At 73.1% G+C, this 54,306-nt stretch carries 54 protein-coding genes, 3 tRNA genes and 2 pseudogenes (1 of these 59 only partly in view); 28 read left to right on the forward strand and 31 right to left on the reverse strand.

Annotation, left to right across the window (positions count from 1 at the left end):
- Positions 1–179 precede the first annotated feature (179 nt).
- Positions 180–1,484 (reverse strand): sugar transferase, encoded by a 1,305-nt coding sequence (locus ACIBTV_RS29045; protein ID WP_396710094.1) that lies wholly within the window; start codon positions 1,482–1,484, stop codon positions 180–182.
- Positions 1,485–1,835: 351 nt separating this feature from the next.
- Entirely contained in the window at positions 1,836–2,786 is a 951-nt protein-coding gene (locus tag ACIBTV_RS29050; protein WP_396710096.1) for an LCP family protein, read from the reverse strand.
- 279 nt (positions 2,787–3,065) lie between these two features.
- Between ACIBTV_RS29050 and ACIBTV_RS29055 the strand changes: the two genes are divergently transcribed.
- Together ACIBTV_RS29055 and ACIBTV_RS29060 are read left to right on the forward strand one after the other, a co-directional pair.
- The gene (locus ACIBTV_RS29055; protein ID WP_396709988.1) at positions 3,066–3,899 is read left to right on the forward strand and encodes a class I SAM-dependent methyltransferase; all 834 of its coding nucleotides are present in this window, start codon (positions 3,066–3,068) and stop codon (positions 3,897–3,899) included.
- A gap of 4 nt (positions 3,900–3,903) precedes the next feature.
- Positions 3,904–4,722, forward strand: a complete 819-nt coding sequence (locus ACIBTV_RS29060; protein ID WP_396709990.1) for an MOSC domain-containing protein — start codon at positions 3,904–3,906, stop codon at positions 4,720–4,722.
- Positions 4,723–4,731: 9 nt separating this feature from the next.
- On the opposite strand, the gene ACIBTV_RS29065 is transcribed toward ACIBTV_RS29060, so the two are convergent.
- The 4 genes from ACIBTV_RS29065 to bcp all read right to left on the reverse strand — a co-directional run bounded on the left by ACIBTV_RS29065 (position 4,732) and on the right by bcp (position 6,540).
- Complete coding sequence (locus tag ACIBTV_RS29065) at positions 4,732–5,277, reverse strand: GNAT family N-acetyltransferase (RefSeq protein WP_396709992.1); 546 nt, start codon at positions 5,275–5,277, stop codon at positions 4,732–4,734.
- Between the two features lie 93 nt (positions 5,278–5,370).
- A tRNA-Leu gene (locus tag ACIBTV_RS29070) sits at positions 5,371–5,445 on the reverse strand.
- Positions 5,436–6,005 (reverse strand): HNH endonuclease signature motif containing protein, encoded by a 570-nt coding sequence (locus tag ACIBTV_RS29075; RefSeq protein WP_396709993.1) that lies wholly within the window; start codon positions 6,003–6,005, stop codon positions 5,436–5,438. The genes ACIBTV_RS29070 and ACIBTV_RS29075 overlap by 10 nt, the downstream gene beginning before the upstream one ends.
- A 58-nt stretch (positions 6,006–6,063) precedes the next feature.
- Complete coding sequence (gene bcp, locus ACIBTV_RS29080; RefSeq protein ID WP_396709995.1) at positions 6,064–6,540, reverse strand: thioredoxin-dependent thiol peroxidase; 477 nt, start codon at positions 6,538–6,540, stop codon at positions 6,064–6,066.
- 162 nt (positions 6,541–6,702) lie between these two features.
- Between bcp and ACIBTV_RS29085 the strand changes: the two genes are divergently transcribed.
- The 4 genes from ACIBTV_RS29085 to ACIBTV_RS29100 are packed head-to-tail and all read left to right on the forward strand — an operon-like array spanning position 6,703 to position 9,390.
- Positions 6,703–7,419 (forward strand): energy-coupling factor ABC transporter permease, encoded by a 717-nt coding sequence (locus ACIBTV_RS29085; protein ID WP_396709997.1) that lies wholly within the window; start codon positions 6,703–6,705, stop codon positions 7,417–7,419.
- Complete coding sequence (locus ACIBTV_RS29090; RefSeq protein ID WP_396709998.1) at positions 7,416–7,844, forward strand: PDGLE domain-containing protein; 429 nt, start codon at positions 7,416–7,418, stop codon at positions 7,842–7,844. Before ACIBTV_RS29085 ends, ACIBTV_RS29090 begins: the two co-directional genes overlap by 4 nt.
- Before the next feature lie 5 nt (positions 7,845–7,849).
- Positions 7,850–8,620, forward strand: coding sequence for a cobalt ECF transporter T component CbiQ (gene cbiQ / locus ACIBTV_RS29095; RefSeq protein ID WP_396710000.1), 771 nt, complete (start codon positions 7,850–7,852; stop codon positions 8,618–8,620).
- On the forward strand, positions 8,617–9,390 hold the full coding sequence (locus ACIBTV_RS29100; protein ID WP_396710001.1) for an energy-coupling factor ABC transporter ATP-binding protein: 774 nt from the start codon (positions 8,617–8,619) through the stop codon (positions 9,388–9,390). Before cbiQ ends, ACIBTV_RS29100 begins: the two co-directional genes overlap by 4 nt.
- Positions 9,391–9,548: 158 nt before the next feature.
- Here ACIBTV_RS29100 and ACIBTV_RS29105 read toward each other — a convergent pair whose 3' ends face one another.
- The 4 genes from ACIBTV_RS29105 to ACIBTV_RS29120 are packed head-to-tail and all read right to left on the reverse strand — an operon-like array spanning position 9,549 to position 12,541.
- Positions 9,549–10,682, reverse strand: a complete 1,134-nt coding sequence (locus ACIBTV_RS29105) for a hypothetical protein (RefSeq protein WP_396710003.1) — start codon at positions 10,680–10,682, stop codon at positions 9,549–9,551.
- Positions 10,679–11,395 (reverse strand): DsbA family protein, encoded by a 717-nt coding sequence (locus tag ACIBTV_RS29110; protein WP_396710005.1) that lies wholly within the window; start codon positions 11,393–11,395, stop codon positions 10,679–10,681. The genes ACIBTV_RS29105 and ACIBTV_RS29110 overlap by 4 nt, the downstream gene beginning before the upstream one ends.
- Positions 11,388–11,915, reverse strand: a complete 528-nt coding sequence (locus tag ACIBTV_RS29115) for a MauE/DoxX family redox-associated membrane protein (protein ID WP_396710006.1) — start codon at positions 11,913–11,915, stop codon at positions 11,388–11,390. The genes ACIBTV_RS29110 and ACIBTV_RS29115 overlap by 8 nt, the downstream gene beginning before the upstream one ends.
- 35 nt (positions 11,916–11,950) lie before the next feature.
- Positions 11,951–12,541, reverse strand: coding sequence for a sigma-70 family RNA polymerase sigma factor (locus tag ACIBTV_RS29120; protein ID WP_396710008.1), 591 nt, complete (start codon positions 12,539–12,541; stop codon positions 11,951–11,953).
- A 107-nt stretch (positions 12,542–12,648) separates the two neighbouring features.
- Here ACIBTV_RS29120 and ACIBTV_RS29125 point away from each other — a divergent pair, with 107 nt between their 5' ends.
- The 4 genes and pseudogenes from ACIBTV_RS29125 to ACIBTV_RS29140 all read left to right on the forward strand — a co-directional run.
- The gene (locus ACIBTV_RS29125; RefSeq protein WP_396710010.1) at positions 12,649–13,293 is read left to right on the forward strand and encodes a zf-HC2 domain-containing protein; all 645 of its coding nucleotides are present in this window, start codon (positions 12,649–12,651) and stop codon (positions 13,291–13,293) included.
- 35 nt (positions 13,294–13,328) lie between these two features.
- Positions 13,329–14,993, forward strand: a complete 1,665-nt coding sequence (locus tag ACIBTV_RS29130) for a copper resistance CopC/CopD family protein (RefSeq protein ID WP_396710012.1) — start codon at positions 13,329–13,331, stop codon at positions 14,991–14,993.
- A gap of 17 nt (positions 14,994–15,010) precedes the next feature.
- Entirely contained in the window at positions 15,011–15,742 is a 732-nt protein-coding gene (locus ACIBTV_RS29135) for a YcnI family protein (RefSeq protein ID WP_396710014.1), read from the forward strand.
- A gap of 673 nt (positions 15,743–16,415) precedes the next feature.
- Positions 16,416–16,754: pseudogene (locus tag ACIBTV_RS29140) on the forward strand (hypothetical protein); the annotation flags it as partial.
- A gap of 540 nt (positions 16,755–17,294) precedes the next feature.
- Here ACIBTV_RS29140 and ACIBTV_RS29145 read toward each other — a convergent pair.
- On the reverse strand, positions 17,295–18,599 hold the full coding sequence (locus ACIBTV_RS29145; RefSeq protein ID WP_396710015.1) for a glycosyltransferase family 87 protein: 1,305 nt from the start codon (positions 18,597–18,599) through the stop codon (positions 17,295–17,297).
- Positions 18,600–18,665: 66 nt separating this feature from the next.
- Here ACIBTV_RS29145 and orn point away from each other — a divergent pair, with 66 nt between their 5' ends.
- Both orn and ACIBTV_RS29155 read left to right on the forward strand, forming a co-directional pair.
- Positions 18,666–19,262, forward strand: coding sequence for an oligoribonuclease (gene orn, locus ACIBTV_RS29150; protein ID WP_396710018.1), 597 nt, complete (start codon positions 18,666–18,668; stop codon positions 19,260–19,262).
- Positions 19,263–19,380: 118 nt separating this feature from the next.
- Positions 19,381–19,453 (forward strand) — tRNA-His (locus tag ACIBTV_RS29155).
- A gap of 189 nt (positions 19,454–19,642) precedes the next feature.
- On the opposite strand, the gene ACIBTV_RS29160 is transcribed toward ACIBTV_RS29155, so the two are convergent.
- Positions 19,643–20,947 carry an Ig-like domain-containing protein gene (locus ACIBTV_RS29160; RefSeq protein ID WP_396710020.1) on the reverse strand — a complete coding sequence of 435 codons (1,305 nt, stop codon included), beginning with the start codon at positions 20,945–20,947 and terminating at the stop codon, positions 19,643–19,645.
- A gap of 251 nt (positions 20,948–21,198) precedes the next feature.
- Positions 21,199–22,458: an Ig-like domain-containing protein gene (locus ACIBTV_RS29165; protein WP_396710023.1), complete on the reverse strand. Its 1,260-nt coding sequence runs from the start codon at positions 22,456–22,458 to the stop codon at positions 21,199–21,201.
- Positions 22,459–22,644: 186 nt separating this feature from the next.
- On the opposite strand from ACIBTV_RS29165, the gene ACIBTV_RS29170 reads away from it, so the two are divergent.
- A tRNA-Lys gene (locus ACIBTV_RS29170) sits at positions 22,645–22,720 on the forward strand.
- A gap of 176 nt (positions 22,721–22,896) precedes the next feature.
- Here the strand turns inward: ACIBTV_RS29170 and ACIBTV_RS29175 are convergent.
- Complete coding sequence (locus ACIBTV_RS29175) at positions 22,897–23,412, reverse strand: quercetin 2,3-dioxygenase (protein ID WP_396710025.1); 516 nt, start codon at positions 23,410–23,412, stop codon at positions 22,897–22,899.
- Positions 23,413–23,496: 84 nt separating this feature from the next.
- Positions 23,497–23,652, reverse strand: coding sequence for a hypothetical protein (locus ACIBTV_RS29180; RefSeq protein WP_396710027.1), 156 nt, complete (start codon positions 23,650–23,652; stop codon positions 23,497–23,499).
- An 83-nt stretch (positions 23,653–23,735) separates the two neighbouring features.
- On the opposite strand from ACIBTV_RS29180, the pseudogene ACIBTV_RS29185 reads away from it, so the two are divergent.
- Both ACIBTV_RS29185 and ACIBTV_RS29190 read left to right on the forward strand, forming a co-directional pair.
- Positions 23,736–23,960: pseudogene (locus ACIBTV_RS29185) on the forward strand (winged helix-turn-helix transcriptional regulator); the annotation flags it as partial.
- A gap of 87 nt (positions 23,961–24,047) precedes the next feature.
- The gene (locus ACIBTV_RS29190) at positions 24,048–24,626 is read left to right on the forward strand and encodes an SMI1/KNR4 family protein (protein ID WP_396710029.1); all 579 of its coding nucleotides are present in this window, start codon (positions 24,048–24,050) and stop codon (positions 24,624–24,626) included.
- 191 nt (positions 24,627–24,817) lie between these two features.
- Here ACIBTV_RS29190 and ACIBTV_RS29195 read toward each other — a convergent pair whose 3' ends face one another.
- The 5 genes from ACIBTV_RS29195 to ACIBTV_RS29215 form a co-directional block, all read right to left on the reverse strand.
- The gene (locus ACIBTV_RS29195) at positions 24,818–25,171 is read right to left on the reverse strand and encodes a hypothetical protein (RefSeq protein ID WP_396710031.1); all 354 of its coding nucleotides are present in this window, start codon (positions 25,169–25,171) and stop codon (positions 24,818–24,820) included.
- A 326-nt stretch (positions 25,172–25,497) separates the two neighbouring features.
- Complete coding sequence (locus tag ACIBTV_RS29200; RefSeq protein ID WP_396710033.1) at positions 25,498–25,737, reverse strand: hypothetical protein; 240 nt, start codon at positions 25,735–25,737, stop codon at positions 25,498–25,500.
- A gap of 158 nt (positions 25,738–25,895) precedes the next feature.
- Entirely contained in the window at positions 25,896–27,131 is a 1,236-nt protein-coding gene (locus ACIBTV_RS29205; protein ID WP_396710035.1) for an MFS transporter, read from the reverse strand.
- A gap of 170 nt (positions 27,132–27,301) precedes the next feature.
- The gene (locus ACIBTV_RS29210) at positions 27,302–28,264 is read right to left on the reverse strand and encodes a PrsW family intramembrane metalloprotease (RefSeq protein ID WP_396710037.1); all 963 of its coding nucleotides are present in this window, start codon (positions 28,262–28,264) and stop codon (positions 27,302–27,304) included.
- A 142-nt stretch (positions 28,265–28,406) separates the two neighbouring features.
- Complete coding sequence (locus ACIBTV_RS29215) at positions 28,407–29,780, reverse strand: HAMP domain-containing protein (RefSeq protein ID WP_396710039.1); 1,374 nt, start codon at positions 29,778–29,780, stop codon at positions 28,407–28,409.
- A 124-nt stretch (positions 29,781–29,904) separates the two neighbouring features.
- On the opposite strand from ACIBTV_RS29215, the gene ACIBTV_RS29220 reads away from it, so the two are divergent.
- Entirely contained in the window at positions 29,905–30,549 is a 645-nt protein-coding gene (locus tag ACIBTV_RS29220) for a response regulator (protein WP_396710097.1), read from the forward strand.
- Positions 30,550–30,587: 38 nt separating this feature from the next.
- Here ACIBTV_RS29220 and ACIBTV_RS29225 read toward each other — a convergent pair whose 3' ends face one another.
- Entirely contained in the window at positions 30,588–30,950 is a 363-nt protein-coding gene (locus tag ACIBTV_RS29225) for a response regulator (protein ID WP_396710041.1), read from the reverse strand.
- Between the two features lie 140 nt (positions 30,951–31,090).
- On the opposite strand from ACIBTV_RS29225, the gene ACIBTV_RS29230 reads away from it, so the two are divergent.
- Positions 31,091–31,480, forward strand: a complete 390-nt coding sequence (locus tag ACIBTV_RS29230) for a DUF2267 domain-containing protein (RefSeq protein ID WP_396710043.1) — start codon at positions 31,091–31,093, stop codon at positions 31,478–31,480.
- 66 nt (positions 31,481–31,546) lie between these two features.
- Positions 31,547–32,275, forward strand: coding sequence for a Clp protease N-terminal domain-containing protein (locus ACIBTV_RS29235; protein ID WP_396710045.1), 729 nt, complete (start codon positions 31,547–31,549; stop codon positions 32,273–32,275).
- A gap of 10 nt (positions 32,276–32,285) precedes the next feature.
- On the opposite strand, the gene ACIBTV_RS29240 is transcribed toward ACIBTV_RS29235, so the two are convergent.
- Both ACIBTV_RS29240 and ACIBTV_RS29245 read right to left on the reverse strand, forming a co-directional pair.
- A complete protein-coding gene (locus ACIBTV_RS29240; protein ID WP_396710047.1) occupies positions 32,286–32,804 on the reverse strand; it encodes a hypothetical protein in 519 nt (172 codons plus the stop codon).
- Positions 32,805–32,904: 100 nt separating this feature from the next.
- A complete protein-coding gene (locus ACIBTV_RS29245; RefSeq protein ID WP_396710049.1) occupies positions 32,905–33,096 on the reverse strand; it encodes a DNA repair protein in 192 nt (63 codons plus the stop codon).
- Positions 33,097–33,462: 366 nt separating this feature from the next.
- On the opposite strand from ACIBTV_RS29245, the gene ACIBTV_RS29250 reads away from it, so the two are divergent.
- Together ACIBTV_RS29250 and ACIBTV_RS29255 are read left to right on the forward strand one after the other, a co-directional pair.
- Entirely contained in the window at positions 33,463–34,125 is a 663-nt protein-coding gene (locus ACIBTV_RS29250) for a GNAT family N-acetyltransferase (RefSeq protein WP_396710050.1), read from the forward strand.
- Positions 34,126–34,511: 386 nt separating this feature from the next.
- Positions 34,512–34,865: an STAS domain-containing protein gene (locus ACIBTV_RS29255; protein ID WP_396710052.1), complete on the forward strand. Its 354-nt coding sequence runs from the start codon at positions 34,512–34,514 to the stop codon at positions 34,863–34,865.
- Here the strand turns inward: ACIBTV_RS29255 and ACIBTV_RS29260 are convergent, their stop codons facing one another.
- Both ACIBTV_RS29260 and ACIBTV_RS29265 read right to left on the reverse strand, forming a co-directional pair.
- The gene (locus tag ACIBTV_RS29260) at positions 34,866–36,068 is read right to left on the reverse strand and encodes a PP2C family protein-serine/threonine phosphatase (RefSeq protein WP_396710054.1); all 1,203 of its coding nucleotides are present in this window, start codon (positions 36,066–36,068) and stop codon (positions 34,866–34,868) included. It abuts the gene before it with no gap.
- Positions 36,069–36,155: 87 nt separating this feature from the next.
- Positions 36,156–37,610 (reverse strand): glycoside hydrolase family 3 protein, encoded by a 1,455-nt coding sequence (locus tag ACIBTV_RS29265; protein WP_396710056.1) that lies wholly within the window; start codon positions 37,608–37,610, stop codon positions 36,156–36,158.
- Between the two features lie 177 nt (positions 37,611–37,787).
- On the opposite strand from ACIBTV_RS29265, the gene ACIBTV_RS29270 reads away from it, so the two are divergent.
- Positions 37,788–38,963, forward strand: coding sequence for an ROK family protein (locus ACIBTV_RS29270; protein WP_396710058.1), 1,176 nt, complete (start codon positions 37,788–37,790; stop codon positions 38,961–38,963).
- A 99-nt stretch (positions 38,964–39,062) separates the two neighbouring features.
- Here ACIBTV_RS29270 and ACIBTV_RS29275 read toward each other — a convergent pair whose 3' ends face one another.
- Complete coding sequence (locus ACIBTV_RS29275) at positions 39,063–40,079, reverse strand: ABC transporter permease subunit (protein ID WP_396710060.1); 1,017 nt, start codon at positions 40,077–40,079, stop codon at positions 39,063–39,065.
- Complete coding sequence (locus tag ACIBTV_RS29280; RefSeq protein WP_396710061.1) at positions 40,076–41,101, reverse strand: ABC transporter ATP-binding protein; 1,026 nt, start codon at positions 41,099–41,101, stop codon at positions 40,076–40,078. The genes ACIBTV_RS29275 and ACIBTV_RS29280 overlap by 4 nt, the downstream gene beginning before the upstream one ends.
- Before the next feature lie 131 nt (positions 41,102–41,232).
- Here ACIBTV_RS29280 and ACIBTV_RS29285 point away from each other — a divergent pair, with 131 nt between their 5' ends.
- Positions 41,233–42,075 carry an ABC transporter ATP-binding protein gene (locus ACIBTV_RS29285; RefSeq protein ID WP_396710063.1) on the forward strand — a complete coding sequence of 281 codons (843 nt, stop codon included), beginning with the start codon at positions 41,233–41,235 and terminating at the stop codon, positions 42,073–42,075.
- A gap of 32 nt (positions 42,076–42,107) precedes the next feature.
- Positions 42,108–43,004, forward strand: a complete 897-nt coding sequence (locus ACIBTV_RS29290; protein ID WP_396710065.1) for a ribokinase — start codon at positions 42,108–42,110, stop codon at positions 43,002–43,004.
- A 32-nt stretch (positions 43,005–43,036) separates the two neighbouring features.
- On the opposite strand, the gene ACIBTV_RS29295 is transcribed toward ACIBTV_RS29290, so the two are convergent.
- Together ACIBTV_RS29295 and ACIBTV_RS29300 are read right to left on the reverse strand one after the other, a co-directional pair.
- Complete coding sequence (locus tag ACIBTV_RS29295; RefSeq protein ID WP_396710067.1) at positions 43,037–43,627, reverse strand: hypothetical protein; 591 nt, start codon at positions 43,625–43,627, stop codon at positions 43,037–43,039.
- Positions 43,628–43,686: 59 nt separating this feature from the next.
- Positions 43,687–44,169: a DUF6232 family protein gene (locus ACIBTV_RS29300; protein WP_396710069.1), complete on the reverse strand. Its 483-nt coding sequence runs from the start codon at positions 44,167–44,169 to the stop codon at positions 43,687–43,689.
- Positions 44,170–44,685: 516 nt separating this feature from the next.
- Between ACIBTV_RS29300 and ACIBTV_RS29305 the strand changes: the two genes are divergently transcribed.
- Both ACIBTV_RS29305 and ACIBTV_RS29310 read left to right on the forward strand, forming a co-directional pair.
- Positions 44,686–45,481, forward strand: a protein-coding gene (locus ACIBTV_RS29305; RefSeq protein WP_396710099.1) for an IS5 family transposase whose coding sequence is annotated in 2 segments (ribosomal slippage) — positions 44,686–45,381 and positions 45,383–45,481 — 795 coding nt in all. Because the reading frame shifts where the segments join, the coding sequence is not laid out codon by codon here.
- A 181-nt stretch (positions 45,482–45,662) separates the two neighbouring features.
- Positions 45,663–46,064, forward strand: a complete 402-nt coding sequence (locus ACIBTV_RS29310) for an ester cyclase (protein ID WP_396710071.1) — start codon at positions 45,663–45,665, stop codon at positions 46,062–46,064.
- On the opposite strand, the gene ACIBTV_RS29315 is transcribed toward ACIBTV_RS29310, so the two are convergent.
- On the reverse strand, positions 46,061–46,558 hold the full coding sequence (locus ACIBTV_RS29315) for a DUF6232 family protein (protein ID WP_396710072.1): 498 nt from the start codon (positions 46,556–46,558) through the stop codon (positions 46,061–46,063). The two genes, ACIBTV_RS29310 and ACIBTV_RS29315, sit on opposite strands and share 4 nt — an antisense overlap.
- Positions 46,559–46,656: 98 nt before the next feature.
- Between ACIBTV_RS29315 and ACIBTV_RS29320 the strand changes: the two genes are divergently transcribed.
- Positions 46,657–47,430, forward strand: a complete 774-nt coding sequence (locus ACIBTV_RS29320) for an enoyl-CoA hydratase/isomerase family protein (protein WP_396710074.1) — start codon at positions 46,657–46,659, stop codon at positions 47,428–47,430.
- 21 nt (positions 47,431–47,451) lie between these two features.
- Here ACIBTV_RS29320 and ACIBTV_RS29325 read toward each other — a convergent pair whose 3' ends face one another.
- A complete protein-coding gene (locus tag ACIBTV_RS29325; protein ID WP_396710075.1) occupies positions 47,452–48,447 on the reverse strand; it encodes a helix-turn-helix domain-containing protein in 996 nt (331 codons plus the stop codon).
- Positions 48,448–48,662: 215 nt separating this feature from the next.
- Here ACIBTV_RS29325 and ACIBTV_RS29330 point away from each other — a divergent pair, with 215 nt between their 5' ends.
- Together ACIBTV_RS29330 and ACIBTV_RS29335 are read left to right on the forward strand one after the other, a co-directional pair.
- Complete coding sequence (locus tag ACIBTV_RS29330) at positions 48,663–52,589, forward strand: kelch repeat-containing protein (RefSeq protein WP_396710077.1); 3,927 nt, start codon at positions 48,663–48,665, stop codon at positions 52,587–52,589.
- A 171-nt stretch (positions 52,590–52,760) separates the two neighbouring features.
- Positions 52,761–54,306, forward strand: partial view of an acetolactate synthase gene (locus ACIBTV_RS29335; protein WP_396710078.1) — the 5' portion only. It continues 77 nt past the right edge of the window; the window shows 1,546 of its 1,623 coding nt (coding positions 1–1,546); the start codon lies at positions 52,761–52,763; its stop codon lies beyond the right edge, outside the window.

Below are 54,306 nucleotides of genomic sequence, written 5' to 3' on the forward strand. Positions count from 1 at the left end.
ACACCCCCAGCATCGACCTCGACCACGGCCTGGCCGAGACCGTCGCCTGGTACCGCGACAACCGGACCTGGTGGGAGCCCCTCAAGCCCAACGCGTGACCGAACCGTCCGGCCGCGCCCCCGATCCGACGCCGGGGTGCGGCCGTTGACGGCCGACCCGCGATTCCCGGCCGCGACGGGTCAGCGCCCGCCGGCGCGGAAGACCTCCGCCACGGTGCGCAGCACGACCTTGATGTCGAGCCAGAGCGACCAGTTCTCGATGTAGTAGTTGTCGAACCGCGCCCGGTCGGAGATGGGGGTGTCCCCCCGCAGGCCACTGACCTGCGCGAGCCCGGTGAGCCCCACCGGAACCCGGTGGCGCATCGCGTACTCGGGGTACTCCGCCGAGAACTTCTCCACGAAGTACGGTCGCTCCGGCCGCGGCCCGACGACGCTCATCTCGCCGCGCAGGATGTTCCACAACTGGGGAAGTTCGTCCAGCGACGTCCGGCGCATGAACCGCCCGATCGGCCCGACCCGCCGGTCGTGCGCGATCGACCAGTTGGTCTGCGACTCCGTCTCGTCCGCCGGGCGCATCGACCGGAACTTGATGAGCTTGAAGGGCCTGCCGTAACGGCCGATTCGCTCCTGGTAGAAGAAGATGCCGCGCCCGCCGTCGAGGAACGTCGCGATGGCGCAGAGCAGGAGCACCGGGCTGAGCAGGATCAGCGCCACCGTGGCGAAGAGCGCGTCGGACGCCCGCTTGATGGCCCATCGTGGGCCGGACAGCGTCGTGTCGCCGATCTTGACGATCGGGATGGCGCCGATGTGGTCGGGGTAGCTGCCGAGGGACCGGGAACCCCACAGGCGGGGCACCGCCCACAGGTCGCAGCGCGAGTTGGAGGGCTGGAGCAGGGTCTCCATCACCATCGACTCCGGGCAGTCCGGGTCGGCGATGATGAGGACGTCGCACTCCAGGACCCGGGTGAGCTTCTCCAGGTCACCGAGCGTGCCGATCTGCGGCACCGACCCGACGCTCTGCCGTGACGGCACGTCGACGCAGCCCACGAACCGCAGGCCGTACTGCGGGTAGCGGCGAAGCAACCGGGCCAGCTCGACGCCGACCGGGCCGTTGCCGATGATGATGGCGTTGTGCTCCACCCACCGCCGCTTGCGCGAGAAGTTCGTGAACATCCGGGTGGCCGCGCGGCCGACGATCACCAGCGCCGCCGAGAGGGCCACGCCCCGCATGAACCCGCCGACGTACGACACCGAGTCGTGGCGCTCGGCGGCGATGATGGCGACCACCGCGGCCGAGGCCAACAGGCGACCACCGAGGCTCGGCAGCTCATCCAGGATGGCGACGTGCCGGCGCGCCCCGTAGAGACCGCCGGCCGCGAAGATGGCCACCGTGAGGACGGCGTTGGCCAACGTCCCGCGCCAGTAGTTCTGGCTGAGCAGCAGGGGCGTGAGTAGCGCCACCACGTCGACGGGAGCCGTCACCATCCAGGCCCGTAGCCCCCGGGTGCGCTTCGAGGCGCGCGAGCCGGCGTAGGGCAGGACGGCGGTCGTCTCGAGACCGGGGCGGGCGGGCGTGGCCTCGTTGGCCGGTGGGGCGGAGGGGACCGGAGTGCCTATGCCCTCGTCGTCGTCGGCGTCCGGCGGCGACACGACCGCCTGGCGCGGTGCGTCCCCGAACTCGGTCGACGACGTATACGGATAGCCGAGCGTCGGCTGGCTGGACATGGTGGAACCTCCCCGTTAGCCCCCCGGCCCGTGGCATGCGGGGCCGGGGGACATGCGCAGGTTACGACCGCGTCAGATGCTCCACCATAGCCGGCACGGCAATCCTGCCTCCTACTTTGCGGCGGTGGCGAGGATGTCCGGCACCGAGTCGCGGCGGACCGCGTCGAAGACCCGCTTGGCCTTCGGCTTGTCCGCGAGGACCACGCTCTCGTTGCCGATGGTCCCCGTGCCGGTGACCGGGCAGGTGAAGAAGCCCAGGTTGCCGCTGCGCAGCTCCCGCAACTCCATCGCCAGGTCCACCAGGGACAGTTCCTTGTCCACCGCCACCGCGTCCGCCGTGGCCTTCACGAACGAGTTCAGCTTGCCGGGGTTGGCCAGCACGCCGCCGGAGGCGGCCTTGTCCAGGATCGCCTTGATGACCTGCTGCTGGTGGCGGATCCGGGCGAAGTCGCCGTCGGCGAAGGCATGCCGCTCGCGGGCGTAGTCGAGCGCGGCGGCGCCGTCCATGGTCTGCGGGCCCTGCTTGAACGTCCGGGTGCCGATCAGTGAATAGTTGGTGGTGAAGCCCTTCTCCACGTCGATGGTGATGCCGCCCAGCGCGTCGACGATCTCCTTGAAGCCGCCGAAGTCGACCATCGCCACGTGGTCGACGCGGACACCGGTGAACTGCTCGACCGTCTGCACCATCAGCGGGACGCCACCCCACGCGTACGCTGCGTTGATCTTCGCCTCCCGGCCGCCGTGCCCGTTCTTCGACTTCGGCACGGGCACCCAGGTGTCGCGGGGGATCGAGATGAGCTGCGCGCTCGACCGGTCGGCCGGCAGGTGCGCCAGGATGATGGTGTCGGTGCGCGATCCGGAGCTGTTCTCCGGATCCCGTGAGTCGCTGCCCAGGATCATGATGTTCATGGCGTCCTTGGCCACCACCTGCGGCCGCGACTCCTCGGGCACGCCCTCGAACGCGTCCACTCGCTCGATGCCGGAGTTGATGGACCGCACGTAGAGCCCGCCGCCGATCAGCCCGGCGCCGCCGACCAGCGCCAGAACGACGACGCTGATCAGGACGACCTTCCGCCACCGGCGCCGCGGACGTGGTTCCGTGCCGGTCTGCTCCGATGTCGGCGCTCCGGCGGCGGTTCGGGTCTGCTGCGCGTCCAAGAACTGGGTCTCGGGCTCGACGTACTCCTGGCGTTGACGCATGGGCGCGATGCTACTGATTCGCGTCTCAACCCGCGTACCGTCGTCCGGCCACAACCTTCCGCCGGTCGTCCGAAGCGGCACCGTTAGTGGAAAGGAACGTACTACAGACATCGGCCATCTTCACCTGGTAAGAACGCAGCCGTGGACGCAACGACGCTTCGCCGGGCCATCGCCCGTACTCGGCTCGCCCCCGTCGCCGCCTTCCCCAAGCGGCTCGTGTCCGTCGCCCGTCACGACGCGAAGGTGCTGCGCACCTCGGCGCGATGGCTCGTCACCTCCCGGGAGCACCACAACTACACGTATGACCTGACGAAGCTCAGCCGCCAGCACCTGGCCTGGTTCGTCAGCGTCGTCTGCGACGTACCGGTCAAGCAGGTCCGCGGCTACCTCGCCGAGGTCGAGTCCGACGAGCCGCTGCGGCGGCACATCGAGCAGACCACCGCCGGCGCCGCCCGACGGGGCCTCGCCGACCGGCACGTCCGCTACGCCCGCCGGATCGGCTGGTACGCCATCGTGCGCGCCACCCGCCCGGCCCACGTCGTCGAGACCGGTGTCGACAAGGGGCTGGGCAGCTGCGTCCTCGCGTCGGCCCTGCTGCGCAACGCCGACGAGGGCCACCCGGGCCGGCTCACCGCCCTGGACATCAATCCCGAGGCGGGCTACCTGGTCCGCGACGGACGGTGGTCCGAGGTGGTCGACCTGGTGATCGGCGACTCGATCGCCTCGATCGGCGCCCTCGACCGGCCGGTCGACCTCTTCCTGCACGACAGCGACCACAGCCGCGAGCACGAGCGGCGGGAGTTCGAGGCCGTGGAGCCGAAGCTCGCGCCCGGCGGGATGCTGCTCACCGACAACGTCACCACCACCAACGTCCTCGCCGAGCACGCCGAGCGCACCGGTCGCCGGTTCCTCGCCTACCGGGAGACCCCCGCCGATCACTGGTACCGCGGCGACGGGATCGGCGTGGCATGGTGAGCGGATGCGGCTGAGCGCCATTCACACGTACCCCGTCAAGGGCTGTCACCGCGTCGACCACGACACCGTGCCGGTGCGACAGTGGGGCCTGGCCGGCGACCGACGGTGGATGGTGGTCGACGCCGACGGCGTCGGCGTCACCCAGCGGGAGACCACCCGGCTGGTCGCGCTGCGTGCCGCGACCCGCGACGGCGGGCTGCTGCTGCGCGCCGACGGGCGACCCGACCTCGACGTGCCCGAGCCCGCCGACGGCGAGCCGGTGCCCGTGCGGACGTTTCGCAGCCGCACCTGGCCGGTCCCGGCGCTGCCCGCCGGGCCGGCCGCCGACGACTGGCTGAGCGCCCTGCTCGACCGACCCGTCCGGCTGGTCTGGCTGGCCCGCCCCGCCCGGCAACTGCCCGCCGAGGATGGCGGGCACGACACCGGGGACCAGGTCACCTTCGCCGACGGGTTCCCGCTGCTGCTGGCCAACGCCGCCTCGCTGACCGCGCTCAACGACTGGCTCGCCGAGGCCGGCGAGGACCCGGTGCCGATGACCCGCTTCCGGCCCAACCTGGTGGTGGCCGACGCGCCCGCCTGGGCCGAGGATGACTGGGAGGGCCGCCCGCTGCGCGTCGGCGGCGTCCGGTTCCGCGCCGCCGGGCTCTGCGACCGCTGCGTCGTGACGACCACCGACCAGGAAACCGGCGTACGCGGCCGCGAACCGCTGCGCACCCTCGGCCGCTACCGCAACGTGGGGCAGAAGCTCCTCTTCGGACTGCACCTCGTGCCGCTGGACGTCGGGTCGGTGGCCGTCGGCGACCCGGTGACCGTCACCGACTGACGTTCTGCCCTAGTCCGGCGCTCCCACCCCGCCGGCCGGGGTGAGGTCCAGCCACATGAGCACCTCGTCGCGGTCGTCGCCGGGGGCCACCCGCAGCGCGCCGGGCAGCCGGCCGATCTCCCGGTAACCCAGCCGACGGTAGAAGCGGTCCAGGCCCAGCCCGTCACGTAGCGTGACGTGCAGTGCGGTGAGACCCAGCTCACGGCCGATGCGCTCGGCCTCCCGCATCAGCGCGAGACCGTGACCCTTGCCCTGGGTGTCCGGGTGGACCATCACCCGCTTGAGCACACACCAGTGCGTCTTCAGATGGAACCGGTTGTCGGTGAGGACCAGGGCGGCGACGAGACGGTCGTCGGCGTAGCCGAGCAGCAGCCGGTCCGGCCCGTCGGTGACGGCGGCGAACGTCGGGTCGGCGAGGGTGCGTACGTCGTCGGGGGTGACCGGCGGCACGAAACCGACCGCACCGCCGGCGTTCGAGACGTCCGTCCAGAGCGACACGATCCGGTCGCGCAGCTCGGGCGTCAGGTCGGGGTCGAGGACGAAGCGCAGGCTCACGCCGCCATCCTCGCCCGCCGGGCGCGGCGGTGGCCCGCGATCGTGACGCGCCCGACACGGGCCACCCTCGACCACGCCTCGGACGTGGTGCGGTAGGGCCGACGGGATTCGAACCCGCACTGGTACGGACCTAAACCGTATGCCTCCTGCCAGTTGGGCTACGGCCCCTTGAAGCGGTACTCCACCAATGTCCATGGACATTCTGTCCGACGCGGCAATCGCCTGCCTATCGGGTAGCCGGTGGGAGTGACAGCCTGAGGATCGTAAACCACATCCGGCTCCGCCACTGCAGGCCGCCGTTGACCCGCGTAGGTGGCTGTCTGGCTGTGGCAGTTGGGACAGAGCAGCCGGAGGTTCCGTGGCCGATTGTCGAGGAAGTCGCCGTTGATGTGGTCGACGTGCAGCGTGAGTCGGGCACCCTGCCAGATCGCGCCGATGCCGCAGGCCTCGCAGTTCTCCGGCAGGCCGATCGTGGCCAGCGCTCGCTTCAGTCGAGTGCCGGAGACACGGCGGGCTCCTTCGGGCAGTTTCACCAGGAGGTCGGTGACTGGACGCCGCCGACCACGAGCTCCGCGATTGTGGGCCTGTCCGGTGAAGTGGGAGGTGTCGATGTCGAAGCGCTTGAGCTGACGGCTGATGTGCGCGTGCGAGCCGCCGCTGATCCGCACCCCGAGCAGTCGCATCACCTCGGTGATGCTGTGCGCGGCGGCCGCCGCCTCGGCGAGCATGACGGGGGTATATCTGTATCGGATCACGCACGCACGGTAGCGACCAGGTGTGACGGAATCAGTCGAGGCCGAGGTCGCGGCGGAGCTTGGCGACGTGCCCGGTGGCCTTGACGTTGTAGAGCGCCCGCTCGATCTTCCCGTCGGCGTCGATGACGAACGTCGAGCGGATCACCCCGGTGACCGTCTTGCCGTAGAGCTGCTTCTCGCCGTACGCGCCGTAGGCGGTCAGCACCGACTTGTCGGTGTCGGAGACGAGCGGGAAGGTGATGGCGTCGCGCTCGCGGAACCTGGCCAGCTTCTCCGGCTTGTCGGGCGAGATGCCGACCACCTCGTAGCCGGCGGCGCGCAGCGAGTCGAGCGAGTCGCGGAAGTCGCACGCCTGCTTGGTGCAGCCGGCGGTCATGGCCGCCGGGTAGGCGTAGAGGATGACCGTGCGGCCGCGCAGGTCGGCCAGGGAGAGCGTGCTGCCGGTGTCGGTGGGGAGGGTGAACTCGGGCGCCGGGTCACCGGGGGAGAGGCGGGCGGGTGCGGTCATGGCCTCGACCCTACCGCCGCTGGCGGCCGTCCGGCCGGGCGCGCCACCCCGCGGCTCGGTGATCATCACCATGGCTTAATGCAACCTCTTTGCAAGAGAAAGGTTCGAGAAATAGTCTGATCCCGCCGGCGTGGACGTACCCGCCGACGCGTGGGAGGTCGCATGGAAACCCTGGCGATGCACATCTCGAACGGGATCATCAACGGTCCCGTCGCCGCGGTCTTCGCGGCGCTGGCGCTGGCCGCTCTCACGGTCTGCGTGCTGCGTGGCCGCCGCGACCTCGACGACCGCCTGGCGCCGATGGCCGGCCTGGTCGCCGCGTTCATCTTCGCCGTGCAGATGCTCAACTTCCCGATCTTCACCGCCGGGGTGAGTGGCCACCTGCTCGGCGGCGCGCTCGCCGCGATGCTGGTCGGCCCGTGGGTCGGCGCGCTGTGCGTGTCGGTGGTGCTGATCGTGCAGGCGCTGGTCTTCGGCGACGGCGGCGTGGCGATGCTCGGCCTGAACATCACCAACATGGCGCTGCTCGGCACCGCCGCCGCCTACCTGCTGATCGCGCTCCTGCTGCGGGTGCTGCCCCGCACGCCCGCGGGTCTCGCGGTGACCGCGTTCGTGTCCGCGATGCTCAGCGTGCTGGTCGCGTCGCAGGGCTTCATCCTCCAGTACTGGCTGGGTGGCACCACCGACCTCGGCAGCAACCTGGCCGGCCTGGCCGGCACGATGGCCACCGCCCACCTGCTGATCGGCATCGGTGAGGGCCTCATCACCGCGACCACGGTGGTCACCGTCGCCAAGGTCCGACCCGATCTCGTGTACGCGCTGCGCGGGCTCCGGCCCGTCGCCGCCCCCGCCGTCGCGGTCGCGGGAGGTGCCCGGTGAGCAGGCGTCCCTGGGTGTTCGTCGTCGGCGGCCTGCTGGTCGCCCTGCTCCTCGCCGGTGTGGTGAGCAACTACGCCTCGTCGCACCCGGACGGGCTCGACTCGTCGCTGCTCAGGGGCTGCACGGTGGACGCCGAGCACAACATCACCGGCGGCAGCTGCCCGGCCCAGCAGGCCAAGGACCACGAGCTGGCCGACAGCCCGCTGGCCGACTACGGCGTACGCGGCATCGACAACGCCTTCGTCTCGACCGGCCTGTCCGGTGTGCTCGGCGTGCTGCTGACCTTCGCGATCGGCGGGGGCGCCTTCTGGCTGATCCGCCGCCGCTCCGCCACCGCGACCGCCGGGACCCCCGCCGCCGGTGGGACGTCCGGTGACGCCACGCCGGCCGGCGCGGTCGCCGGCGGCACAGACGGCCGGAGCTGACGACGGTGGGCGCCGGTCACGGGCACGTGCTGTACCGCGAGAGCTCCTCGCCGGTGCACCGGCTGCCCCCCGAGGTCAAGATCGTGGCGATGGTGGTCTTCACCGTCGCGGTGGTGGCCACCCCGCGCGAGGCGTTCTGGGCCTTCGGGGCGTACGCCCTGTTGGTGGCCGTGGTCGCGGCGCTCGCGCGGGTGGGGCCCGGCTGGCTGCTCAGCCGGGCCCTGATCGAGCTGCCCTTCGTGCTGTTCGCGGTCGCGCTGCCGTTCCTCGGCGCCGGCGAACGGGTCACCGTGGCCGGGCTGCACCTGTCGGTGGACGGCCTCTACGGCAGCTGGAACATCGTCGCGAAGGGCACCCTCGGTGTGCTCGCGTCGCTGCTGCTCGCCGCGACCACCACCACCCGGGACCTGATCCTCGGCCTGGATCGGCTGCGCTGCCCGCAGGTGCTCACCCAGATCGCCACGTTCATGCTCCGCTACCTCGACGTGCTGGTCGGCGAGGCCCGGCGGATGCGGGTGGCCCGGGTCTCCCGGGGTGACGACCCGCGGTTCCTCTGGCAGCTGCGCGGCTTCGCGGCCGGGGTGGGGGCGCTCTTCCTGCGCGCCTTCGAGCGGGGCGAGCGGGTCTACCTGGCGATGCTCTCCCGCGGCTACCAGGGGCGGATGCCCGCCGTGTGGCGGGGCGCGGGCGCCGCGACCACGGGCCAGTGGCTGATCGCGGCGTCCGTGCCGGTGCTGGCCGCCTCGATCGCGGCGACCGCCGTCGTCCTGGGATGATCGGGTACGTGGAGACGACACCACCCAGCCTGGACGTACGCGGCGTCCGGTACGCGTACCCGGACGGGCATCAGGCCCTGCACGGCGTGGACCTCACGGTGCCGCGCGGTGAGCGGGTGGCGCTGCTCGGCCCCAACGGCGCCGGCAAGACGACGCTGGTGCTGCACCTCAACGGCATCCTCACGCCCACCGAGGGCAGCGTGAGCGTCGGCGGGCTGACCGTGAGCCCCGACCGGGCGACGCTCGCCGAGGTGCGCCGCCGGGTGGGCATCGTCTTCCAGGACCCGGACGACCAGCTCTTCCTGCCCACCGTCGCGGAGGATGTGGCGTTCGGCCCGGCGAACCTCGGCCTGCGCGGCGCGGAGCTCGACGCCCGGGTCGACGAGGCGCTCGCGGCGGTCGGGATGGGCGCCCACCGGGACCGGGCCCCGCACCACCTCTCGTTCGGGCAGCGTCGCCGGGTCGCGGTGGCCACGGTGCTCGCGATGCACCCGGAGATCCTGGTGCTGGACGAGCCGTCGTCGAACCTCGACCCGGCCGCCCGCCGGGAGCTGGCCGGGATCCTGCGCGACCTGCCGGTGACGTTGCTGATGGTGACGCACGACCTGCCGTACGCGGCGGAGCTGTGCGACCGGTCGGTGATCCTGGACGGTGGGCGGATCGTGGCGGACGCGCCCACCGGCGACCTGCTGACCGACGAGGACCTGCTGGCCCGCCACCGCCTGGAGCTCCCCTACGGCTTCAACCCCCGAATCACCCCCCACCCCTAACCCCCGCGCGCGCCCCTCTCTCTCCCGCGCGATCTTGCAGTTTCTGCCCCTGTAAAAGCCGCGAATGCCCCAGGCCGAGGGCCCAAACTGCAAGATCGCGGGGGGCCCGCCGCGCCGCGGCGGGCGGGCGGGCGGGCGGGCGGTGGGCGGGTGGCGGGTCAGGCGTGGGTGGGGGTGGCGGGCGTGGTGGGGGTGGTAGGGGTGGTTCGGGAGGTGGTCCGGGGAGCGGGGCGGGTGGTGGCGCGGGCGGCGTGCAGGCGCAGGACGCCGGCGGCGGTGGCGCCCGCGCCGGCGATGAGGATCAACGCGACCAGCATCCGCGCCGGGCTGCCCGGCCAGGGGACCGGCGCGACCCCGCGCCCGAAGACGGCGGCGTTGCCGACCCCGGCGAAGAGCGCCAGGCAGGCGCCGGCCAGCGCCACGGCGAAGTCGGCGGCGGGCCGCCGGGCCAGCGTGTACGCGCCGGCCGCGACCGCACCGAGCCCGGTGAGCAACGCCCAGAGCTGCCCGCCGAGCAGGCCGAGCAGCACTCCGCCGACCCCCTGAGCGCCGGCGTCCAGCTCGCGGCCGACGGTGTAGGCGACGGCGGCCAGGCCGCCGGCGACGAGCAGCCCGCCCAGGCCGGCGAACGCGCGGGTGCCGGGCACCGAACCGGCGGGCAGGAGCCCGAGGGCGCCGACGGCGAGCAGGCCGACCGTGGCGACGGCCCACCAGGTGTACGCGTCGGGCGGCGGCACCCAGTCGAGGGTGCCGTGGATCTCCACCGGCTCCGCGCCGTCGCGCAGCGGCACCGTCCAGTCCCGGACGCGCTGCTCCCGGTCGGGGGCGGCCCGGACGGCGGCCGGTGGGGCGGACTCCCGGTACAGGGCGCGCTGGTCGTGCCAGCGCACGGTGGGGCCGTCCGCGACCCGCCGCCAGGCCGGTGGCGCCGCCGGGTCGGCCTCGGCCGGCAGGGTGGTGTCTCCGGCGAGGGTCCGGTTGAGATACGTGGCGGGGGAGTGGGTGTTCTCGAAGACGCCGTCGGGACCGACCCGCAGGTACGGCTCGCCGGAGTAGCCGATCACCTCGACGGGCCGGCCGGTCCGGTTGGTCAGTTCCAGCCGCGCGCCTGCCTCGACCGCGCGGACGCTCAGCCCGTCGCGGGCCGGCGTGATGCCGCCCACGGTGGTGCGGTAGTCGGTGCCGTCCGGCGCGTCGGCGCCGTGCGCGGCGGCCGGTGCGGCGGTCGCGAGGGTGGCGGTGAGCGCGGCGGCGGCCACCAGGCCGGCGCGCCGCAGCAGGTTCCGGATCACTTGCCGGCCGCCTCCACGGCCGCCCGGATGCCCTCGGGCGAGCGGTCGCCGAGCTGCTCGCCGTCGACGACGATGGTCGGGGTGGCGTTGACGTTGTTCCGGCTGGCCTGGTCGGTGACGTGTTCGGTCCACGGCTTGAACGTGCCGTCGCGCACGCAGGAGCCGAACGAGTCGCGGTTGAGGCCGACGCCCGCCCCGATGTCGATGAGCTCGTCGTCGCTGAGCCCGGCGCTGCCCTCGGGCGGCTGCTTGTCGAACAGGGCGGTCGCGTACTCCTTGTACTTCCCGGCGTCGGCGGCGCAGCCGGAGGCGGCGGAGGAGCGGGTGGAGTATTCGGTGGTGGAGAAGCGGTTGAGGAAGGCGACCGGGTGGTAGACGACCCGGATCTTGCCCTCGTCGATCAGCTGGTTGATCGTCGCGCCGCTGGTCTGCTCGAACTGGTGGCAGACCGGGCAGAGGAAGTCCTCGTAGATGTCGACGGTCACCGGGCCGGAGCCGACGACGACCCCGGTGCCACCCTCGGCGGTGTTGGCCGGGGCGGTGAAGTCGCCGGAGCGCTGGCCCGACCAGACGCTCCAGCCGATCAGGCCGGCGATCAGCAGGACGGCCACGGCGGCGGCCGACACCCAGAGCGTCCGCTTGCGCCGTCGCTCCCGGGCCAGCTGCTGCCGGACGACCTTGGAGGCGCCCTTCTGCCCCTTGCGACTACTCATCCTCGTCCTCCACGACGGGGTCACCCGTCAGCCACCCGTCCACGGAGACGGGTGTGCGGGGCCAGATCAGCAGGAATCCCGCCATCACCAGGAATCCCAGGTCCCGGAGGATCTCCGGGAGGTAGCTCGGCGCCTGTCCCTCGGCGAGCTGGCCGCCGCTGCCGAAGCAGCCGCAGTCGATGGAGAGCCCGCGGGCCCAGGCCGAGGAGATCCCGACGATGAAGACCACCAGCAGCGCCGCGGACACGCCCGCGACCAGCCGGGTGGCCAGCCCGAGCAGGAGCAGCACGCCCAGGGCCAGCTCGACGAAGGGCAGCGCCGCGCCGACCACCGTCGACACGTCGTACGGCAGGAGCTGGTAGGCGTTCACCGCGCGGCCGGAGGCGGCCAGGTCGTCGACCTTGGAGGCGCCCGCGAGCAGCCAGACGGCGGCCAGGCCGAGCCGTGCGGCGGTGCCGAGCCACGGTCGTACGGTGGGCCACCGGGTGCCCCGGGGGGTCCGGGCTTCTGTCACGGTCATTGGTCGTCCCGTCTCCGCCGGAAGTTCCATCCGCCTCAGCCGGCGAGGGCGTCGCCGACCGCCGCCACGAGGTCGTCGCGGGCGCGCGCGACCCGGGAGCGGATGGTGCCGACGGGTACGCCCTCCACCGCGGCGGCCTCCGCGTAGGAGAGGCCGAGGACCTGGGTGAGCACGAACGCGCCCCGGCGCTCGGCGGGGAGTCGGCGGACCAGGTCGGCCGCGCTGAACTGCCCGGCCGGGTCCGGGTGAGGCCGGTCGCTGTGGGCGTGCGCCGCGAGCCGGGCGTCGAGGCGTCGCCGCCGGACGATCGCGCGCAGGTGGTCGGCGCAGGTGCGGCGGGCGATGCCGAGCAGCCAGGTGCGGGCGCTGGAGCGGCCCTCGAACGACGGCAACGCCCGGAACGCCCGCAGGTAGGTCTCCTGGGTCAGGTCGTCCGCGCTGTCCGGGTCCACGAGCGCGGCGGCGAAGCGCCACACCTCGACCTGGGTGAGGCGGACGAAGGCGGCCTGGGCGGCCGGATCGCCGCCGCGGGCGGTCAGCGCCCATTCGGTGGCCGGGTCCCGGGCAGCACCGTCTGCCGCGGCGGGCGGGCCGGCGGCGTCGGTGTTCCGCGGGGCGGGGATCACGACAGACCAGGTTACGCGGCACGGAAGGCGCGGGGAGGGTCCTTGGTCCCTTCCATGGCCTGCACCACGCCGGGAACTTTTCCGGCGGTCACGCCGACTACCCAGCCATGACATGTGACGACGTGCGCGCGGCGCTGTCGGCACGGCTGGACGGGGAGGATCCGCAGGCGGCGCCGGCGGTGCTGGATGCACACCTGCTCGACTGCGTCGGGTGCCGGACCTGGTCGGCGCGCGTCGAGCAGGTGACCCGGCTGGTCCGGGTGCGGCCGGTGCGGGTGCCCGACCTCACCGAGGCGGTGCTGGCGGCGGTGGCCGCCGACCCGCTCGCCGCCGACCGGGCGTCGGCCGCGGCGGCGCGGGCCCGTCGGCAGGTGCTGCGGGTCGCGGTCGCGGTGGCGGCCGTGGCCCAACTCGCCGTCGCGCTGCCCGTTCTGCTCGCCGGCCCGGGGGTGAGCGTCGACCCGCACACCAGCCGGGAGATGGCCTCGTTCGACGTGGCGTTGGCGGTGGGCTTCGCGCTGGCCGCCTGGCGGCCCGAGCGGGCCCGGGCGTTCGTGCCGGTGGCGTTGGTGCTCGCGGTCTGCCTGGCCGGCACCAGCGCGGTGGACATCGCCAACTCGACCACCGCGCTCGTGCACGAGGTCGGGCATCTGGCGGCGGTCGTGCAGGCCGGCCTGCTCTGGGCGCTCGGTCGGGCCGGCGGGGACGCCGACCGCCCGCTGACGCCGGCGCTGGCGGCGGGGCGCGGATGAGCGGGGGTGGCCGTGGGAGCCTCCGGTCGGCCAGCATGATCGGCATGACTGCTGCCCCCCGCCGCTGGGTCGCCCGGCTCGGCACCGCCGCGGCTCTCCTGATCACCGTCGTCGCCCTTCTGATCGCTCCCGCCGGCCCCGCGAGCGCCCACGCGGTGCTCGTCAGCAGCAGCCCGGCCGCCTCGGCCGTGGTGCCGAGCGGGCCGTCGGAGGTGGTGCTGACCTTCAGCGAGTCCGTGCGGAAGGTGCCCGACAAGATCCGGATCATCGCGCCGGACGGTTCCCGCGCCGACCGCGGCGACCCCTCCTTCTCCGGTGTGACGGTGACCATCCCCGTCGATCCGGCCGGCGGCCGCGGCACCTACCTGGTCACCTTCCGGGTCATCTCGGCCGACAGCCACCCGGTCTCCGGCGCCTTCACCTACTCCGTCGGCGCGCCTTCGCCGCCGCCGGTCGACACCGGCGAGGACACCCGGGCGGACCAGGTCGTCGGCACCGCCGTGAAGGTCGCCAAGGGCCTCGGGTACGCCGGGCTGGTGCTGCTGGTCGGCCCGGTGCTGGTGCTCGGCGCTCTGTGGCCGCGGCGACTGGACCGGCGCGGCCCCACCCGGCTGGCCTGGGCGGGCCTCGGGCTGGTCGCCTTCGCCACGATCGCCGACCTGTTGCTCCAGGTGCCCTACACGGCCGGCGGCGGGATCCTCGACGTCACCGGGGAGGGGTTGAGCAGCGTGCTGGGCAGCACCTTCGGGGCGGCGCATCTGGTCCGTCTCGGCCTGCTGGCCGCGGCGGCGTTCCTGATCCGGCCGCTGCTCGCCGGGACGGTCGGCCGGTCCGACGCGATCATCCTCACCGTGCTCGGTGCCGCCGCCCTGCTCACCTGGCCGCTGTCGGGGCACGGCGCGGCGTCACCGGCGCCGGCGGTGTCGGTGGCCGTCGACGCGGTGCACCTGGGCAGCATGGCGGTCTGGCTCGGCGGCCTGCTGATGCTCGCCGGCTTCCTGCTGCGGCGCGCCGACGAGCGGGAGCTGGGCGCGATCCTGCCCATCTGGTCCCGCTGGGCCGCGCTGGCCGTCTCCGCGCTGCTGCTCGCCGGCACCGTCCAGGCGTTGATCGAGGTGGCCACACCGGGCGCCCTGGTCAACACCACGTACGGCCGTCTCCTGCTCGCCAAGATCGGGCTGTTCGCGCTGGTGATCGGGGTGGCCGCGTACTCCCGGCAGCTGGTGCGGCGGCGGGTCGCCGCGCAACGCCCGGCGCCGGTGCGCCGCGCGGTCTGGGTGGAGCTGGCGGTCACCGCGGTGGTGCTCGGCCTCTCCGCCACCCTCGTGCAGACCACCCCCGCCCGCACCGCCGCCGCCGACGTGGCCGGCCCGCAGGCCGGGTTCTTCACCACGACGCTCAGCAGCAACCTGCTCAACCTGCAGGTCGAGCTGGACCCGGCGGAGCGGGGCAACAACTCCATGCACCTGTACGCGTACACCAAGGACAACCGCCCCCAGCCGGTGGTGGAGTGGCGGGCCACCATCGCCCTGCCGTCGGCGGGGATCGAGCCGATCGACATCCCGCTGCTGCCGCTCACCGACAACCACGCGACCGGCGAGATCAACCTGCCCGCGTCCGGGGACTGGGAGCTGCGGCTGACCGCCCGCACGACCGACATCGACCAGGCCACGGTGACCGCCACCGTGCCGATCCGTTAGAGAGAGGTTCCGACTCCATGATCCGTACCCGGCGTTCCGCGTCGGCCGCCGCCGCCGTCGCCCTCGGTGTCGTCGCCACCGGCGTGTTCGGCTTCGCCGCTCCCGCCTCGGCCCACGTCAGTGTGAACCCGAAGGAGGCGACGCAGGGCGGCTACACCCGCGTCGCGTTCCGGGTGCCCAACGAGAGCGACAGCGCGTCGACCACCAAGGTGGAGGTGGTGCTGCCGGAGAACGCGCCGGTCGGCTCGGTCTCCACGCAGCCGGTGCCGGGCTGGACGGTGGCGGTGGAGAAGCGCAAGGTGGACCCGCCGATCGAGGTCCACGGCAGCCAGCTCACCGAGGCGGTGTCGAAGCTGACCTGGACGGCGACCGGCGACGCCGCGATCAAGCCGGGTCAGTTCCAGGAGTTCCCCGTCTCCCTCGGGCCGCTGCCGAAGGTCGACGCGATGGTGTTCAAGTCGCTGCAGACCTACTCCGACGGCAACGTCGTGCGGTGGATCGACGAGCCGGCCGCGGGCGGGCAGGAGCCGGAGCACCCGGCGCCGGTGCTCGCTTTGACCGCGGCCACCCCGTCGGCGGCCCCGGTCGCCGCGACCGCGCCGCAGGCGGACGATGACGACGACGAGGCCGAGGGCAACGGTGCGGCCACCGGCCTCGGCATCGCCGGCCTGGTCGCCGGCGTCGCCGGCCTGGCGCTCGGCGGTCTCGCGTTCGCGCGTACGCGGCGGGAGCCGACTCCGAAGGCCTGACCCGAGATCCACCCGTGGGCCCGCCGGATCGTGTCCGGCGGGCCCACGCGTATTCCCCCGATCGCGTGCCGTGGATATCCCCTGATCGGACGGTCGACGTCGGTAAGGTCGGCCGGGTACCTGGCCACGGAGGGGGACGGAACGGATGCGATTCGTGCGCACGCTCGGCGGATTGCTGCTGCTGATCATCGGTCTGCCGACGCTGCTCGCCGGCTCTGTGCTCTGGACCGTCAACCGCCACGCCGACCCCGGCGGCGACTTCGCCGCCCGCTTCGAGACGGTGCGGACGTCGGGGCACGCGGTCGTCGTCGACGACCTCGACGCGCTGCTGCGACGGGAGGCGCCGTTCGCCCGCATGGGGGAGGTCCGGCTGCGGCTGGAGGCCCGGACGCCGGACGGCCCCGCGTTCGTCGGCCTCGCCCCCACCGACGAGGTGCGGCGCTGGATGGCGTCGGTGCCGCACGCCGGGGTCCGGCGGGTGCCGCTGTCGCGCGGCCCGCTGCTGGTCCGCCTGGACGACGCCGCCGCGCGGCCGGCCACGGACGCGCCGGCCGGGGTGACGCCGCTCGACCGGCCCTTCTGGGTACGCGAGGGCGTGGGCTCCCTCGAGTGGACCCCGGAGGATCTGGCCGGTCGTCCGGTGAGCCTGGTGGTGATGCGCCCGGACGGGCGCGCCGATCTCGCCCTGGACCTGCGGGCCGAACTGAGTGCCGGATGGGTCGCCCCGGCCACCTGGGCGCTGCTGGCCGGGGGTGTGCTGCTGGTGACCTTCGCCGTCCTGCTCCTGTTCCGCCCGGTGCGCCCCCGCGAGGTGGTCTTCGTGGTGGAGCCCGACCAGGTGCCGGTGCTCGCCGGCCGGCTGGGGGTCACCTCGCTCAGCGGGCTGGGCGCCCGGCCGACCGGCCCGGACGACGCGGCGGTGCCGGCACCCCGCCAGCTCGCCGCGGTCGGCTCCGGCCCGGCGGAGCGGTCCCGGGTCGCCATCGGCACGGTTCCCGCGCGTCGACCGGCGAGCCTCGCGGACCTCGTCGAGTCGCCCCCGACCGGGCGTGCGGCCGGTGCGACGGTGGGCGGAGCGGGCGCGACCGGGGCTTCGGCCGGGGGTTCCCGGGCGAGTGGCGGCGGGGCCGGGGCGGCACCTGGCGGGCCGCCGGAGCTGAACCTCACCCTGGCCTGGCCGCCGGTGGCGGCGGGGGACACCCCGGTGCCGGCGGAGATCCGGTCGAGCACCGCCGCGACGGGTGACGCCCGGCCGACCGACGGCGACGGCCGCACGGCGTCCGACGGCGTGGCGGACCGCGCGGACGGCCCGGACTGCGACTGACCTCGGCCCGTTGGGGTCGGGCCGCACCGCGACCGACCTGGAGTCGTGCCGGCAGGGCCGGACCGCGACCGACCTCGGCCCGCGCCGCCGGGTGGATCGCCCGGGACGGGCCCGGACGACGAGTGGCCCTCCGCGCTGCCGACGCGGAGGGCCACTCTCACCGGGGGATCGGTGTCGCTACCTGAGGTGCGCTTGAGGTAGGTGAGGCCAGATTAACGCCGATCGTCGCTACTCGGGACGTCTGTCCATTTGGTGCAATTTCTCGGGTTCGTGCGTCGGCTGCCGGGCCGGGCCCGAGCCGCTCTCGGCGCGGGCCGGCAGGACGACCAGCAACAGCAGGCTGAGCAGCACGTACGTGTTGCGGACCAGGAACTGGTCGGGGCTGTCCGTACGGACCGGTGCCACGCCCCAGTCCTGGAAGGTGACGACGCCGTAGATGATCACGGCGGTGGTGCCGATCGCGAGAGCGGCCAGCCAGCGCCGACGTCGTACGCCCTCCGTGGTCGACCGGTCGGCGCGCAGCGCCGCGTCGGCGAGCACCACCACGGCCGGGATGAACCAGTAGAGGTGGTGGGTCCAGGTGATCGGGCTGACCAGCCCGCCGACGAGCCCGGTCAGGGTCAGGCCGGCCACGTGGTCGCCGACCCGGTAGGCGCGGGCGGCCCGCCACAGCCCGTACGCGGCCACCACCGCCACCAACAGCAGCCACGGCAGCCGGTCTGGCCGGTCCGGGGCGGTGAACCGGCTGATCAGGCCGAACAGCGACTGGTTGCCGGTGTAGTCGGTGCGCCCGACCCGTTCGGTGGTCCACAGCTCGTGGGTCCAGAACCGCCACGAGTCACCGGGCGCGACGGCGGCGGCCAGGAGGGTCGCCGCGGCGGCGGTCGTGGCGGCCACCGCGGCGGCCCACCAGCGTCGGCAGGCGAGCAGGTAGACGATGAAGATGCCCGGGAAGAGCTTCAGCGCGGTCGCCAGGCCGATCCCCACGCCGGCCCAGCGCCGTGCCTGCGGGACGGCGAAGAGCAGGTCGACCAGGATCAGCACGACCAGCAGCATGTTGATCTGGCCGAACGTGATGGTCTCGCGGGTGCTCTCGACCGCCAGGACGAGCAGCACCGCCACGGTGATGGTGAACGCCCGGTGCAGGCCGTGCCGGGCGATGACGGGGCGGACCAGCCAGTAGGTGGTCAGCACCACGCCGAGGGCGGTGAAGACCGTGAACACCGTCACCGTCGCGCCGAGTGGGAGCAGCGCGAACGGACGCAGCAGCAGCGCGCTGAACGGCGGGTAGGTGAAGTAGAGCTCGCCCTGGACGCGGTCGGGCTGGACGTAGTCGTAGAGCGGGTTGCCGGCCGCCCACCACCGCATCGCCCGCATGTAGATCTTCAGGTCGAAGAAGTCGTGTACCAGGCCGGGCAGGTAGAGCGCCGGAAGGACCGCGGCGAGGGCCACCACGGCGACGACACGACGGGCCGTACGTCCACCCGGGTCGTCGTCGGTGACGGCGGGTGGCGCGACGGGTTCGGCTGGCACGGGGAAACCCTAGCGGGCTGGTCCGCGTGGAGCGCGCAGCCGCCGCGTGTGGGCTGCGCGTAGTCTGTGCCGGTGGCTGATCTTCTCGTCTGGATCGACTGTGAGATGACCGGGCTGGACCTCGGCAGGGACAAGCTGATCGAGGTCGCCGCACTGGTCACCGATCCCGACCTCAACGTGCTCGGTGACGGTGTGGACGTGGTGATCCACGCGGACGACGCGGCGCTGGACGCCATGCCGGAGATCGTCCAGACGATGCACGCCAAGTCGGGCCTGACCGAGGAGGTGCGGCGCTCCACCGTCACCCTCGCGGAGGCGGAGGACCTGGTGCTCGACTACGTCAGCACCTTCGTGAAGGATCCGCGCACCGCGCCGCTGTGCGGCAACTCGATCGCCACCGACCGGGGCTTCATCACCCGGGACATGCCGCGGCTCGACAACCACCTGCACTACCGCATGATCGACGTCTCGTCGATCAAGGAGCTGTGCCGGCGCTGGTACCCGCGGGTGTACTTCGGGCAGCCGGCCAAGGGGCTGGCGCACCGGGCGCTGGCCGACATCCGGGAGAGCATCCGGGAGCTGGAGTACTACCGGCGGACGATCTTCGTGCCGCTGCCGGGCCCGGACGTGGACAGCGCCAAGGCGATCGCCGCCGAGCTCTGACCCACGCGGTCGGCCGGTCGGTCGCGGCCGGCGGAACCCGCTGGACGGGGCGGCACCGCGTAGGGCTATTATTGGTCCGCACCCCGCCCGGGGCGTTCGAATCGGGCGCGGAGGCGTGGTGGCTGTAGCTCAGTTGGCAGAGCACCGGGTTGTGGTCCCGGTTGTCGTGGGTTCAATTCCCATCAGTCACCCAGCTAGAGGATCTACGGATCCGCAGGTCAGGCCCCCTCCATGGAGGGGGCCTGACGCGTTATAGGGGCCGGGTAGGGGACTTCACACGTCAGACCAGCTGTCGTGGCGCCGGGCGATGCGAGAGACGTACGACGAGCGGAGCCCCGCCGGGTGGCGGGGGCTCCGGATGGTCGTGCCGTGGGGCGAGGTCAGGCGGTGGGACCGGTGCTCGGGGTGAGGTCCGGGTCCGGGGTGGCGTCGGTGTCCGGCTCGGCCGGCGGCTCGTACGGGAGGGCGCTGCCCTTCACGTAGTCGTCCCAGCTCATGTTCCAGTCGGTCCAGCCGTTGCCGTTCTGCAGCTTCCGCTCGGTGCCCTTGACGGTGATCGGGTCACCGATACGCGTGTTGGTGAACAGCCAGGCGCCGTTGGCCATCGAGACGTTCACGCAGCCGTGCGAGACGTTGACGCTGCCCTGCTGCCCCTCCGACCAGGGCGCGGCGTGGATGAACTCGCCGCCCCAGGTCAGCCGCTGGGCGTAGTCGATCTTCGTGCGGTAGCCGTCCTCCGGGCCCAGCTCCTCGAAGGTGTCGAAGACCGTCTTGCGCAGCTTCTCGATCACCACCATCGTGCCGCTGGACGACGGGGTGCTCTTCTTGCCGAGGCTGACCGGGATGGTCTTGATCACGGAGCCGTCGCGGGTGACCGTCATCCGCTTGGTCTTGTTGTCGACGGTCATGATCAGGGACGGGCCGATGTTGATGTCCACGGTGAGGTCGGCGCGGCCGTACCAGCCGTTGCCCATCGGCAGGCCGCCGGCCTGCACCCGGTAGGAGATCTTGCTGTTGGCCTTCCAGAACTCCTTGGGCCGGTAACGGACCTCGGTCGGGCTCACCCAGTGCCAGATGCCCTCCTGGGCCGGCGTCGAGGTGACGGACATCCGGCGCTGCACGTCGTCGCGGTAGTCCTCCGGGATCGCCCGGCTGAACTTCACGATCAGCGGCATGCCGACGCCGACCGTCTGACCGTCGCCGAGGAAGCTGCTCACGCGGATCTGGTTGGCGGGCTTCGCCATGGTGGTGAACGTGCTGGTCGTCGTCGCGGGGCGGCCGTCGTCACCGGTCGCGGTCACGGTGGCGGTGTAGGTCTCGCCGTAGGACAGAGCGCCGGCGGGCAGCCAGCTCTTCCCGTCGGCCGCGAGTTTGCCCTCGACCGTCTTGCCGGCGGAGTCCTTCAGCTCGACGGTGGTCTCCACCGCGTCCTTCGTGGTGAAGGTGATGCCGGTGGAGGCGGGGACGTCCTTCGCGTCGGCCTGCGGTTCGCTGATCGTCGCCGCGGCCTTCGGGGCGGGTGACTCACCGCCACCCTGCCACGACGACGGTTTGTCGCCCCCACCGCTGGTGCAGCCGGAGGTGAAGGCCAGCGCGACGGCGACCACCCCCGCCACGAACAGCCGACGCCGCCGCGCGGGGCGGCCGACGCCCCGCCGGATCAGCTTGTCCTGGTCAGCTCGCATGATGTCCTCACAGTCTCGGTCCCCCGCACGACCCATCCTCCCTCAAAGACGCACGAGGACAGGTACCCGTTGCAGGGGGTGAAACGAAACACCTGGAGACAGGATGCCGGATTGTTGCTACGATCCGCCGTTTTGCGAGTCTGGCTCGTCTCCGCCGCCGATCTCTGGCCTGACCTGCGGTGACGTGGCTCTCGCTCGGCACGGGCCGGGGTGGCGCCGGCCCGTCCCCCGGACCGGCGCCACCCTGGACGTCACAGTGTCGGGCCCGCTCCGCCGGAGGGCACCGGCAGGGCGCTGCCCTTCACGAACTCCGACCAGCTCAGGCTCCAGGCGGTCCAGCCGTTGCCCGCGGCCAGCCGTCGCTCGGTGCCCTTGATGGTGATCGGGTCGCCGATCTTCGTCTTCGAGAACAGCCAGCGCGCGTTCGCCATCGACACGTTGACGCAACCGTGCGAGACGTTCTGCCGGCCCTGGACGTGCTCCGACCAGGGCGCCGCGTGGATGTACTCGCCGCCCCAGGTCAGCCGCTGCGCGAACTCGATGTCGGTGACGTAGCGGTTCGCCGGGTCCGGGTCGTCCCGGGTGTCGAAGACCGTCTTCTCCTTCTTCTCCATCACGACGAGGGTGCCGCTGGAGGAGGGGGTGCTCTTCTTGCCGAGGCTCACCGGGAGCGTCTTGACCAGCTTGCCGCCCTCGTAGACGCTCATCTGCTTGGTGGCGTTGTCCACCTTCATCACGAAGGAGCTGCCGATCTTGCCCTTCGCCTTCCGGTCGACGTCGCCGTAGCGGCCGTTGCTCAGCGGCACGCCGGCCAGCGCGATCCGGACGTCGAGCGTGGTGCCCGGCTTCCAGTACTCCGGGGCCCGGTAGTAGGCCTGGCTGCCGTTGCTCACCCAGTGCCACGCGCCCGGCTGCGGCGGATCGGTCCGGACGAACATCCGCTTCTGCACCGCCGCCCGGTCCTTCTTCGGGATCCCCGGGTGGAACTCGACGACCACCGGCATGGCCACGCCGTACGTCTTGTCGTCGAAGAGGTAGAGGCCCGAGCCGATCGTCGACGAGGGCTTCTTCATCGTGGTGAAGGTGCTGGTGCCCTGGCTGGTCACCCCGTCGGCGCCGGTCGCGGTGACCGTGGCGGTGTAGCTGGTGCCGTACTTCAGCGGGCTGTTCGGCACCCACGACGACCCGTCGAGGCGCAGCTTCCCCTCGACCTTGCCGCCGTCGGCGGCGGTCAGGGTGACCTCGGAAACCTTGCCGCCGTCCGGCACCTTGGCGCTGATCTCGGTGCTGACCGGCCGGTTCTTCGCCCCGTGCACCGGGTTGACCGCCAGCGCCGGGCCGGCCGGCACCGCCGGATCCGACGGCGCAGCCGCCTCGCCGCTCGCGCTCGGTGCCGTCCCACCGACGAATGCCGGCTGCTTCTGCTCGTCGGCGCCACAACCGGTCAACGCCAACGACGCCGCCAGGGTCAGGACGCCCATCACCGCCCCGGCCCGCGTGAACCTGCCCATCCCCACCTCTGTTCTCGCGTACCTGGCGGACATGGTGCCGCATCCGAGGGTTTCCGCAGAGCCCACGATTCGTACACCTGGAGGTTTTGGGCTATTTGCCCGATAAGCTCGCCCGAAGGGTGGAGCCGGGTATCGGATTGGAACCCCGCTCGGGGGGCGTGCTAGTGTTCTCCCCGTTGCCGACGAGCGCCGCTAGCTCAACTGGCAGAGCAGCGGACTCTTAATCCGCGGGTTCGGGGTTCGAGTCCCTGGCGGCGCACCAACGAGAAGGCCCTGACCTGGTGGTTCACACCGGGTCGGGGCCTTTTTCGTGTCCGGCGGTGGTGGGTGGTCGTTCGGTGGGTGCTCGCGAGCCGGTGGACCGGGCGTGCTCCGGCTGGGTGCGGCACGCGCCGACTCGCCTGCACCGGCGGCTGGGTAACCGAAGTTCCCGGACGATTACTCAGGGAGAATGGTGACGTTCTGCTCGAGCAGCTCGTCCACGAGCCGGGCGTAGCGTTCCGGGCCCCACTGGGGTGGCTGTTCTCCGGGCTGGGGCTCGTCTCCGTTATCTACGAAGAACCTCTCGTGTCCGCCCGGGGTGAAGATGACCAGCATTCTGGCGTCGGTATCGCCCACGTTCGTGAACCTGTGCCGGGTGCCGCGGGGGATGAAGACGAAATCACCGGCCTCGGCCACCTGGAGTTCATCGCCGTTGAGGAATTCCAGGCGGCCCGACAGTACGTAGAACGCTTCGTCCTCGTTGCCGTGGCTGTGTGCAACCGGTCCGGCCCCGGGTGGCACGGTGGCTTCGATGAACCCGAGAGAGCCGTTGGTGTCGTCTGCGGTGACCTTGATGGTGTAGGTGTCGCCGGCGAGCCACCTGTGGGTGCCCTCGGAGCGCCGGACGAACACACCGCCGCGAGCGGTCCACCGCGGGTCGTTCTTGTCGGGCACGGGGAACGGGAAACTCATCTGCTACTCCTTGAGTTCTTGCAGAAAGTGCGGCTGGTGCCGCTTTGTCGCGTGGCTTTCATGGAGGTTCGGGGAGGAATCTCGTCAGGCCCCGGGCTGGTAGGGATGGGGGCCCTGCACGGCGAGGAGGTCCAGGCCGACGTCCTCGGCCAGACGCGCGAGGTGCCGGGTCTGGTCCAGTGACGCGGCCGAGGGGTCCCGGCTCGGCCCGAAGGCGAGAGGGCGTCCGTGGTCCGTCATGGGTCCACGATGCGACGGACGGCGCGTCCGGCCAAGCGACGGATAAGATACTAATATTTAGTAAGTAGGTCGCTCAAGGTGCTCGCCGCTTCGGTGAGTACCGCGCCGCCATCGATGGCATCTCCGACCGATTGCTGACGCAGCGCCTGAAGGAGCTTGAGGCAAACGGGATCATCGAGCGGACCGTGATCCCCAGCACGCCGGTGCGAAACCGGTACGACCTCAGTGCGGACGGCAAGGCCTTGTTGCAGGCCCTGCAGCCGCTGACGGAATGGAGCATCCAGCGTTCCGCTCGACGCGCACGGTAGCCCTGCGGCCGGTCGGCCCGCCCGGGCGCCGGCCGACGCGGCGCGCCACGGTGGTTGACTGCCGGCATGGCAGACGGACGCGATGACGTGCCGGCGCGGCTGGCGCGGGTGGCGGTGAAGTTGCGGGCCGCGGCGTCACGCAGCGGGCCGGTCATGTTCGGTGCCGACGCCCACCTCTTCCGGATCGGGCCGGCGCTGTCGGAGGACGCGGTAGTCGGCTTCGAGGAGCGCCACGGGGTCACGCTGCCGCCCGACTATCGCGGCTTCATCACCACCGTCGGGCACGGAGGGCCGGGTCGGTTCGGTGGCGCCGGGCCCTTCTATGGCCTGTTGCCGATCGACGACTGGGATTGGGCGCTGCGGGGGGACCCCGACATCACGATGTTGGCCCAGCCGTTTCCGGCCGAGCCCGGCCGGGTGTACGACGATTGGCTCGCCGAGGCGGCGCCGGGCGAGAACGACGAGCCGTACCGCGGAACGTTGGCGCTCGGCCATCAGGGCTGCGACGATCTGTCACTTCTCGTCCTCGGTGGCCCCGCCCGCGGGAGGGTTGTCGAAACCCGCCCCGGCAAGCAGGGGCCGCGCTTCACCCCCGACCCAGACTTCCTCTCCTGGTACGAGAGGTGGCTGGACGCCGTGCTGGCCGGCGAGCGGCACTTCCGCTGAGCGGTCAGCCGTCGACGCCATGGCGGTCACCGGGCGCGGCCGGTGACCGCCATGGCGTCCTGGGTGAGTCCGCGGACGTGCCACGCCGCCACCGCCCCGATTACGAAGTATCGGCATTCCGAATCAGTCACGCCCGCCGGCCGGGCGCACAGGCCGTGCGATTCACCGACGTCTTTGTCCGGCTTTCGCGATCAGGCGACCTTGAGACTGCGCAGGGGTGACTGGACGTTGTGGAGATCGCCGGGCGGGACCAGATAGCTGACGCCGGTGCAGTCGGCGCCGGAGTACACCCTCAGGGTCTGGTCGGTGAGGTTCACCCAGCCCAGGAAGCCGATCGGCGAGTTGACGCAGGCCGTGCCGAGCGGCGCCGAGTATTCGACCGTGGCGCCGTCGAACCACTTGGACGCGTGGAGGCACACGGTGCCGTCGGCGTAGGTGCAGCTGCTGTTGGGTTCGGCCGCGACCGCGGGGGTGGCGGTCACCGCGACCGCCGCGACGCCGGCGGTAGCGAGCAGGGCGGCCCGGGTGGACCTCGATGAGCGCATGTGATCCTCCTGTAGATACACGTGCGGGGAATTCGGCGCTGAAACGCATCGCGTTCCGCAAGCCACTGATCAAACATTTGACTCCGCAATGGAGTGAATGTCAATGGGCCTGCCGCAAACGTCACGGATCGGCCGTCGGCCGGAATCAGGGGCGGCTCATGCAACCCCGCTACCAGCGCAATTCCCCCCGTCGGCGTCATCAGGAGCACAATATGAACGTGCCCCAGCGAGATTTGTTCAAGTGAATTCAATCTCTCTCATCCACTGTGGGTTCGGCATTCAGTCGCCGGTACCGTATCGGCCTCGCCAGCCGGCCAGACCGGCGGTCACTGCCGACCCGGCTGACCCTCGTCATCGTCAGCGGACGGCCTCGGCGCCACGTGCTGCTCGTGTTGCCGGACCTCGGCGCGGTAGCGGTGCGCGGCCGGGTGCCACATCTCCTCGAACGGGCCCATCACCTCGCCGCCGACGCCTCGACGACGGGCCCGGGAGCCCAGCCACCCGAGGCCGCCGGCGATGGCGGCCACGCAGCCCACCACCATGAGGAACAGGAGGACGTCGAACACCAGGCCAGGCTACGCGGGCGGCGCGACCGCCGGCACCGACGCGCGAAGAGCCCGCGCCTTCCCGCCGCCCGGCGAGGGTCTCGCCCTGAGAACGAGGCCGTTCCGCGCCACGGCGCCGGGCGACGAGGACGCCGCGAGGTGACGCTCGGATCCAGCGGCTACGCGGGAGTTCTGCGGACGGCCCCGCGCAGGCCGAGCAGGGCGATGAGGGCGAGCGCGATGACGAAGTAGGTGTACTCGTCGGCGGTGCGCGGCAGCCCGCCGCCGTGGACCACGAGGTAACCGGCGATCACGGCGGGCAGGCCGAGGCCGAGATAGCAGATGATGTAGACCAGGGACAGCACGCTGGCGCGCTCGTGCGCCTCGACCAGCGGCATGACGGTCTTGAGGCTGCCCTGGAAGGCGCCGCCGAAGCCGACCCCGCCCAGCGCGATGCCGACGAAGAACGCCGCCACGGAGTCGGTGTTCACCGCGAACATCGTGACGACCATGCCCACGACGAGGGCGGCGATCCCGGTGAGCATCAGGGTCCGGGCCGTGGCGTCGCGCATCACGAGGACGGTGATGGACGAGACGATGGCCAGGACGAAGAGCGTCACCCCACCGAAGACGATCGACATGGGGCCGAGCGCGCGGACGAGCGCCGGCCCGAGCGCGCCGAAGAATCCGGCCAGCGACCAGCCGGCGAAGAGAACCGGGGCGACCACGAGCACCGGGCCGCGTACGGAGCGGGGCAGCTTGATCTCCGGCCGCAGGCTGCGCAGCGCGCCGCGCATCGGGGTGACCGTCTCCGGCATCAGGACCACGCCGAACGCCTGGACCAGCAGGATCACCAGCAGCACGACGTAGATCAGGCGGGTCGGCGCGGGCAGGAACTGGACGAGCAGGCCGGAGAGGAGAGCACCGGTGCCGGTACCGATGCCGGGGGCGATGGCGTTCGTCAGGGTGCCGCGTGCCCGATTGATGTCCAGCATCGCGGCGCCGATGGCACCGGTGGCGGCGCCGGCGGCGAGCCCCTGGACGATGCGGGCGGTGAGCAGCGCGGGTACGCCGTTGGCGAAGATGAAGACGATCAGCGAGATCATCTGCACCGCGATCGCCACGAGGAGGACGGGCCGTCGCCCGACGTGGTCGGAGAGCTTGCCGACGGTGAGCAGGGTGCCCAGCACCGCGATGGCGTAGCTGCCGAAGATCACCGTTGTGGTGATCGGCGAGAAGTGCCAGTGCGCCTGGTAGATGCCGTAGAGGGGCGTCGGGGCGGACGAGGACGCCAGGAAGGACACCAGGATCGAGGCGAGCAGGAACAGGGTGACGTTCGGCGAGAGCCGGCCCCGCCGTCCGGTCGCCTTCTCCGCGGCGGTCATGCCGGCGCCCGCGGTGCTGTCGCTACCCATGTCGGTGCTCCTCGGATGAACTGCACTGCCGCTGCCCCGTGCCGGGATCGGGCAGGGCAGTCGCCGCGGAGTACCCAATGCGTCGCGTCACACGCAGGCGATGCCCCGCCCGGTCAGGGCGGTGGCATCGGCTCGGTGTCGGCGACCGGGCGCGGCGGCCGCCACGCCGCTCAGCGGCGGGCGGCGGCGCGCCGCTCCCGCAGCCGGACGCTCACCGCGAGGGCGGCCACCAGCGCCACGCCGACCAGGGCGTCGGCGACGTGCAGGGCGGTGCCGAGGATCGCGTCGAGGTGCAGCTGCGCCCCGGTGGCGGTGACGTTGATGCCCTGCCGGGCCTGCGCCCACTGCGCGGGGCTGCCGGTGAGGTGCAGGGTCAGCCACGCCGCGGCCAGGTCGGCGGCGTCCCAGAGCGCGTGCAGCAGGCTGACCAGGACGTACGCCCCGGCGACCCGGCCGGCGAAGAGGGTGACGTGGCCCCGCCGGCCGGCGACGGTGAACAGCGCGGCGCCGACGATCGCGGTCCACAGGCCGTGCCCGAACGGGGTGAGGATGCCACGCAGCAGCTCGGTCTCGACCACGCCCAGCAGCGACAGCCCGCCCTGCTGGGCGAAGAGGGCCTGGAAGGCGTAGCCGGCGCTCTCGAAGGCGGCGAACCCGAAGCCGACCGTCGCGCCGAGCACCAGGCCGTCCCGCGTGGTGTAGCCGGCCAGGCGGCGCGCCATCAGCCAGAGCACCAGCAGCTTCACGCCCTCCTCGATGAGCCCGACGCCGAGGAAACCGGCCATCGAGGTGTTGCGGACGATGGCGGCTTCGAGGACGGAGGCGCCCAGCACCCCCAGCACCCCGCCGTACAGGAACGCGGTGAAGATCTTCTGCACGGTGAGCACGGCGTCGGCGCGGTTGAACGCCCAGGCGACGAACGCGACGGGGACCAGGAACGCGCCGACCAGGATGATCGTCGGCACCAGGTTGACGTTGCCGGTCACGAACGTGGTGACCACGGTGGCGAGCCACAGCGCCCCACCGCCGGTGAGGATGCGCGACCACAGCGGCAGGCCGCGACGGCGGCGGGGCAGTGCGCGGGCGGCCACGGGAATGGTCGGGTACGACGTGGGCAGGGCGTTCGTCACCATGTTCGGCTCCCGGTCTCCAGGTTGCTGCGCGGCCGCCACGGGCCCCGCCCGGCGGCCCGCCGGCTGCGGACCGCCACTTCACACAGCCTCCCGCCGGGGACCCGTCCGGCGCTTCGACGCCAGCCGCCATCCGGTCTACCGGCTAGCCGGTAGCGGCCACCCCCGCCTGCCCCGGGGTCGGGATCGTCGCGGTGAGCGTCGTACCCTGACCGGCCTCGCTGACCAGGCCCATCCACCCGCCCGCGGCCTCGATCCGGTCGGCGAGACCCACCAGCCCGTCGCCCGTGGGGTCGGCGCCGCCGACGCCGTCGTCGCGGACCACGACGGTCAGCACGGCCGCGTCGACCCGAGCGCTCACCTCGACGTACGACGCCCGCGCGTGCTTGGTGGCGTTGGTCAACGCCTCGGAGACGAAGTAGTAGGCGGCCGACTCGACGTCCGGTGGGAGGCGGTCGGCGAGGTCGGTGGTGACCTCCACGGGCAGCGCCGCGCGCCGGGCCAGGGCGCGTACGGCGGCACCCAGCCCGTGCTCGGTCAACGCCGCCGGCTGGATGCCCCGGACGAAGTCCCGCAGCTCGTCGGTGGCCTCGACCAGGCCCTCCACGACTTCGTCCACCTGTGGCCGCAGGTCGTCGGGGGCGTCGGCGCGCAGCCCGCGTACGTCCAGGGCCAACGAGACCAGTCGCTGTTGCAGGCCGTCGTGCAGGTCGCGTTCGATCATCCGGCGCTCGTGGTAGCCGGCCGCCGCGATGCGGGCCCGGGAGGCGGTCAGCTCGGTGCGGGCCCGGGTCAGCGAGGTTGCCATCTCGTTGAGCGCTCGCTGGAGGCCGCCGACCTCGCCCACCCCGCTCACCCGCAGGCGGGCGTCGAGGTCGCCGTCGGCGAAGCGGCGCGCCAGGGCGGCGGCCCGCCGGACCGGCAGCGTCACCGTGCGGGTCAGATAGCCGCCGACGAGCACGACCGCGAGCAGGGACGTGACCAGGCCGACCGCCGCGGCGGACACCGCCCACCGGCTGGCGGTGGTCGCCTGCCGTTCCTGGGCGGCGGCCACCTGCCGCTCCCGAGCCAGGAAGGCGTCGAGCCGCTCGGTGAAGTCGTCGAGCAGCGGGCCGTCCGCGTCGGGCAGCCGCCCCGACGAGGCGGCGGCGTCCCCGGTGGACGTCAGGTACGCGTCGGCCGCCGAGATGACGTCGGTCGCGTCGATGCCGTTGTCGGCCGCGCCGGTCGTCGCCGTGTGGAGTGCGGCGATCTGGTCGCGTACGCGTTGCCGGGGCGCGGACCGCAGGTCCTCGTCGGCGCGTTCGCCGAGCACGGTGTCGCGCTCGCCGATCGCGACGTCACCGACCGCGCGGGAGAGGCCCTCGGCCGCGATGACCGCGTTCTGCGAGCCGGACACCCGCACCTGTGCCTCCCGTACGGCCTGTACGGCGCCCAGCATCGTGACGAACGCGGCGACCGCCAGCAGGGTCGGCACCCCGGCGCCGAGCAGCACCCGCCCGACGAGGCCGAGCCGCATCGCGCCTCCTTCGCACAACCGTTCATTCCACCGTCACGGGGGCCCGTGATCGTGGCAGTACCATAGTGCGGCCCCGGCGGCGGGCCGACGGCGCGGCGAGCGGCAGCGAGGACGGTTCGTGACGATCAGGGTGGTCTTGGCCGACGACGACGTGCTCCTGCGCGAAGGGCTGGCCGGTCTGCTGGAGCGCGCGGGGATGGCGGTCGTCGGGCGTGCCGGCGACGCCGAGGAGGCGCTCGCGTTGGTCGCCGAGACGGCGCCGGACGTGGCCGTGCTGGACGTCCGGATGCCGCCGGGTCACGGCACCGAGGGCCTCGTCGCGGCGGAGGTCGTCCGTGAGCGGCATCCCGGCACCGGCGTGCTGGTGCTGTCGGCGTACGTCGCGGTGGAGCACGCGCTCCAACTGCTCGGCGCCGACGGGGGCGTGGGCTACCTGCTCAAGCAGCGCGTCACCGACGTGGACAGCTTCGTGGAGGCGGTCGGTCGGGTGGCCGCCGGTGGTTCGGTGGTGGACCCGGATCTCGTGCGCGAACTCGTCAACGTCCGGCGGCGGGTGGACCCGCTCGCCCCGCTCAGTGCGCGCGAGCGTGAGGTGCTGGCGCTGATGGCCGAGGGGCGGTCGAACGCCGGGATCGCCCAGCTGCTGTGGCTGGCCGAGGGCACCGTGGAGAAGCACGTACGCAGCATTCTCCACAAGCTGGACCTGCCCGAGACCGAGGCGGACCACCGTCGGGTGCTGGCCGTCGTGCGCTACCTCCAGTCGATCTGATCGCTCGGGCGGCTCGCCGGCTCAGGGAGCCCGACAGCTCAGGCGGCCTGGGCCAGGGCGGCGTCGATCGCGGCCACCGACAGGGCCGACTTCGGCACGAAGCCGACGGCCGCGCTGCGGGTGACCAGGTCGAGGACCTCCTCCTCGCCGAGGGTCGAGACGAGCAGGATCCGCCCGCCGAGACCGCGCCGGGCAAGGTCGTCGGCGACGGTGGCGCCGCTCTCCCCGCCGAGCTTCACGTCGACCAGCGACACGTCGATCTCCGCCCCGCCGGCCGTGGCGATCGCGTCGGCGCCGCTCGTCACTGTCGCCACGACCGTGGCGCCCTCGCGTTCCAGCAGCCGCCGGGCGGACCGGAGGAAGCGTTCGTTGTCGTCGACGAGCAGGCACCGGTAGGTCACCTCACCACGATCGCCCCTGGTCGGGGCCGCCGGCATCCCGGCTAGCCGCCATATCCGGCCGCGCCGGGCGAGCGCGTCGCGTCGTTTGCGGCCCCGACAGGCGGGTAGCCACGATTCTCCTACCGGGGAAGGGCGGGGGCATGGCCGAGCTGAAGTTCTTCGACAAGGTGGCGGCGCGGGCGGGCGTGCCGGACGACACGGCGCGGTCGCTGACGGAGGCGACGCTGCGGACCCTCGCGGAGCGGATCAGCGGGGGGCAGGCCGCGGAGCTGGCCGACCACGTGGCGCACGAGCTGCGTCCGCTGCTGGCGCGCGCCGACGTCGAGGAGCCCGAGGTCTTCGCGTACGACGAGTTCGTGCGCCGGGTGGCCGAGCGGGCGGGGGTCGGGCCGAGCCTGGCCGAGCGGGGCGCGGGCGCGGTGCTGCAGACCCTGCACCGGGTGGTGGGGCACCGCGAGTTCGAGCAGACGATGGCGCAGCTGCCGACGGAGATCCAGGCACTGGCCCAGCCCGTGCCGCAGACTCCCTGACCCGCACCCCCCGCCTTACGTCAACCGATGGTTGACGGCGCGGGTGCGTCAACCTATGGTTGACGCATGACGACTCCCCCGACCAACCCCGTACGACTGGACGACCTGATCCAGGCGATCAAGTCGGCCCACACCGAGCCGCTCGACCAGCTCACCGACGCGGTGATCGCGGCCGACCACCTCGGCGAGGTCGCCGACCACCTCATCGGCCACTTCGTCGACCAGGCGCGCCGGGCCGGCGCGTCCTGGACCGACATCGGCAAGAGCATGGGCGTCACCAAGCAGGCGGCGCAGAAGAGGTTCGTGTCCCGGCCGGCGGAGACGCCGCTCGACCCGCGGGACGGCTTCAGCCGCTTCACCCCGCGCGCCCGCAACGTGGTGATGGCGGCGCAGAACGAGGCGCGGGCCACCGGGCACGCCGAGATCCGGCCCGAGCACCTGGTGCTGGGCCTGCTCAGCGAGCCGGAGGCGCTCGCCGCCAGGGCGATCGTCGCGCAGGGTGTGTCGCTCGACCGGGTACGTGAGGTCGCCACGGCCGTGCTGCCGCCGCCGACGGGGGGCGAGGTGCCCGAACTCATCCCGTACGACGCGCCGGCCCGCAAGGCCCTGGAGCTGACCTTCCGGGAGGCGCTGCGGCTGGGGCACAACTACATCGGCACCGAGCACATCCTGCTCGCCCTGCTCGAACTGGGCGACGGGACGGGAGTGCTCGCCGGTCTCGGCGTCGACAAGGCCGCCGCCGAGACCGAACTCCTCGAGACGCTGAAGGCCGCGGCCTTCCGCAAGCAGGACTGAGCCGGGCGGCTCAGGACGCGGTGGGGAAGCCGTAACGCGCCGCGTGCTCCGGGTCGGCCGGGTCGACCTGCCGGAGGCCGGCGTCGGCGAGGCGCTTGTTGACCTCGTCCAGACGCTCGCGCACCAGCTGGGCCTCCTCCTCGGTCACCCGGCCGCGGTGCGGCTTCCCCGCGTGCTCGATGGTCGCGTAGTCGATGCGCTCCGCGGCCTTGCGCGCCTTCGGCGGGCGCACCCGCTCGGCGGTCTTCAGCAGCTGCGCCATCGGCACGTCGGTCGCCATCGAGTCGAACTCGCTGGCGGTGAGCACCACCCGACGCGGCTCGCCGCCACCGTGACGGTCGTGGATCTCGACCACCGCCACGTCCAGGGCGGCGTCGTCGATGCTCTCCACCTCGACCGGTGTGGCGTCCAACTGCACGGGCCCGGCCACGAGGTCAGGGTGCTCCAGCACGACGACGCGGACCACCTCGTCGTCGGCGGCCAGGACCGTGCCACTGAAGTCGGAGACGTGGATCGTCTTCTTGCCCATGCGCGGAGCTTCTCCTGTCGTCGGCCGGGATTCCGGACCAGAAGACGTTACCCGACAGGTGTGCGAAAGCCCCTGGTGACCGCCCGGGTGTGTCGCGCGGTCAGCGGCTGCCCAGGCCGCGCCGGGCGGAGGCGCCGGCGGGCAGCCTGTTCAGCTCGGCCCAGCTCAGCGCGGTGCCGTCGGCGGCGCGGGCGCCGTGGTGCGGCGGCTGGGCCGGGAACCGCCCGGGGTCGGGGAAACGCCGCAGTCGCGCGGTGTCCTGCTCGTACCGGTCATTCGGCTGAATCGGCATGACCATACCGTCCCAAAGAAAGTTGTCCATGTATGGAAATAGGTGTGACGCGATGTCTCGACGCTCGGTTCCGTTGACCCAGCAGGGAATTCGCGCCGCGAAAGGTCGTCGCGTCGGTACCCGGCCGGTGCTCTCGCCAACCCTCGGCGGCCGCTGACCCGGATGCCGGCGCGGACTCTGCGGCACCCCGGGCGGGCGGGGCGGCCCGGGTGAGGGGGCCGGCGAACACCGGCACTGAGCGGATCCGCCCGTCCCGTCCGAGCGCCTCGCGTACGGTGATCGGCGACGACGCCCGGCGGAGCCGGAGGCCCGCGACGCACCGTGCGGGCCGGCGGTGCCGGGGCGAGGGGACCGCGGAGGTGACGGGTGCTCGACCGGCGGCTCCACCTGCACCTGGCGACCTGGCTGGGACAGTGGCCGGCCGGCCCCGGGCTGCACGTCGTCGCGTCGTGGCGGCGCGCCCGGCCGGCGTGGGACGGTCGGTTGCGGCCCGCGATCGCGGTGGACACCGGGCACAGCGCCGTGCTCTCCGTGCCGCCGGAGCGGGCCGAGGCGGTCCGCGCCCTCACTGCCCAGCCCGTGGAGCAGCTGATTCCGGCGCTGCCCGCGGCCGTCGGCCTGCCTGACTGGCCCACCCACGACGGCGCCTTCCGCTGGACCCTGGCCCCGGCCCCGCTGACCGACGTGGGGCAGTGGTCCCCGCCCACCTCGCCCGACCTGCCCGCGTGGCTGCGGCTCTTCGACCGGGAGGTGCTGGTGGTGCGCGACGCCGACGGTCGCTACCTGGCGGGCGTCGGCATCAAGCGGCACGACGCGCACGGCCACGAACTGGCGGTCGGCACCGCGCCGGCGGCCCGGGGTCGCGGCCTCGCCCGCCGGTTGGTCGCGCAGGCCGCCCGGCGGGTGCTCGACGAGGGCGCGGTGCCGACGTACCTGCACGACCGGCGCAACCTCGCGTCCGCCCGGGTCGCCGAGGCCGCGGGCTTTCCGGACCGCGGGTGGCGTTCCTTCGGCGTGTACCCCGCCTGAACCGGGCAACGCACAGCGCGGACCGTGGATCCCGGGCCGGATCCACGGTCCGCAGCCTCCCCCCAGGTCCCCGTGCGCGCGACCGGCGAACAGTGCGCCGGTCGCGTCTCCTGCCGATCACGCTACGTATCGGAAGGCCCCGGGGCAAGATGCGCGGGGCCGGAGCGGCGTGTCGAATAGTGGACTTGACCTGCTGCGAAGCCCGCCCGAACTGGCGGCCGGCGTCGGTGACACAGCGTGCGGGGTGGGGTGAGGGCCGCTGGCGGCCGACGGGTCGCGAGAGCCTGGCGCGCAAAGCGCGCACCCGTCTGCGGGCGCCACGTCCGGCCGGTATGGTCGAACGGCGCCAACGCGCGAAACCTACTTCCAGTGCCGGAGGGCGGCCGATGGACGTGCGCCTGTGGGACGCGGGAACGGGGCAGGTGAGCCTCCGCCCCGTCGGCGAGATCGACCTCGCCACCGCGGACGCGCTCGACGCCGCACTGGCCGACGCGCTGGGCCGGCCGGGCGTCACCGAGGTCGTCGTCGACCTGACCGACGTCACCTTCCTCGACTCCAGCGGGATCCGGGCCCTGGTCGGCGCCGCCAACAACGCCCGGCGCGCCGGCACCACCCTCCGGGTGGTCGACCCGCAGCCGGTGGTCGCGCGGGTGCTGTGGATCACCGGCGTCGGCGGGCTCCTCGGACTCACCCCGGACGTCCCGCCGGCGGCCGTCCGCGGCTTCCGCGGCCTCGACTAGTCACGGCTCCAGCCGTGCCGCCGCCTCGGGAGACCACTCGACCAGCAGCAGTGTGGCGTCGTCACGCAGCGGACCACCCCGGTGGTCACCCACCGCCCGACCGAGCCGGCGCAGCGTCTCGGGTGTGGGCAGGCCGGAGAGGATGTGCCGCTCCGCGAGGTCGGCCAGACGACCGAGCCCGAACATCTCGCCCGTGGCGTCGCGGGCCTCGGTCACGCCGTCGGTGTGCAGCAGCAGTCGGTCGCCGGGCTCGATGCGGACCTGGGCCACCTCCTGCCGGTCGCCGGACAGGCCGAGCGGGAGACGACGGCCACCCTCCAGCGCCCCAACCGTCCGGCCGCCCCGCAGCAGCAGCGGCGGCGGATGCCCGGCGTTGACGTAGCGCAGCAGTCCCTCCCGCAGGTCGAGCTCGGCGAACACGCCGGTGACGAACCGGCCGTCCCGCCACTCGCCGCGGATCGCCGCGTCCGCGGCCTCCACCGTCGCGGTCAGGTCGCCGGACGCCCGCCGCGCGGCCCGGGTGGCGGCCAGCGCGACCGAGGTGGTGAGCACCGCCGGGAGGCCGTGGCCCACCCCGTCGAGGATCGCCAGCGCGATGCTGCTCCCGTTCAGGGCGTAGTCGAAGGCGTCCCCGCCGACCTCGTAACACGGCTCCAGGAGGGCGCTCACCGTCACCTCCCCGGTCGCGAACGTGAGCGGGGGCAGCAGCTGCCAGAGCAGTTCGGCGGAGACGTCCATCGGGCGGCTGCGGCGGGCGCGGTGCAGACCGTCGCCGTACGGGGCCTTGCTGGTCACCAGGTGGCCGATCATCCCGGCGGTCAGCCGGCAGCCCTCGCGCAGCGACGGGTCGGCGAGGTCGACGCCGGCCGGCGCGAATACCTCCAGCAGGCCCAGCCGGTCGGTGCCGTCGACCACCGGCACCCATAGCCGGGGTGGCGGCCCCTGCCCGGCGTGCATCTCCAGTTGGGTGAAGGCGCGGCCGGCGAGGCTGGTGTCGATGGGCAACGCCTCCGGTGCGGGTCGACCGGCGCCCGGCAGTGGCCGCAGGCCGCCCTGCTCCACGTCGACGAGGTAGATGGTGACCGTCACTCCCAGCGGCGCGAGCACCGCGTCGACCGCGGTCGTCAGGTCGTCGGGCGGCATCCGGTGGGACCGGGCGAGCAGGTCGGCCAGGGCCCGGTGCCAGGGGGCGGTCGCGGTCATGCCGACCGGTTACCCCGACCAGGCCGACCGAAGCCGGGCGGGCCGTAACCGTCCGGATGAGCGGCGTCGTCCGACGGCCGGAAACGCTCAGCCGGCCAGGCCGAGCGCCTCGGCGGCGGCGCGCCCGTTGGCGTGGCTCGCGCCGTACGTGGTGACGAAGGCGCGGACGCCCGCCGGCCGCCACTGCGCCGGCCACCCCATCTCCACCACCGTCACGGCGTGCCGGGCGGCGAGCGCGCCGACCAGCTCCGGTGCCCCCGACAGTCGGTGCAGGTGCCGGCCGACGAGCACGATGGGCCGGTCGCCGGCCAGGCGGCGCAGCGACTCCGGGTCGGCCTCGGCGGCGACCACCCGGATCTCCTCCACGTCGGCCAGGTGCGGGCCCAGCCCCCAGGGCACCCGACCCTCGGCCATCGTCGACGCGGCGTACAGCTGCACGACGAGGGGACGGCTCAGCTCGCCGAGGACGCCCTCGACGCGCACCGCGCGGCGCGCCGCCGCGTACCCCAGGTCGGTGCCGCCCCCAGTGGGTGCGCGGCCGGCGGTCCGGGTCCACGCGGCGAGCGCCGCGGCGCGCCCGGCGGCCTCCTCGACCCGGGCACGCTCCAGCCGGCCGTCGCCGAGCGCCGCGACGATCTCGGCGGCGACCCGCTCGACCAGCTCGGCGTCGACCTTCGCGCCGATGCAGAGCAGGTCAGCCCCGGCGGCCAGGGACCGGACGGCGGCCGGCCCGATCCCACCGGCGGCGACGGCGGCACCCTTCATCTCCAGGGCGTCGGTGATCACAGCGCCGGTGAAGCCGAGCTCGGTGCGCAGCAGGTCGACCAGGACGGCCCTGCTGAAGGTGGCCGGGCCGTCGCCGGTCAACGCCGGCACCCGGATGTGCGCGGTCATCACCGCCTGGGCACCCGCGGCCACGACGGCGGCGAACGGCGGCAGGTCGCGGCGGCGCAGCAGGTCGAGCGGGACGTCCACGGTGGGCAGCTCATGGTGGGAGTCGGCGACGGTGGCGCCGTGCCCGGGGAAGTGCTTGGCGCAGGCCGCGACCCCGGTCGCCTGGAGCCCGGTCACGGCCGCGGCGGAGTGGGCGGCGACCCGGACCGGGTCGGCGCCGAACGAGCGGGTGCCGATCACCGGGTTCTCGTCGGCGGTGTTCACGTCGACCGTGGGCGCGAGGTTGACGGTGACGCCGAGCGCGGCCAGTTCGGCGCCGATCGCCTCGTAGACGCGGCGGGTCAGGGCCACGTCTCCGATGGCGCCCAGGGCGGCGTTGCCCGGGTACGGGCTGCCGGTGGCGTGCGCGAGCCGGGTGACGTCACCGCCCTCCTCGTCGATGGCGACGACCACGTCGGGCCGCCCCTGGCGCAGCGCGGCGGTGGTCGCCGCGACCTGCGCCGGGTCGTGCACGTTGGTCCCGAAGAGGGTGTGCCCGGCGAGACCGTCGGCCACCAGGTCGACCGCCCAGTCCGGCGGAACCGGCCCCGGGTAGGCGCCCAGCAGCGTGCCCAGCGCGAGCCGGCGCAGTCCTGGATCCAGCCCCACGGTGATCGTCCCCTCTCTGGTGCCCGACGGGTCGTCCTGGCCGGACCGGCCGTCCCGGCCGCGTAGGGCTGCCGGGTCGTCCGAGTACTCCCGGTCGGGGTGCCCGCTACGCTACGGCTTACCCGCTCGCAGGTCAGTTTACAGTTAGCAAAGTTTACTAAATCTAGAGGACGTGGCATGAGTGCGACCCGGCTGCCCGGCACCCCCCGCCTGTTGCGGGCGCTCAACGACCGTGCGGCGCTGGAGCTTCTGCTGGAGCGCGGGCCGCTGACCCGGGCCCGGCTCGGCGAGCTGACCGGGCTGTCCAAGGTCACCGCCTCCCAGCTGGTCGAGCGCCTGGAGGAGCGCGGCCTGGTCGCCCGGGTCGGCGAGCAGGCCGGTGGGCGGGGGCCGAACGCCCAGCTCTACGCCGTCCGCCCGAACAGCGCGTACGTGGTCGGGGTGGACGTCGGCCCGGACCGTGTGGTGGCCGCCTGCGCCGACATCACCGGTGCCGTGATCGGCCGGGTGGAGCAGTCCACCCGGGACACCGACGACCCGGTCGGCGTGGTGCACAACGCTGTCGTCCAGGCCGCGAGCAGCGCCCAGGCGCAGCTGTCGAGCGTACGGCGGATCGTGCTCGGCACGCCCGGTCTGGTCGACCCGGCCAGCGGGGACATCACCTTCGCGTTCAACCTGCCCCGCTGGCACCGCGGCCTGCTCGAGGCGCTCCGTGAGGACCTGCACACGCCGGTGGTCTTCGAGAACGACGTGAACCTCGCCGCGATGGCCGAGGCGCAGGCCGGCGCCGCCCAGGGGGTCGGCGACTTCGTCCTGGTCTGGGTCGGTGCGGGCGTCGGTCTCGCGATCATGCTCGGCGGTCGGCTGCACCACGGCAGCAGCGGCGCGGCCGGCGAGATCGGCTACCTTCCGGTGCCTGGCGCCCCGATTCCCCGCGACGTCTCCCGCCGAGCGAAGCCGGCGTTCCAGCAGTTGGTCGGCGCGGACGCCGTCCGCGCGGTGGCCCGGGAGCACGGGATCCGGGCCGGGAACGCCGCCGCCGCGGTGCGGGCCGCGATCGACGGTGGCGCCGACGGCGGCGCGGTGCTGGACGAGTTGGCCCGCAGGCTGGCGCTCGGCGTGGCGAGCACCTGCGTGGTGCTCGACCCGCCCCTCGTGGTGCTGGCCGGCGAGGTCGGCCAGGCCGGCGGATCGGCCCTGGCCGAGCGCGTGCAGCGGGAGGTCGAGGCGATCACGCTGGTCCGGCCCCGGGTGGTGCCCACCGGGTTGACCGAGGAGCCGATCCTGCGCGGCGCGCTGTGGACGGCACTGGACGCGGTGCGCGACGAGGTCTTCGGCTCCACCGTGGGCTGAGCGGGTCACGCCACGGTCCCTCATGCGAAGGAATTCTTCACCATTGGCCCGGGCGCTGCAAGGAGTTGCCCGCGCGCCCGGGCCGAATGTCGACGCAGGTCAGATGAGATCCCGCCGGCGGAAGGCGGTGAACGCGCCCACGGTCAGCGCCACGGTGACGGCGACCAGCACGGCGATCGCCGGACCCCAGGTGAGGGTGTAGGAGCCGTCGCAGAACCCGTTGCCGGACGAGCCGACGCAGGCGCGCGGATCCCAGAACGACGCCTCGCCGGCCAGCCAGGCCCCGATGTGACTGGAGAGCATCAGCTGGTCCGGGCGGGGCGCGTCGACGATCTCCAGCACCAGCCGCGCGCCGAGTTCCCAGACCACCGCGTACGCGGCCGCCGTGCCGAGCGCCGCCGACGTGTGCCGGCCCAGCGTGGCGAGCGCGAAGCCCATCGCCGTGGCCAGTAGCACGAGCACCATGCCGCGACCGTGGGCCGCCCCCAGCTCACGCCAGAACGTCGGCGTCAACCCGGTCGACAGGCCGGCGGTCTGCCCGATCACCCAGAACGTGCCGAGGTACGCCGCCGACGCGAGCAGCGACAGCACCAGCATCGAGCCGAGCAGCGTCCCCAGCTTCGCGCCGAGCACGGCCAGCCGCCGTGGTCGCCAGAGCAGCAGGTTGACCACACCGCCGGAGTTCAGGTCGGCACCGATGTAGGAGGCACCGACCAGGAAGCCGAACAACACCAGGAAGGCGATCAGGAAGTAGAGCAGCGGCCGGGCCTGGTTGGCGAAGGTGAACACCCCGTTCAGGAAGTCCGCCGCCACCGGCAGCCGATCCTGGCGGGCCGGATCCAGCTCAGCGCAGTTGGCCGGAAAGTAGTCGATCTCCGAGCCGGGCAGCGCGGTGCCGTTCACCTGGGCCACGCACTGCTGGTAGGCCTGCTCCATCTCCTGCCGGGCCCGGGTGGCCTGGTTGGTCGCCTCGATCAGTTCGGCCGAGGACGGCCGGTGCGAGCCGGCCAGGGTGGTCGCCGCGGTGACGCCGAACGCCAGCACCAGCAGCACCACCATGAGCTGCACGAAACGGCGGGCCGTCAGCCGTTCCAGCTCGGCGCGGACCAGGTTCACTCGTCCCCTCCTCGGTGACCACCGACAGCGGCGTCCAGGTCGATCACACCGTCATCCGCCGCCGACGCGTACTCCGGAGGGCCGTCGACCTGCCGCGGCAGCGTCGGGTGGACGCCGTCGCCGGTCAGTTCGAGGAAGACGCTCTCCAGGTCGGGCCGCAGCGGCGTCAGCTCGCGCACCCACAGCCCCCGCTCGCCGAGCACCCGGCTGACCACCGTCGGGTCGCTGGCCTGCCCGACCAGCAGATGGTCGGGCTGCGGGGTCACCGGCAACCCGGCCTCCCGGAGCAGCTCCGCGGCCCGCTCCGGCTCGTCCACCCGCACCAGCACCTCGTGCTGGTCGAAGCCGGCCAGCACCTCGTCCACCCGACCCGCCGCGACCCGCCGGCCCCGCGAAATGATCGTCACGTGGTCGCAGATCAGCTGGATCTCGCCGAGGATGTGACTGGAGACCAGCACGGTCACACCCGCGGCGGCCAGTGACCGCATCAGATCCCGCATCTCCCGGATACCGGCCGGGTCGAGGCCGTTCGCCGGCTCGTCGAGGATCAGCAGCTCCGGATCCTTGAGCAGCGCCGACGCGACGGCGAGCCGCTGCTTCATGCCCAGCGAGTAGCCCTTCACCCGCTCGTGGCCCCGGTCGCGCAGGCCCACCTGCTCCAGCGCCTCGTCCACCCGGCTCACCGGCACACCACCGGCGCGGGCCAGCAGGCGCAACGTGCGGTACGCGGTGAAGTTGCCGAAGAACTGCGGGCTCTCCACGATGGCCCCGACCCGCCCGGCCACCTGCGGCAGCAGCCGGGGCGACGGGACGCCGAGCACGTTCATCCGACCCCCGTCGGCACCGACCAACCCGAGCAGGGCGCGCAGGGTGGTCGTCTTGCCCGACCCGTTCGGCCCGAGGAAGCCGTGGATCTGCCCGGACTCGACCAGCAGGTCGAAGTCGTCGACGGCGACCCGGCGGCCGTGCCGCACGCTGTGGAAGGTCTTCCGCAGACCCTCGATCTCGATGACCGCGCTCATCCGCGCGGTCCCCTGCTCGGACCAGGCATGGACCGTCCTTCGGAATTGGTGACCAACGACACGGCGCCTCACCCTATGGCGGAGGCGCCGCCCGTGGGGGGCACCACGGCGCTGCGTGGTTGGATGGGCGGGTGACTGGTGACGTGATCTCCGGCGCCGCCGGCGCCACCCCTGCCGGAGCACCCGTGGACCCGGATCTGGTCGTCAGCCTCGACGGTGTCGGCGTACGCCGGTCCGGCAACGCGCTGCTGCACGACGTGACCTGGCGCGTCGAGCTGGACGAGCGGTGGGTGGTGCTCGGGCCGAACGGCGCCGGCAAGACCACCCTGCTCAACCTGGCCGCCGGGCGGCTGCACCCGACGACCGGCGTCGCGCACGTGCTCGGCGAGCGGATCGGGCGCACCGACGTCAACGAGCTGCGTACCCGCATCGGGCTCTCCACCGCGGCGGTCGCCGAGCGGGTGCCCGCCGAGGAGCGGGTCAGCGACGTGGTCGTCACCGCCGCGTGGTCCGTCGTCGGCCGCTGGCGGGAGAGCTACGACCGCAGCGACGAGGCGCGGGCCCACGCGCTGCTGGGGCAGCTCGGCATCGGCGGGCTCGCCGAGCGCCGTTACGGCACCCTCTCCGAGGGGGAGCGCAAGCGGGTGCAGATCGCCCGCGCCCTGATGACCGACCCGGAGCTGCTGCTGCTCGACGAGCCGGCGGCCGGGCTCGACCTGGGAGGGCGCGAGGACCTGGTCGCGCGGCTGGCCGACCTGGCGTACGACCCGGACGCCCCGGCCCTGGTCCTGGTCACCCACCACGTCGAGGAGATCCCGCCGGGCTTCACCCACGCGCTGCTGCTGCGCGAGGGCGGTGTGGTCGCGCAGGGGCTGCTGGGCGACACCCTGACCGGGGACAACCTCTCCAAGACCTTCGGGCTGCCGCTGGTGGTGGAGCGCTCCGGCGAGCGGTTCACCGCCCGCGCCGCCTGACGCGCGTCCCGCCGATCCGACCGGAGGTGCCGGTGCCGCAGACCCGGGTTGCCGTCGTGGGCAGCGCCAACATGGACCTGGTGGCGATGGCGCCCGACCTGCCCCGACCGGGCGAGACCATGCTGGGCACCGACTTCGTGATGGTGCCGGGCGGCAAGGGCGCCAACCAGGCCGTCGCCGCCGCCCGAGCCGGTGCCGACAGCACCTTCCTCGGCGCCATCGGCTCGGACGCGTTCGGGGTCACCTTGAAGGCCCGGATCGGCGCCGCCGGTGTCGACACCACGCATCTGCGGGTCGTCTACGGCACCTCCGGGGTGGCCCTCGTGATGGTCAACGCGGCGGGGGAGAACGCGATCCTCGTGACTCCGGGCGCCAACGACGCGCTGACCGGTCTCACCGAGGAGGAGCTGGACAGCGTACGGCGAGCGGACGTCCTCGTCGCCCAGCTGGAGATCCCGGTCGAGACGGTGACCCAGGCGGCGGTGGCCGCCCGGGCCGCCGGCACCCGGGTCGTCCTGAACGCCGCGCCGGCCCGGCCACTGCCCGACGAGCTGCTCGCAGCCGTGGACGTGCTCGTCGTCAACGAGCGTGAGGCGCAGGCGCTCACCGGGCACGGGCGGGAACGGCCGGAGGCGCTGCTCGACCTGACCCCCCGGGCCGTGCTCACCCTCGGCGGCGAGGGCGCCTGGTACGGCGACCGGGACGGCACGACCGCGCACGTGCCCGCGGTGAAGGTGGAGGTGGTCGACTCGACCGCCGCCGGTGACGCGTTCACCGCTGCACTGGCCGTCGGCTGGGGCGAGGGGCGGGACGTGGTCGACGCCGTGCGCTGGGCTGCGGCGGCCGGTGCCGCCTGCGTCCGGCGGCTCGGTGCCTCGGTGGCGCTGCCGCAGCGGGCCGAGATCGACCAGCTGTACGCCCCGGCCTGACCCGGCCGACGCCGCGGCGACCCGCTCGTTCGTCAGGCGCCGGGGTCGCCGTTGTCCTCGGTGAGCTTCTCGCCGCGACGCCGCAGCACGTTCAGGCCGGGGATGCCGGCGACGGCCAACTTCAGGTCCCGGGTGACGTCCAACAGGTCGTGCAGGTCCGGGCCGACCCGGTCCAGGGTGGCGAGAATGGGCAGGATGTCGCCGGTGAGGTGCTCGCGCAGCTTCGGCAGTTCGTCGATGAGCCGGATCGCGGCGGTCACCTCCTCGTGGCTGAGCTGCTCCACGAACCGACTCGTCATCGGGGCGGCCCGACGCAACGCCGGTTCGTACGCCGTCAGCACCTCGGCCGCGGTCGCCGCCGCCTCCGCCGCGGTGCCCACCGCCTCCGACGCCCGCGCCGCCACCGACTCGGCGTCGTCGAGCACCCGGTCGGTACGGTCGAGGGTCTGCTCGATCCGGTCCACGACCCCGTTGATCCGTGCCAGCAGTGCCTCCACGTCGTCCAGCACCGCGAAGGCGCGGGCGGGCACGGCCGCGAACGAGGCGGCCGAGCCGAGGGCCTGATCGAGGGCCGACCGGGTGAGGCCGACGACGGTGGACGGTCGGGGAAGGGGGATCGCCATGGCACCCAGTGTGCGTCGCCCGCGCCCGGGCCGCCCGTCGGCCACAGCCGGTGCGGTCGTCAGCGGCGGTCCGTGTGCTGCTCGACGGCGCGCTGCACCGCCCGGTAGATCTGGCCGAACCGCAGCGCGTCCGGTGTCCGCAGCAACAACTCCTCCCGGCCGTGGTGCTGCACCCACAGCTCGTGGACCTGGTTGCCGCGCTCGTACGAGCGGTCCAGCCAGCCGAGCGGCACCTCCAGGAACGGGGTGAGGGCCAGCGCGCCCACCGCGAAACCCGCCAGGATGATCAGCGCCAGCAGCCACTCGCCCCGGTCCTGCGCCGACCAGACCAGCGCGACCACGCAGACCAGTGCCACCAGCGGTGGCAGCGACAGCAGCAGGACCAGCACGCCCCGGCCCAGCACGCGCCCCCGCACGGCGAGCGTCTTGGGCCCCCGGCTGTGCCAGACGTACGTCACCTCGGGCAGCGACACCACGTGCCCACCCACCCGAATCGACTCGGAGGTCACCTGCACCGCGTCGTCCCGGTAATAGACCACCATCACTAAGCCTAACCATGGCCCGGCAACTCCGTGCGACCACGCCGTCGCTCTGGCCGCCCCGCCCCGCCCCGCCCCGCTCCGCTGTCCGCCGCCCGCCGCCCGCCCGGCCCGCCCTGCTTGCTCCTCAGCCCTGCCGCTGGCTGGCCGGGCCGACAAGGCGGTGGGGTGGGCGCTCGTTCAGAGCCGAGTCCATTCCGGCATCAGCGCCAGCCGCCGTGGGCCGGGGCCGGAAGGCGGGGCCATGGGCCGGATGCCGGATGCCGGATGCCGGGAGGCAGGGCTACGGGCCGGAAGCCGGGGGCCGGGGATGGTGCCGGCGCCCTGTAAACCTGCCCCACCTATGGGCCGGCGCCGGGTGAGGGCAACCGCTGTCGCCGCCCCATATCTGGGGCAGGTTTACAGGCGGCACGGTGTTCGCCCTTAGAGGTCCTAACAAAATGATCTTTGGGTCTTTCATCCCTTGTAGAGGGTGATCTACGATGCCGTTCCGTGAGGCGTGGCGAGCAGCCGCCGTGGATCGTGCCGGATGGGCTGTGGCAGCGCATCGAGCCGCTGCTGCCCAAACCTGAGCGCAACCCACGGCACCCGGGACGCAAGCGGATCCCGGACCGGCAGGTGCTGTGCGGGATCTTGTTCGTGCTGCACACCGGCATCCAGTGGGAGTTCCTGCCCCAACAACTGGGGCTCGGGTCCGGGATGACCTGCTGGCGGCGTCTGGAGGAGTGGAACCGGGCCGGGGTGTGGCAGCGTTTACACGAGCTGCTGCTGGCCGAACTCCAGGCAGCCGGCAAGCTGGACTGGTCCCGAGCCGTGATCGACTCCTCGCATGTGCGGGCCGCCAGACGTGGCCCAAAAGCGGACCGAGCCCGGGTCGACCGCGCCCGCCCGGGCTCGAAGCACCACGTTCTGACCGAGGGCGCCGGCATCCCCCTGGCCGTGTCGCTGACCGGCGGCAACCGTCACGACGTCACCGAACTGCTCCCGCTGATCGACAAGATCCCCCCGGTACGAAGCCGCCGTGGCCGACCGCGTCGCCGCCCCGACCAACTCTTCGGCGACCGCGCCTACGACCACGACAAGTACCGCCGGGCGGTACGCGCCAAGGGCATCCGCCCGCGCATCGCCCGACGCGGTCAACCGCACGGCTCCGGTCTGGGGGTGGTCCGGTGGGTGGTCGAGCGCACTATCGCCTGGTACCACTGCATGAAACGGGCTACGCATCCGGTGGGAACGCCGCGACGACATCCACGAAGCCTTCCTCGCCCTGGCCACCCGCATCATCACGTACCGACACGTCGTACGACTTTGTTAGGACCTCTTAGTCTCGCGGGCCTGGCCGCGCGACGCGAACGGCGCACCCCGTCCAGCGCACCCCGTCCAGCGCATTCCATTGAGCGTCCGGTGCACCCCGCTGGTTGGCGGCGTGACGGCGGGACCGGGAACGGGAACGGGAGGGCAGGCACGAGGATCGTGTCGCGGGTAGCTTCGCGCCCATGACGGAGGCGGAGCGCAACAGCGAGGTGGTCCGGCGATACCTGCGGACGTTCCTGACGAAGGACCTGGCCGAGCTGCGTGAGGTGGTCGCGGAGGACGTACGCATCCACGGGTCGGGCACGGCGGTGCGGGGCCGGCACTTCGTCGAGCAGGCGGTCGGGTCGCCCGGGCTCACCGTGCTCCACCAGGAAATCCACGAACTCTTCGCGGCCGGCGACCGGGTGACCGTCGCGATGGCGCAGACGTACCGGCGGGACGCGACCGGGGCGACCGCGGTGCAGAGCGCTTGCAAGATGTACCGGCTGGCGCGGGGACGGATCGTGGAGTTCTGGGGCGAGCAGGACCTCTACGGGTTGCTGCGGGGCCTCGGCATGTTGCCGGACGAGCCGATCCGTTTCTAGCCTCGCCGGCCGCGCGCCGGCGTCCGGCCGGCGGGCGTCGGCTGCCCCTGCTCCACGGCCCGCTGCACCGCGCGGTAGATCTGACCGAACCGCAGGGCGTCCCGGGTGCTCAGCAGCCGGACCGGCTGCCCGCGCCAGCGTGCCCACAGCTCCAACTGCCGGCTGCCCCGGGCGTACGAGCGGTCCAGGTGCTCGAAGAGGAAGTCGGCGACCGGACCGACGGCGAGCCCGACCAGCACCGACGCGCCGACGATCGCGATCGTGACGGTGGGGGAGCGGCCCAGCCGGATGGCCAGCGCGAGCCCCAGGGCGGCCGCGACCAGGGGGCCGGCCATGGCGGCGCCGATCGCGCCCCGGCCGGCGAGCACCCGCCAGGACCGGCTGCCCCGCCGGTGCCACACCATGCTGATCTCGGCGAGCGGGAAGGTGCGGCCGTCGACGCGGACGGCGGTGCTCGTGACCTGCACCGATCTGTCGTCGTAGTACGTGATCATCGCTGGCCTCCCGAGGCCGGGGCTGATACCAGACTACGTACCCCAACGAGTCGGGCCGTAAGGTTGGCACGCGACTTCGACGAGGAAGTGAGGGCAGCGTGAGCGAGTTCGTGCGGCTGGAGACCCAGGACGGCATCGGCACCATCCGGCTGGAGCGGCCGCCGATGAACGCCCTCAACACCCAGGTGCAGGAGGAGCTGCGCGCCGCCGCGTCGGCCGCCACCGCCGACCCCGAGGTCCGCGCCGTCATCGTGTACGGCGGCGAGAAGGTCTTCGCCGCGGGCGCGGACATCAAGGAGATGGCCGACATGTCCTACGTGGACATGGCCGAGCGGGCCGCTGACCTGTCCAGCGCGCTCGGCGCGATCGCCCGGATCCCCAAGCCGGTGGTCGCCGCGATCACCGGGTACGCCCTCGGCGGCGGGTGTGAACTGGCCCTGGCCTGCGACTGGCGGGTGGTGGCCGAGGACGCGAAGCTCGGCCAGCCGGAGATCAAGCTGGGCATCATCCCCGGCGCCGGCGGCACCCAGCGGCTCGCCCGGCTCGTCGGCCCGGCCCGCGCAAAGGACCTCATCATGTCCGGCCGCATGGTCGACGCCCAGGAGGCGCTGCGCATCGGGCTGGCCGACCGGATCGCCCCGGCCGCCGAGGTGTACGCGACCGCGGTCGAGCTCGTCCGCCCGTACCTCACGGGTCCCAGTCAGGCGCTGCGCGCGGCGAAGCTGGCGATCGACGGCGGCCTGGAGATGGACCTCGCCTCCGGCCTGGCGTGGGAGAGCCAGCTCTTCGCGGCGCTGTTCGCCACCGACGACCGGCGCGAGGGCATGGCCGCCTTCGTCGAGAAGCGCAAGCCGGACTTCACCGGCCGCTGACCGACGCCGGGGTGCGGCGGGTCAGACCCAACCGCGGCGGACCGCCTCCATCCCGGCCTGGAAGCGGGTCTCCGCGCCGACCGTCGCCATGATCCGGTGGACCTGTCGGTGCACCGTCCGCACGCTGAGTCCCATCGTGCGGGCGATCCGGTCGTCGGTGGCGCCGCCGGCCAGCAGGCCGATCAGCTCGATGTCCCGGTCGGAGAGCCCATCCGGGTGTTCGACGCCCTGGTCGGCGCCGAGCGGGCCGGCGGCGCCCCGGCCGACGGCGTCGGAGCGGTTGATCGCGACCGCCCGGTCCCAGAGCGCCTCGAACAGCTCGCTGAGCGCGTCGAGGAGCGGCGAGGGGTGCACCAGGTACGCGGCGTCGGCCAGCTGCCCCTCCGCCATGACCGGCACCAGCCCGAGGCGGTCGTCGCTGAGCATCATCTTCATGGGCACCTCGCTGGCCACCCGGGCCCGCTCGCCGCGCTGGATGCCGCGCCAGATCTCGGCCATCCGGCCGGGGATCTCCAGCGCCGACCGGTCGTAGATCACCCGGTAGGTGAGGCCCCGATCGGTGAGCTGGTGGGTCTCCTCCGAGTTGCCGCTCACCGGGTTGTCCAGGTACGGCCCGCGGTCCAGGCCCCGGATCTGCACCCGCGCGTCGCGCTGGAGCCGGACGAGGGTGGCGCGCAGGTCCTCCGCCCCCTCGATCACCTCGACCAGTTCGGCGGGGTGACGACCGGCCCCGTCGCGCCGGCGGATCTCCTTGGCGAGATGGTCGGCGTGCGTACGCAGGCGCAGCAGGTCGCGCTCCCGCTCGGCGATGAGGGAGGTGGCCACCTGGTCCGGGGGCGCCGCGGCGTACCGGGTCGGGCGGCCGGGCAGCCGGTTCGCCAGGCCGCGCTCGACCAGGCGGCCGAGGGCACGGGACAGCTGCGCCTGGGAGAGCGCGACGTCGTCGACGAGGTCGGCCCGGCTCGCCTGCCGTCGGCGGGTCAGCGCCTCGTAGACGCGTTCCTCGGGTTCGGACACACCCACCACGTGCCACATCGAAGCCTCCGTCGGGATCCGGCCAGCTGTCCGGAACATGAACGTCCCGGGACATTGTCCGGCTCTCCGCGCCCGTGCCAAGATCCTCGATCAACGGCCGCCGATGTCGTGTCTGAGATCACCTTCGACCTGGCGGCGGGTGCTCGAGGCCTCAACGGTGAGGCGTACCCGTGACCCGATCTGGCAAGGAGTCCTGGATGACCGTGCCCTTACGACGGAGGCGGGCCCACCGGCGCCCGCGCGGTTGGCTGACCGCCGTCGTCGCACTCGCGCTGCTCGCCACGGGCCTGTCGCCCGTCGCCCCGGCGCAGGCGGCACCCACGCCGTCGCCGTCCTCCTCGGCCCCGAGTTGGGGGGCGATGCGCTACAAGCCGGCCGGCTGCAACACCGCCGAGGCGGGGAGTGGGCTCGCCCGCTGCTACGCGCTCGGCCTCAGCACCGAGGACGGCCGGCTCATCCAGCAGGTCTCGGAGCCGCCGGAGGGCGCCCTCGGGCCACCCGACATCCGGTCGGCGTACCGGCTGCCCGACGGGGGTGAGGGCCGCACGGTCGCGGTCGTGCTCGCCTTCGGGTACGAAGCGGCCGAGGCCGACCTCGCGGTGTTCCGCGAGCACTACGACCTGCCGCCGTGCACGACGGCGAACGGCTGCTTCCGCAAGGTGGACCAGCGTGGCGGCACCGACTACCCGGCGGAGGACGCCGAGTGGTCGATCGAGGCGGCGCTGGACCTCGACGCCGTCTCCTCCGCCTGCCCGAAGTGCGACATCCTCCTCGTCCAGGCCGACGACAACTCGCCCGCCAGCCTCGGCGCGGCCGTCGACACGGCGGCGAAGCTCGGCGCGGACGTCATCTCCAACTCGTACGGCATCGCCGGCGAGACCCGCTTCCAGGAGCTCTACAACGCCCACTACGACCACCCGGGCATCGCCGTGGTCGTCGCCAGCGGCGACATCGGCAACGTGCAGAGCTACCCGGCGACGCACCCTGACGTGATGGCCGTCGGCGGCACCCGGCTGGCCCGGGACTCGTCCGCGCGCGGCTGGTCCGAGACCGCCTGGGTGAACGCGGGCAGCGGCTGCTCGCTCTACGAGCCCCGACCGGCGTACCAGGCCGGCGTGGACACGCGCTGCGGCGACAAGCGGGCCACCGCCGACATCTCCGCCGTGGCCGACCCGGAGAGCGGGCTCGCCGTCTACAACACGCTCGGCCAGGACGGCTGGGCGCAGTGGGGCGGCACCTCGCTGGCGGCTCCGCTCGTCGCCGGGATGTACGCGCTCGCCGGCGAAGCGCTGCCCGGGTCGTACCCGGTGACCTACCCGTACCGGGCGGACAAGAGCGCGGGGCTCTTCGACATCACCGAGGGCTCCAACGGCTGGTGCGGTGACCTGCGTTGCACCGCCGGGCCCGGCTGGGACGGCCCGACCGGGATGGGCTCGCCCAACGGGGTCTCGGCCCTGACCCTCGGCGAGGCCGGCCGGATCGCCGGCACCGTGACGAACGGTCGGCGCGACGGCGCGGTCGCCGGGGCGACGATCACCGCCACGGACGGCGCCGGCGCGACGTTCCGCGCGGTCGCTGACGCGGACGGCCGCTACAGCCTGCCCCTGCCGGCCGGCGGCTACGACCTCGTCGCCACCGAGTTCGGCTACCAGAGCCGGCAGGCCGTCCGGGTGACCGTCGCCGCCAAGGCCGAACTCACCCACGACTTCACCCTGACCGCGCTGCCGAGCCGTACCGTCACCGGCACGGTCACCGACGCCTCCGGGCACGGCTGGCCGGTCTACGCCCGCATCGCCGTCGACGGCTACCCGGGCGGGGCGGTCTTCACCGACCCGTACACCGGCCGCTACCAGGTCGACCTGCCCGTCGGCAGCAGCTACACCCTGCACGTGGCACCGGTGGACCTGCCGGGCTACGCCACCCGGACCGTGACCACCCGGGTGGATCCGCAGCCCAAGGGGCGGCCCGCCGACGTACGGCAGGACGTCGGGCTGTCGGTGGACGCCACCTCCTGCGCCGCGCCCGGATACGCGTCCCGGTACGACGGCGTCGGCGCCGAGTTCACCGGCTGGGCCGGCGGTCCCCGGGACGGCTGGCGGGTCACCGACGACGCCGGCCGCGGTCAGACCTGGCGGTTCGACGACCCCGGTTTCAAGGGCAACCTGACCGGCGGTGACGGCGGGTTCGCGGCCGTCGACGGCTGGGGCCAGGGGGGCCGGATCGACAGCAGCCTGATCACCCCGCCCGTCGACCTGACCGGCATCACCGACCCGGTCGTCGGCTTCGACACCGACTACTCCAGCTGGGACACCCAGACCGGCGACGTCGATCTGAGCCTGGACAACGGCGCGACGTGGACGGCGCTGCGGCATCTCACCACCGACGCGGTCAACGGGCACGTGGAGATCCCGGTGCCGCAGGCGGCGGGGAAGTCCGGGGTGCTGGTCCGATTCCGCTACCAGGGCGAGTACGACAACTGGTGGCAGCTGGACAACGTCTTCGTCGGCCGCCGGTCCTGTGTTCCCGTGCCGGGGGGACTCGTGGCCGGGCAGATCCAGGACGACAACACCGGCGCCGCGGTCCTCGGCGCGACCGTGTCCACCGGTGGCGGCGCGACGAGCACCAGTCGGGCGACCCCCGACGACCCGCGCCTGCCCGACGGGTACTACTGGCTCTTCGCGGCGGGCAGCGGCTCTGTTCCGCTGACGTTCGGCGGCGGGCACTACGGCGACGGCACCACCACGGTGCGGATCCACGCTGACGGCATGGTCCGTCGGGACTGGCGGCTGGAGGCCGGCCGGCTGGACGTACGCCAGTCGGACCTGGCGATGACCGTCCGGCCCGGACGCAGCGTCACCCGGGAGGTGCGGCTCAGCAACTCCGGTGACCGCCCGCTGCGGGTCAACCTCGTCGAGCAGGACCGCGGCAACACCCTCGCGGCCGACGCCCGCCGGGCCGGCGGGACCGGGGCGCCGCTGGTGCGGATCCGCACGGACGCGTCGGTCACGGCCGGCGGCAAGCACGACCCCCGCCCGGTGCCGCCGCAGCAGGCGGCCGACGGCACCGCGTGGACGAACCTGCCCGACTACCCGGTGCTCGTGATGGACAACCTGGTCGCCGACGACGACGGCACGGTCTACTCGGTCGGCGGCAACGGTGCGGAGGGATCCCTGACCGCGGGGTACGTCTTCGACCCGCAGGCCGAGACGTGGAAGCGCATCGCCGACCTGCCCGAGCCGCGTGCGGCGGCCGTCGGTGGCTTCGTCAACGGCCGGCTGTACGCGGTCGGCGGCTGGGACACGGCGAGTAACGGCACCTCCACCACGTACGCCTACGACCCGGGCACCGACCGGTGGTCGCGGCGGGCCGACCTGCCGAGCGGGGTGACCGCCGCCGCGGCGGCCACCGTCGACGGCCGGCTGTACGTGGTGGGCGGTTGCACGACCGGCGAGTGCGAGCCCGCGTCGAACCGGACGTACCGCTACGACCCGGCGGCCGACCGGTGGACGCGGCTGGCCGACTACCCGCTGGCCGTCGCGTTCCTCGCCTGCGCCGCGGCGGGTGACGGCGTGGTCTGCGCGGGCGGGATCGACCCGGCCGAGCGGATCCCGGTGAACGACACCTTCCGGTACTTCGCCGACTCCGACACGTGGGTGCGCACGACGGGGCTGCCGCTCTCCCGGTGGGGCATGGCGTACGCCGGCGCCGGTGGCAAGTTGCAGGTCGTCGGCGGCATCGCCGCCGGGTCCGTCACCAACGAGGCCCTGGAGTTCGACCCGGCGACCGACACGTGGTCGGCGCTGCCGAACGCGAACAACGCCGTCTACCGGGGCGGCGCGGCGTGCGGCCTGTACCAGGTCGGCGGATCGCTCGGCTCGTTCGCGATCACCCCGTTCGCCCAGCAGTTGCCGGGGCGGGACGGGTGCGTCCGGGGCAGCGACGTCTCGTGGCTGTCGGTGGACGGGACCACGCTGACCATCCCGGCGGGACGGTCGGTCACGGTGACGGTGACGGCCCGCGCCCCGGCCGTCGCCGGGCACGGGGAGTACCGGGCACGGCTGGCGTTCGAGACGGACACCCCGTACCGGAACGAGGCCCTTCCGGTGGTGATGACCCTGCGCTGACCTGAACCGCACCCCCCCTGGCCGCGCCCGTCCGGTGGACTGACCTTTCACCGGGCGGGCGCGGCCGTTCCCGCGGTGGCCCCGGCGCCGCCGAACGGCCGGGGAGGCGGTCGCCACCGGAGGTGACTGGTCGGTAACCTGTGACCCCGGCCACGGAGAAGGGGAGCGAGCATGACGGAGCGGATCGAGGGCCACGGTGGTGAACTGGCCCTCGCGGCACTACGCGCACACGGCGTACGGGAGATGTTCACGCTCTCGGGCGGGCACGTCTTCCCGCTGTACGACGCCGCGCACAAGAACGACTTCCCCATCTACGACGTGCGGCACGAGCAGTCGGCGGTCTTCGCGGCAGAGGCGGTCGCCAAGCTCCAGCGCCGCCCCGGCCTGGCCGTGCTCACCGCCGGCCCCGGCGTCACCAACGGCATCTCGGGCCTGACCAGCGCCTTCTTCAACGCCTCCCCGGTGCTGGTGCTGGGGGGTCGGGCGCCGGCGTTCCGCTGGGGCTCGGGCAGCCTGCAGGAGATGGATCACCTGCCGCTGGTGGCTCCGGTGACCAAGCACGCCGAGACGGTGTTCAGCACCGACGACATTCCGCGCGCGGTGACCTCGGCGCTCGCCGCCGCGCTGACCCCGCACCGGGGCCCCGTCTTCCTCGACTTCCCGCTGGAGGCCGTCTTCTCCGTCTCCGACGCGGAGCTGCCGGCGCCGGCCGCGGTCGGGCCGATCGAGCCGGACCCGGACGAGGTCGCCCGGGCGGCGAGCCTGATCGCCGCCGCGCAGCGGCCGGTCGTCATCGCCGGCTCGGACGTCTACGCCGGTGACGCGGTGGCCGCGCTCCGCGAGGCCGCCGAGGCGCTGCAGGTGCCGGTCTTCACCAACGGCATGGGCCGTGGCTCCCTCCCGCCGGAGCACCCGCTCGCCTTCGCCAAGGCCCGCCGGGCGGCCCTCTCCGGCGCCGACGTGGTCGTGGTGGTCGGCACCCCGCTGGATTTCCGGCTCAGCTTCGGCGACTTCGGTGACGCGAAGGTGGTGCACATCGTCGACGCCCCCAGCCAGCGCGCCGGTCACGTCCAGCCCGCCGCCTCGCCCGCCGGTGACCTGCGACTGATCCTGTCCGCGCTGGCCGACCACGCCGGCGACCGGGCCGACCACAGCGGCTGGATCGCCGACCTGCGCGCCGCCGAGGACGCGGCCAAGGCACGCGACGCCGAGGAGATGGCCGCCGAGACCGACCCGATCCGGCCGGCTCGCGTCTACGGCGAGCTGCGCCGGGTCCTGGCCCGGGACGCGATCACCATCGGCGACGGCGGCGACTTCGTCTCGTACGCGGGCCGTTACCTGGAGCCGGCGCAGCCGGGCACCTGGCTCGATCCCGGCCCGTACGGGTGTCTCGGCACCGGCATGGGCTACGCGATGGGCGCCCGGGTCAGCCACCCGGACCGGCAGATCTGCGTGCTGATGGGCGACGGCGCGGCCGGCTTCTCGCTGATGGACGTGGAGTCGCTGGTCCGCCAGAAGCTGCCGGTCGTGATCGTGGTCGGCAACAACGGCATCTGGGGGTTGGAGAAGCACCCGATGCGCGCCATGTACGGCTACGACGTGGCCGCCGACCTCCAGCCGGAGCTGCGTTACGACCAGGTGGTCAGCGCGCTCGGCGGTGCGGGCGAGACGGTGGCGAAGGCCGCCGACCTCGGGCCGGCGTTGCAGCGCGCCTTCG

Origin of the sequence: Micromonospora sp. NPDC049366 (assembly GCF_044466625.1) — a bacterium.
Taxonomy (GTDB): domain Bacteria; phylum Actinomycetota; class Actinomycetes; order Mycobacteriales; family Micromonosporaceae; genus Micromonospora.

Bases quoted from the DNA above. Each gene is read 5' to 3' on its own strand.
- ACIBTV_RS29045 (WP_396710094.1), bottom strand. From the start codon at position 1,484: ATGGTGACGGCTCCCGTCGACGTGGTGGCGCTACTCACGCCCCTGCTG.
- ACIBTV_RS29060 (WP_396709990.1), top strand. From the start codon at position 3,904: ATGCGGCTGAGCGCCATTCACACGTACCCCGTCAAGGGCTGTCACCGC.
- ACIBTV_RS29075 (WP_396709993.1), bottom strand. From the start codon at position 6,005: ATGCTCGCCGAGGCGGCGGCCGCCGCGCACAGCATCACCGAGGTGATG.
- bcp (WP_396709995.1), bottom strand. From the start codon at position 6,540: ATGACCGCACCCGCCCGCCTCTCCCCCGGTGACCCGGCGCCCGAGTTC.
- ACIBTV_RS29085 (WP_396709997.1), top strand. From the start codon at position 6,703: ATGGAAACCCTGGCGATGCACATCTCGAACGGGATCATCAACGGTCCC.
- ACIBTV_RS29100 (WP_396710001.1), top strand. From the start codon at position 8,617: ATGATCGGGTACGTGGAGACGACACCACCCAGCCTGGACGTACGCGGC.
- ACIBTV_RS29110 (WP_396710005.1), bottom strand. From the start codon at position 11,395: ATGAGTAGTCGCAAGGGGCAGAAGGGCGCCTCCAAGGTCGTCCGGCAG.
- ACIBTV_RS29115 (WP_396710006.1), bottom strand. From the start codon at position 11,915: ATGACCGTGACAGAAGCCCGGACCCCCCGGGGCACCCGGTGGCCCACC.
- ACIBTV_RS29125 (WP_396710010.1), top strand. From the start codon at position 12,649: ATGACATGTGACGACGTGCGCGCGGCGCTGTCGGCACGGCTGGACGGG.
- ACIBTV_RS29130 (WP_396710012.1), top strand. From the start codon at position 13,329: ATGATCGGCATGACTGCTGCCCCCCGCCGCTGGGTCGCCCGGCTCGGC.
- ACIBTV_RS29135 (WP_396710014.1), top strand. From the start codon at position 15,011: ATGATCCGTACCCGGCGTTCCGCGTCGGCCGCCGCCGCCGTCGCCCTC.
- ACIBTV_RS29160 (WP_396710020.1), bottom strand. From the start codon at position 20,947: ATGCGAGCTGACCAGGACAAGCTGATCCGGCGGGGCGTCGGCCGCCCC.
- ACIBTV_RS29165 (WP_396710023.1), bottom strand. From the start codon at position 22,458: ATGGGCAGGTTCACGCGGGCCGGGGCGGTGATGGGCGTCCTGACCCTG.
- ACIBTV_RS29175 (WP_396710025.1), bottom strand. From the start codon at position 23,412: ATGAGTTTCCCGTTCCCCGTGCCCGACAAGAACGACCCGCGGTGGACC.
- ACIBTV_RS29180 (WP_396710027.1), bottom strand. From the start codon at position 23,652: ATGACGGACCACGGACGCCCTCTCGCCTTCGGGCCGAGCCGGGACCCC.
- ACIBTV_RS29195 (WP_396710031.1), bottom strand. From the start codon at position 25,171: ATGCGCTCATCGAGGTCCACCCGGGCCGCCCTGCTCGCTACCGCCGGC.
- ACIBTV_RS29205 (WP_396710035.1), bottom strand. From the start codon at position 27,131: ATGGGTAGCGACAGCACCGCGGGCGCCGGCATGACCGCCGCGGAGAAG.
- ACIBTV_RS29210 (WP_396710037.1), bottom strand. From the start codon at position 28,264: ATGGTGACGAACGCCCTGCCCACGTCGTACCCGACCATTCCCGTGGCC.
- ACIBTV_RS29215 (WP_396710039.1), bottom strand. From the start codon at position 29,780: ATGCGGCTCGGCCTCGTCGGGCGGGTGCTGCTCGGCGCCGGGGTGCCG.
- ACIBTV_RS29230 (WP_396710043.1), top strand. From the start codon at position 31,091: ATGGCCGAGCTGAAGTTCTTCGACAAGGTGGCGGCGCGGGCGGGCGTG.
- ACIBTV_RS29235 (WP_396710045.1), top strand. From the start codon at position 31,547: ATGACGACTCCCCCGACCAACCCCGTACGACTGGACGACCTGATCCAG.
- ACIBTV_RS29240 (WP_396710047.1), bottom strand. From the start codon at position 32,804: ATGGGCAAGAAGACGATCCACGTCTCCGACTTCAGTGGCACGGTCCTG.
- ACIBTV_RS29245 (WP_396710049.1), bottom strand. From the start codon at position 33,096: ATGCCGATTCAGCCGAATGACCGGTACGAGCAGGACACCGCGCGACTG.
- ACIBTV_RS29255 (WP_396710052.1), top strand. From the start codon at position 34,512: ATGGACGTGCGCCTGTGGGACGCGGGAACGGGGCAGGTGAGCCTCCGC.
- ACIBTV_RS29260 (WP_396710054.1), bottom strand. From the start codon at position 36,068: ATGACCGCGACCGCCCCCTGGCACCGGGCCCTGGCCGACCTGCTCGCC.
- ACIBTV_RS29270 (WP_396710058.1), top strand. From the start codon at position 37,788: ATGAGTGCGACCCGGCTGCCCGGCACCCCCCGCCTGTTGCGGGCGCTC.
- ACIBTV_RS29280 (WP_396710061.1), bottom strand. From the start codon at position 41,101: ATGAGCGCGGTCATCGAGATCGAGGGTCTGCGGAAGACCTTCCACAGC.
- ACIBTV_RS29295 (WP_396710067.1), bottom strand. From the start codon at position 43,627: ATGGCGATCCCCCTTCCCCGACCGTCCACCGTCGTCGGCCTCACCCGG.
- ACIBTV_RS29300 (WP_396710069.1), bottom strand. From the start codon at position 44,169: ATGGTGGTCTATTACCGGGACGACGCGGTGCAGGTGACCTCCGAGTCG.
- ACIBTV_RS29310 (WP_396710071.1), top strand. From the start codon at position 45,663: ATGACGGAGGCGGAGCGCAACAGCGAGGTGGTCCGGCGATACCTGCGG.
- ACIBTV_RS29315 (WP_396710072.1), bottom strand. From the start codon at position 46,558: ATGATCACGTACTACGACGACAGATCGGTGCAGGTCACGAGCACCGCC.
- ACIBTV_RS29330 (WP_396710077.1), top strand. From the start codon at position 48,663: ATGACCGTGCCCTTACGACGGAGGCGGGCCCACCGGCGCCCGCGCGGT.